The sequence below is a fragment of the Hymenobacter rubripertinctus genome, from assembly GCF_003583925.1.
GTDB classification, from domain to species: Bacteria; Bacteroidota; Bacteroidia; order Cytophagales; family Hymenobacteraceae; genus Hymenobacter; species Hymenobacter rubripertinctus.
Genome location: NZ_QYCN01000045.1, coordinates 1 through 50,750, shown reverse-complemented (window position 1 = coordinate 50,750; position 50,750 = coordinate 1). Strand labels below are relative to the sequence as shown.

Genomic DNA, 50,750 nt, shown 5'->3' with positions numbered 1-50,750 from the left:
GTTCGGCCAGCGGCTGCCGCTCCGTCAGGGCGGCTAAGGCCACTTCTGCTTTGAACTCAGCAGTGAAGCGGCGACGGGTACGTTTTGGGTTCATGGCGTTGACTAAGATAGCCACCACAAACTGTCCAAACTTTGGGGAGTACTACAACGTATCCAACGCGGTTTTGTAATAGCCATCAAGCGAGTAGCTGCGATAAATATCGTTGAGCTGGCTGAGCGTATTGACGGTCGTATCCAGCTGGGCCGTTCGGAGTAAGTCGGAGGAAGTGTTGTCGGAACACGCGGGGTTGGGCAGCCGGAAGGCCGTGGCCGCGATTCCCATGGCCGAGCGTTTCCCGGTTTTAATGTCTGCCTGGGCTTTTAAGTCCTGGGAGGTCGCCGTATTTATCAGGTAAGTTTGCGAGAGCACATCCGAAAAGACCTCTGCTTGTCCGGTTCGCCGGAAAGTCGCCCGTTGCCCGATATTCTGAAAATTCCGGACCCGTCCCGCGAAGTAGCTCAAATTAAAGTCGATCATCCGCTTTTTTACATTCAGCACTCCTCCTCCACTATACCGACTGTAGCGCCCCTGCCCCCCGCGAAGGCTCAGGTCGGCATTCCAGCCCTCCGTTTTCCGGCGCTTGGTTCGGATATTGATAATGCCCGCATCGCCCTGGGCCTCGTAGCGGGCGGGCGGGGTGGTGATAACCTCAAGGGGACTGACGCTCTCCGCCGGCATATTTTTCAGCATGTTGAGCAAGGCGTCCGAACTCATCTTCACCGGGCGGTCGTCAATCATCACAATCACCCCCGTTTTGCCCATCATAGTAATCGACTCCGTAGAGTTGACCGTTACCCCCGGCGAACTTTTCAGCACATCGTACACACTGCCCCCCGCCGCGACGGGCATGGCTCCTACGTTGACCACAAACCGGTCGATCTGGCGCTCAATCACCTGCTTTTCTCCTACTACCACTACCTCGTCTAGGCCCAACGCGAACTCCCCCATTACTATGGGTGGAAGTTGGAGGATTCCCTCCCCCGACTCCACTCTGAAAAAAGGCAGATAGGTGTCGGTGTAGGAGAGTTGAGTAACTTTTACCAGGTATTCGCCTGGCCGCACGGCCGGGAATTCGAAAGCTCCTTTCTCATCGCTCATCACGGTTGCGACGTGGGTAGAATCCGAATGCCTGAGCAAGTGCACGGTTGAGAACTCCAGTCCCTTTTGAGCCTTATCGGCTACGCTGCCACGCACCGGGCGCGCCCGCGTGGTATCGGTGGGCATTACTGAACAGGAGGCCGGGGCCGCAGGCGGGCAAGCTCCGGCCTGGGCCGAGGGGATGGCCCAGATGCCTGCCATGAGCGCGAACAGGCCGGCGGCCATTATCGGGCTGCCGGTTTCCGGAGCGCGGTGAACGGGTAGATTACGCATAACGCCAAGTAGGCAGGAAGAGGGCATAGCGGGCCAGTACGACCACATTCGGTAGTCGGAAAGCTGTTTTCCAGTAGGGTTGAGGCGGCGGCCGGAAGCGGCCGGCGCGGCGGTTTACTCGTCTATATGAATAGAGACTTCCGTGTTCATGTGCCCCGTAGGATCAAGCGGAGCATTCAGGAATTTGCGGTACTTTTCCGTGAGTTCGGGCGACTGTTGCTTACCGTCCACTACCAGCCCCTGCCCGTTAAGCACCAACCCGAACTTCTTGGCTTCGGGGGCAATCAGCCCGTCACGGATCAATTGCTGAGCTACCTTATGGGCATCGGGCTGAGCGGGCACGGCAACGAGTGGAGCCGGAGCTGCCACAGGGGCCGGCGCCCCCGCCAGGGACGTGGCAGGGCCAGTGCTCTGGGAGTTCTTGGTGGTCTGGTAAGCATCCTGGGCTTTAAGCTTCGTACCCGTTCCCTGCTCGTACAGCGCCCGATACTTAGCCACGATGCCGGCCGGCTGGAGCCGGCCATTTACGCTGAACGTGCGGGCAGTGAGCTTATAGGTATAGCGCAGCCGGCTCTCAATCAGCCGGTCGTTCAGCAGGTGGGTTTCAAATGAGGCCCGCAACTCGTCGGCGGTTTGCGGCGGTTGGGTTTCGCGCCGGGAAACAGCCGGCTCGCCGAGCGCTCCGGCCTCGGGGGAACCGGCAGCGCCTTTGGAAAGCGGAGCCAGCGGGGCAGCTGTTTTCGCTGGGGCAAGTGGCTCAGCAACGCCTCCGACCGACGCCATGGCATTGCCCCCGATAATTCCGACGCTCATCAGCGCGATACTTAGAATCCCGAACCCGTCCCGCGGAGAGAAAGTAGTGGTGGGCGGCGCGGCGCGGACCAGCCGTTGCACCCGGTCGTAAAGGGCCGACTCTCGGGGACCGGTAGCGGCCAGGGCAAGTTGCGGGAGCCGGTTGGCATAGGTCCATTCCGCCAGCGACGCCAGTGCCCGGGCCAGCAGCAAGGGGTTGCCGCACAATTCCGTGGCCAGATCGTCGCAGCAGTTTTCGCGCTCCGTCCGGAGGCCGGCCGATAAAAACCAGACTGCCGGGTTGTAGAAGAACACCACTTCAGCGACGGATTGCAGGACGTTGACCAGATAGTCCCGCCGCGCGATGTGGCCGATTTCGTGGGCGAAGATCATTTCCAGCTCCGGTGCCGACAAGCCGGATACGGCCCCCAGCGGCACGAGGATAAGCGGCTTAAAGTGTCCGATTACAACGGGGGTGGCCACGAGCCCGGAAGCCAGCACGCGCACCGATTGCCGCAGCCCGGCCCGCTGCACCAACTCGTTCACCCGCTTCTGCCAGCGGGCAGGCAGCGAAACCACCTGATGCCGTCTTAGCCGCTGGGTATAGGCAATTCCCATGGCGAAGCGTACACTCATGCCCAGCACGCCCAACGCCCAGAGGCCAACCAGCGTGAGCAGGTGCTGCTCCGCCTGGCGAGAGCCCACCACCAGCAGTCGAGCAGCCAGGCCAACCAGGGTATCGTTGGTGCCCAGGTGGTGGCCGGAAGACACCGCCAGCTGGCCGGCAGCGGCCGCCGGTGCGGCGGCGGAAAGAGCCGGAGCAGCCAGGTCGGAGGGCGTCAGGGTCGGGGCGGCCTGACAGTAATAGTAGCCAAAGGTGAGGACGGCCAGCCCGGTAACGGCCAGCAGTGCCAGGGCCGTTACCGGGTAGCGGAGTTGGGCCGGCCGATGGCGCAGGCCCGCCAGCAAGGCCGCCGTGAGCAGGGCCACCAGCCCCCCCTGCCACAGGGAGTGCAGGAGCGTGAAGCCGGCCGCGCGCACGAGGGCAACCGATGCAAAGGGGAGAACGTCAGCTGTCATGGTCTTGGTCGTTTGCGGGGGTGGAGTCCATCTGATCGAGTAACTTTCTAATCCGGTCCAGTTCTTCGCGCGTGTTCTTGCCTTTGCCAATGGCCCGCAGCACCAGGTTGACTGCCGAGCCCCCGAAAGCTGCCTCAATAAAGCGGTCCAGCAGCAGGCTTTGCGTTTCCTCCTTCTGGATGGCGGCCTGGTACGTATGCGGCCGGTTGTCGTAGTGCCGGAGCACGAGCTTCTTCTCCGTCATCAACTGCAACCACTTCAGGGTGGTGGTATACCCTACTTCCCGACGCTGACTCAGCACCTCGTTCACGAACCGAACGGTGGCCGGCCCATGCTGCCATAACACCTGAAGAATTTCTAACTCGGCCTGAGTGGGCTTTACCGGGATATTTTCCATGCTGCTTTCGGACTAGGCGGCGTAGGGCCGGGGGGCAGGCGCAACGCCAGCATGAATAGTGTACCCTGACTCGGTAACCGTTCATAGCCGAAGCCATCTTCGTTAGAGTCGTGACAAAAACGCTTGGTGCAAGCCTTTGCAGGATGCCCGGCAGCTGGCGGGGTTCACAGGGTCCGGACTCCACGCCACGCTACTACCGCTGAAAACTGATTCGGCTTCAGAATGGCTCAACAGTCAGCCAGCAGCCCCTGCTGGGTGGGGCAAGAGGGGAGTTCCGGCCGGCGGTTTTATTTACCTTTGCCTTAATGTCCGATTTGCCCGATTTGCCCGCTTCCGCCCTCGCCCCGTTTCCCGCCCCGCCCACCGGCCTGCCCCGCTTCCGCGACACCGTGGAAGGCTGGATGCGCCTGTTTCAGGACTGGCTCTGCCAGCAGCTCGAAGCCACCGACGGCACCGGCCGCTTCCGCGAAGATGCCTGGCAGCACCACAGCGGGGGCGGGGGCCGCTCGCGGGTGCTCACCGAGGGTACTATCATCGAGAAAGGCGGCGTGAACTTCTCGGCCGTAGAGGGCCGCATGAGCGACGCCGCGGCCCGGCAGCTGCTCATGCCCTCACCCGATTACTTCGCCACCGGCGTGAGCGTGGTGCAGCACCCGCGCAGCCCAATGGCCCCGATTTCGCACATGAACGTGCGCTATTTCGAGGCCGGCAACGGCGAAGCGTGGTTCGGCGGCGGCCTCGATCTGACGCCCATTTACGTGGACGTGGCCCAGGCCCGCTGGTTTCACGAGCAGATTGCCGAGGTGTGCCAGCAGCACGGCGCCGGCTACTACGCGCGCTTTAAAAAGTGGGCCGACGAGTACTTCTACATCCCGCACCGCCGGGAAACCCGGGGCGTGGGCGGCATCTTCTTCGACCGGCTGGTGGTCGGCCATGAGGCCGACGCCGACAGCCTGTTTGCCTTCGTGCGGGCCGTGGGCGAGGTGTACGGCCGCAGCTACTGCGCGCTGTTGCGCCAAACCGCCAATGAGCCCCACACCGAAGCGCAGAAAAAGTGGCAGCTGGTGCGCCGGGGCCGCTACGCCGAGTTCAACCTGGCCATCGACCGGGGCACCCGCTTCGGCCTCGAAACCGGCGGCCGTACCGAAAGTATCCTGATGAGCCTGCCGCCCCAGGCCGAGTGGCACTACAACCAGCCCCCCGCCCCCGGCTCGCCCGAAGCCGCCACCCAGCAGTACCTGCGCCCCGGCCTCGACTGGCTGCACGCCAGCGCGGCCACCGGCCCCACCCCCGACCCCGCCACCGCTAACCCCGCCGGCCGGTGATGGAACAGTTGCAGGCCCTCGACCGCTGGCTGCTGGTGGCGGCCAACTCCCACCGCACTCCCCTGCTGGATAAGTGGATGGTGTTTTTCACCGAGCGCTTCGTCTGGTTTCCGGCGTATTTCCTGCTGATTGTGGTGCTGGGCTACTACTACGGCCGCCGCGTGCGGCTGCTGGTGCCACTGCTGCTGCTGAGCGTGGGCCTGGCCGATGCCATTTCCAGCCGCTTCTTCAAGCCTTACTTCGGCCGCCTGCGCCCCTGCCACAACCCCGACCTGTCGGCCACGCTCAACCTGGTGAACGGCTGCGGGGGCCAGTTCGGCTTCATTTCCTCCCACGCCGCCAACGCCTTCGTCCTGGCCGTATTCATGGCCCTGGTACTGCCCCGGCGCTTCCGGGTGGCCAAGGGGCTGCTGTTTGCCTGGGCCGTGGCCGTGAGCTACAGCCGCATCTACCTGGCCGCCCACTACACCTCCGACGTGCTGGCCGGCGCCCTGCTGGGCACGCTCACGGCCTGGGCCGGCGCTACCGCCTACCAGCACCTGGCCGCCCGCTTCTGGCCCCGGGAGGCAGAACTGGCAGGCTGATTGGGTTGGTAGCCCCCCCTCACCGGGACGCCAGGTGAGAAAAGGCCGTTTGCCCCGCCAGCGCCAAAAAAAGCCCGTTGACCCCAAGGGGCCAGCGGGCTCTTTTCTGTATCGACCAACCGCTGTAGCGGTTTCGCAAACATCACATCCAGCGGCCCAGCAGGCTTTTCGGCGTTTGGGCCGGTCGTGGTTGGTACCAGTCAGTTGGACGCGCTACGGGAAGGGTTCGGTTCGGTCCCGTAACGACCGGCCCGCAAGCCCCCGGACCGGTGGGGCCACTGGGTATTGGGCCGCTGTGCCGCTGGTTACTGCGCTGGAACGCTGGTCAAGTCCAACAGCGGGGTGGTATCATCGCACATGGGCGGGCACCTCTCCGCGCTATCGCCCACCACGCCGCTCGCGTACACGGGGTTGCCTGCCTCGTCTTTGCGGGGGATCATGTCGCGGCCGTTTTTGTCAACGCCTACATACACGATGGTTTGGTCGCCGTTCGCATCAATGGCGTTGTAAAAGCGGATGCCTACGCAGCCGGGCTGGTCCTGGACCAGTTTGAAGGCCTGGTTGCCCAGGTAATAGGCCAGCGAGCCGCCCTTGCTGACGGCCGGGCTGGTTCGGTAACTCTGCACCCATTTCTGGGCATTGCTGAGCGTAATTGCTGCCCCGGCCTTGGCATTGAAGCCTTCCATCTGGGCCAGGTTAGCGGCCGGTACGGCCTGCTCCGACTTCTGGCAGCTTACGCCCAGCACGCTGCCGGCACCCAGGCCAGCCAGGAGCAAAAGGACTGATTTGTATTTCATGAAAAAAAGAAGGGTTGGAAAAAGGCGAGTTACTGCTTGAACCCTTGGCGGGCTGCATTTAAACCGTCTGCTTGGTCCGAGACGCCGTTGAAACCCGCAGTTTTTGGCGGCGTGGCCCGTCCTGGTTGAGCGAAAAGCCTAACAGCGTCCACCAGTCCTCCGGGGAGCAGCAAGGCGGGCAGGGAGGAAAATCAAGTGACAAAAGCTCTATCGGAGCAGGGGCGGCCTTTTCGATGCGTGAGGGCACAACAACGAGGCGCTCCTGCTCATCGATTGCGTAATGCAAACGCATCCCCTGGCATTCATCGTCCAACAGCGTTGCCAAGGAGTGCTCTTCGAAAAGGAAGCCAAAAAATGCGTCTTGCCCCGCTACGCTTCGCCGGTGATTAGCGGTCCATTGCGCCGCCTGTGGCTTGTCCATGAGCCGGCCGCCCGAAGTAGTGGCGGTTGCCGGAGAGGTTGCTACCACGTGGCCGCGCAGCATATCGCTCAGCAGGGCATCGGTACCCACGGCCACGAGTTGGGGCTGCTGCTGCTCGTCCAGGCCCAGATACACCCGGATGCCCACACAGTTGGGCTGATCCAACAACTTAGTCAGTTGCTGCTTGCTGAAAAAATGGCTGGCTTCCGCATTCGGGTTTGCTGTAGCGAAGCGCTCTACGGCGGCGTGCATCTGGGCAGCAGACTGAGCGGATGACTCATTTGGGAGCCGCTTGCGTAAGAGGGTCATAGGGTAATTGGGTTAAGTGAGGGCAAAAGATACGGAAGAATGGTTGGTGGAAAGCCCCCTGAAGCCGCCGCGCAAACCATACCCCCGCCTGGGGGCTCAGCGGGTCGGCGACGGCCAGTCGTGCCGGAACAGGCACTTTTTCAAAGCGACGGACGATTCAACCTCGCCGCGTCTTCGTTGCGGCGCGCGCAGAGTTTGTCGCCAGGGGTGGGTTCTACTGCTTCGCGTTTCGATATAAGCGGGGGAAATTGCTACCCAGGCCTAGGCAACCGGCCCCGTTACGGTTGAGGGGCCGCTCATACGTCGGCCGGCAGCAGGGTCCGGAGCGCGGCGGCTTCCGCTTCCAGCGCTTCCAGCCGTACCCGCAGCAAGTGGTAGCGGGCGGCGGCGGCGGGACCCAGCGCATCCGCCGTTTCCTGCGCCCGGGCCGCCAGCCACCGTCGCCGCCGGGCCGCCCCCGCCGACGTATCGGCCGGGGCCGGGGCAGTGGTCAGCAACTCCGGTAAGGCTTGCTCCCAGCGCCGGGCCAACGCCAGGGCCGCAGTCAGGCGGGCCAGCTGGCGGCGCTGTTGGGCGGCCCGGTGCTGGCACACATCCAGGCGGGCCAGCACGGGCGCGGCTTCGGGCGGCCCGGCAAACGACGGCCCCGGGCTATCAGGCGCAACCGCAGCAATGGACTCCGGGTGGGCCGGTAGCAGGCAGGCCAGCTCGTTGAGGCGTAGCAGCACCGGGCCGCTGAGGCTGCGCCGCCCCGCTTCGATGTGCTTGACCAGCTCGGAGCTCACGCCCAGAAATGCCGCCAGCTCCCATTGGGGCAACCCGAAATAGCGCCGCACCTCGGCCAGCAACGAAGTGGAGCGAATGGCTGGACGAGGCATAGGCGGGCGTTGTGTACCTTATGAAAGTTTTTTTCAGAAATAAGGTACAAGGTTGTACCCTATTTTCCATATTTCTTTCGCCAGGGTACACGTTGCCCGGTTGCTTATGCCCGACGCTCCCAACCGCCGCTTCCTGTTCCTGCTCGGCAGCACCCGCCACGCCGGCAACAGCGAGCTGCTGGCTCGCCGCGCCGCCGAGTTTCTGCCGGCCGCGACGGAGCAGCAGTGGCTGTTTCTGCCCGACTTCGACCTGCCACCCTTCGTGGATCTGCGCCACGATGCTTCGTATCCCGCGCCCGCCGGCCCCGAAAAAACGCTGCTCGACGCCACGCTGGCGGCTACTGATATCGTGCTGGTGTCGCCCCTCTACTGGTACACCCTCTCTACCCCCGCCAAGCACTACCTCGATTACTGGAGCGCCTGGCTGCGCACGCCCCGCCTGAAGTTCAGGGCGCAGATGCGGGGCAAAACCTTTTGGGCCGTGGTGGCCAGCAGCGGCCCGGCCGAGGAAGCCCGCCCCCTGCACGAAACGCTCCAGCTCACGGCCGCCTACCTGGCAATTCCCTGGGGTGGCTACCTGCTCGGCAACGGCTCCCGCCCCGGCGACGTGCTCCGGGATGAAACCGCCTGGCGGGCAGCAGAAAGCTTCTTTAGCGCCCCGGCCCACCGGCCGCTCACTGAAGGGCGTTGAATACGGCATCCCCGATTTTTTCCAGGTCGCCGGTATCGGTGTTGCAGAGGATGATGACGGCAGTGGTGAAGTCGGGCGTGGTGAGCAGCAGCGAGTTGAAGCCGTCGATGCTGCCGCGGCGCTCCAGCACCGGGCGGGAAAATGTGCGGTCGTTGTGGTAGAAACCGATGGTAGGGCGGCCCCGGGCGTAATCAACAAAGCCGGGCTGCTGGGGCTGGGTCAGGAGCCGTTGGGTGGTTTGGGGCCGGAGCAGGCGGTTATCGTGCAGGGCCTGCACCAGCTTAGCCAAGTCGGCCACGGTGGAATACACGGCCCCGGCTCCCGCGTAGTTTGCCAGCTCCCGCGTATCATTCCGGAGCGGCTCGTTCGCGTTTCCCTCCCCGAAGGTGTAGTTGTGGTAGCCGTAGGCCAGGTTCGCCACGATGCGGCTGTCCGTCAGGACGCCCGTGTTGTTCATGCCCAGCGGCGTCAGGTCAGTAACAGATAGCGCATAGTACTGGAAGGGGACAGTCGAACTTACATTTTCCCCTAACTAATCCGGTTTTTTACGTTGTCGAAAGCCCAGCCCAACAGCAGCAGGGCCACTAACAGTATAGGTACGACGAGGACGAAATCCACATCGTTGAACAGGTGCTCGAAGTCCTGTGGGTTGCGGGAGGCGTCGATACCATGCTGACAAAGGCTAGCGACCAAGTAAGTGGCGGGCACCATTACCAGCAAGAAAAGCCAGTTAATCATGTCCGGAAGCCGCCGGTAAAAGCGGCGGGTAACGAGTAATAAACCGACAAGCAGTGCGAACAATAATACAATACTCAGTAGGGCCGGCAGATTTTCCAGTTGCCCTAATGGCCGGGCAGACGCAACGTTCAGCACGTTGAGTATCCCGCACAGAACAAGTACTGGCAGGGCCATCAGCCTTCCAAACCAACGCTTTCTAAAGCTCATGTGCATAGCCCACCCCTACCGCCCGAGCAGCCTGGCCACGTACTTGCCCACGATGTCGAACTCCAGGTTCACCCGGTCGCCGGGGCGCAGGTCCTGGAACGTGGTGTGCTCGTAGGTGTAGGGAATAATGGCGACGCTGAAGCCGTCGTCGGTGCTGTTGAAGCAGGTGAGGCTGGTGCCGTTGATGCAGATGGAGCCTTTTTCCACCGTCACGCGGCCGGGGCCGGTTTCGTGGCGGAAGTGGTAGAGCCAGGAGCCGTTCTGGTCCTCCACCGATTCGCAGGTAGCCGTCAGATCGACGTGGCCCTGCACGATGTGGCCGTCGAAGCGGCCGTTAGCGGCCAGGCAGCGCTCCAGGTTCACGCGGCGGCCGGGCACCCATTGGCTCAGGTTGGTCTTTTGCAGCGTCTCGTCGATGGCCGTCACGACGTGGGTGCCGGGCGCAGCGTCCACGGCTACCACCGTCAGACACACGCCGTCGTGGGCCACGCTCTGGTCGATTTTGAGCTCCGAAGCGAAGTCAGATTCCACCGTGAAATGGATGTTGGTGCCCTCGCGCCGCACGGCGGCAATGGTACCCAGGGTTTCAATGATGCCGGTAAACATAAATCGCAGATGTTACAGATGGTGCAGATGAGAAGGATTCGTTCTGATGTGGATTCGTTCTGATGTGGATTCGTTCTGGGGAGGATTCGTTCTGGGGATGGTGGTTTAGGTGCGGCGGGGGGACCTGACGAAGCGGTTGTAGGTGAGGCGGGGAGTGCCGAAATTCAGGAGTAGGGCAACTTCCAGTTGGTAAGCGTTGAGGTAATTCAGGACTTGGGCGTGGTGCAGGGCGGTAACCTCGCTCACCGCTTTCAGTTCTACCAGCACAACCCTTTCTACTAAAATATCAACCCGGCGGCTACCGACCTTTTCGTCTCGGTAGAACAACGGCATTTCCAACTCCCGCTCAAACGCCAACCCACTCATTCGCAACTCCACCGCCAGGCAACGTTGATACACCACCTCTGGAAACCCAATCCCCATCTGCGTGTGCACCCGCATAGCCGCCCCAATAACTCCTTTAGTTAACTCCTGATACTTAAACTCCTCCATAGCCATACCCACTTCAAAAGAACGAATCCTCATCAGAACGAATCCTCATCAGAACGAATCCTTATCAGAACGAGTCCTTATCAGAACGAATCCTTATCAGAACGAATCCTCATCAGAACGAATCCTCATCAGAACGAATCCTCATCAGAACGAATCCTCATCAGAACGAATCCTTTTCATCTGCAACATCTGCAACATCTGTGATTTTATTTACCCCGCCCTTCAATAATAATTTTCAACGTGTACAGCAGCACCCGGAAGTCCATGGCCAGGCTCATGTTCTCGATGTAGAGGATGTCGAATTTAAGGCGCTCGACCATTTGGGCCACGGTTTCGGCGTAGCCGTATTTTACCTGGCCGAGGCTGGTGAGGCCGGGGCGCACGCGGTGCAGGTGGCGGTAGTGGGGCGCTAGCTGCACAATCTGGTCGATAAAGAAGCGGCGCTCCGGGCGGGGTCCCACGATGCTCATGTCGCCTTTGATGACGTTCCAGAACTGGGGCAGCTCATCGAGGCGGACCTTGCGCATGAAGCGGCCCCACTTGGTGATGCGCGGGTCGTGGTCGGAGCTCAGGGCCGGCCCCTGCTTCTCGGCATCGACGAACATGGAGCGAAACTTATAGATGCGGAAGGGCTCGGCATGCCGCCCGATGCGCTCCTGGGAGTAAAATACCGGTCCCGGCGAGGACAGCTTCACCATGATGGCCGTGAAGGCGTACACCGGCCAGGCCAGCAGCAGAAACAGGCTGGAGGCCACCACGTCCAGCACGCGCTTGGCCACCACCTGCCAGAGGGGCAGCAAATCCTGCTTGATTTCGATCAGAGGCGTGCCGAACACGTGGCTCACCTTCACCGAGCCCAGCAGCATCTGGTAGAGGTCGGGCAGGATGCTCACGCGGGCCGTAGTGCCCTCCAGCAGGGTCAGAATTTCCTCAATCACGCGGTGCTCCCCGGGTTCGATGGCAATAACGACCTGCTCGATATTGAGCGTTTCGATAAGGGCGGGCAGGTGCTGGTAGGTGCCGCGGGCGGGCAGCTCGGCGGCCAGCTGCTCATCCACGGGGGCGTTGCCGAGGGGCGTGAAACCGACCAGTTGCAGGCCCAGGTGGCGGCCGGTGCGGCGCAGCTCCTGGAACGTGTCGCGGGCCAGCACGCCCGAGCCCACCAGCAGCGTATTGAAGCTGATAACGCCCCCGCGCACCAGCCGCTGCACGCTGCTCACGGCCCAGAGCCGCAGCACGGCCGTAATGGTGAAGTGCAGCAGGAAATAGGCCGAAATGGTTTTGTAGTAATTGCGGTAGTTCTGCACCCCCTGGTCGTCGAGCAGCAGCACGAAGAAGATGATGACGGCCCCGAGCAGCGACACCCGGCCCAGGCGGATGACTTCGCCCAGGCGCGACTTGCGGAAAATGTCGTTGTACTCACCCAGCAGGGCGTAGAGGCCGGTCCAGAAGGCGGCAATCATCAGGGCCGCGCCCGCCAGGAAGGCCGCGTCGGCGGCCAGGTGGTAGTCGGCGCTGATTTCGCGCAGCAGGTACTTGCGCAGCAGAAAAAAACATACCCACGCCAGCAGGGCCGCCCCGAAGTCGGCGGCTATCAGCTTCAGTTTTTGGAGAGTACGAATCAAGGGCAGGAGAACTACGCGGACCAGCTTGGCCGCCGGAATGTTTTTTTGGGGCTGAAGACGTAGTTTTACGCTTCGGCTTCTGCCCAGTAAGGTGGCCGGAGCCATTTTTTCGGAGCTGGGCAAAGGTAGGAAATACCCGCTATCCGGCCGCCGGCCGATATTGTCGCCGCTTCCCGGCCGATTTCCGGCCGCTTTTTTCCCGCCTGCCATGCACGCTGATACGTATCGCCATCGAGGAATGCGCCGCGCGCTGGTGGAAGAGCTGCGCCGCAAGGGCATCCGCGACGAGCGGGTGCTGGCCGCCATCGGTGCGGTGCCGCGCCACCAGTTCTTCGCCTCGGCCTTCCAGCCCCACGCCTACCACGACAAAGCGTTTCCCATCGGCGAGGGCCAGACGATTTCCCAGCCCTACACGGTGGCCTACCAAACGGAGCTGCTCGGCATCCGGCCCCAGGATCAGGTACTCGAAATCGGGACCGGCTCGGGCTACCAGTGTTGCGTGCTGCTGGAGCTCACGGCCCAGGTGTTCAGCATCGAGTACAACCCGGTGCTGTTCGAGCGTACCGCCCGCCGCCTGGCCGCCCTGCAGCGCCCGGCCCACCTGTTCTGCGGCGATGGTTCGCTGGGCCTGCCCGCGCACGCGCCCTTCGATAAGATTATCGTTACGGCCGGCGCGCCCACCCTGCCCCGCCCCCTGCTGCGCCAGCTGCGCATCGGCGGCACCCTGATTATTCCCGTGGGCGACGAAACCAGCCAGCGGATGCTGCGCGTGGTGCGCGAAAGTGAGGACGCATTTTCGCGCCAGGAGCTGGAAGAGTTCCGTTTCGTGCCCCTGCTGGGCAAAGCCGGCTGGGGCGGCGGGGAATGAGTTGGTGAATGAGTCACTCATTCGCCGCTTACCTTTGCTCTTTCTTCGCTGATTTCAACTACCCGATAATGCTGCGCAAACAAAAGCCCGTAAAAGACTCGTTCGTTCGGATGACCGAGCTGGTGCTGCCCAACGACACGAATACGCTCAACAACCTGATGGGCGGCCGCATGATGCACCTGATGGACGTAGCCGCCGCCATTTCGGCCCAGCGCCACTCCAACCGCATCGTCGTTACGGCCTCGGTCGATAACGTCTCGTTCCGGCAGGGCATCAAGCTGGGCAGCGTAGTGACGCTCGAAGCCCAGGTCACGCGCTCATTCAGCTCCAGCATGGAAGTGCACATCGACGTGTGGGCCGAGGACATCCCGAACGGCACCAAGGTAAAATCCAACGAAGCCTTCTTCACCTTCGTGGCCGTAGACCAGTCGGGCCGCCCGATTGACGTGCCGGACGCCATTGCCGAAACGCCCGAGGAAGTGGCCCTCTACGACGGAGCCCTGCGCCGCCGCCAGCTCCGCCTGGTGCTGGGCGGCCGCATGGCTCCCCAGGACGCCACCGAGCTTAAAGCCCTCTTCGACCTGGTAGCCCAAGCCGCCGAAGAAGACTCGTCGGGTAGTGCGTAGTGCGTAGTGCGTAGTGCGTAGTGCGTAAAAACAGGAACGTCATTCCTATTCACCCGGCTGTTCCGCCGGTTAGGACCGCCGGGCTGCGGGCCGGGCACTGCCCATTCGCTTTCTTTTTGCCGATTTGTATGGATAACGCTGCCACCCTCGCCTTCTACCAGAACTTCTACACCGAGGCTTCCCTGTACGTGGTGGCGGAGCCGGCGGCGGACACGGCACCGGCGGCGGTAGCGGCCCCAAGCGTGCCCCCGATGCTACAGCCGGCTCCGCTGCCGCCCGCCGCACCGGCCGTGGCACCAGCCGCCGCTACCAGGCCGCCCGCTGTGCCAACTCCGACCGCCGCTGCGCTGCCCCCCCCTGTTTCGGTTCCTTCCGCCGCAGTTCCGACAACGCCAGTAGTTGCGACACCACCGCCGGTACCAGCGCTGCCCCCAGCCGTTCCGGTTGTGGCGGCCGCCTCGGTGCCACCAGCAGCGGCCACCACCCCGCCGGCTGCCGCTGTTGTGCCGGCCAAGCGGGCGGCCGTGACGCTCACGCTGGGTCCGTTGCCGGCGGCCCCGGCCGCGCCGCCCTCCCAGCCGGGGCGGGTGCAGCCCACACCCACCCAGTCGCCGGTGGCGGGCGTACCGTTTTCCACCCTGGGCAGCAACGCGGGCGGCCTCGTGGTGCTGGTGCGCGTTTCGCCCGACCAGTTCCGCAAGCTACCGCGCAACGTGTTTCTCAACAACCTGCTCAAGGCCCTGCGCCTGATTATGGAAGACGTGGTGCTGGTGAACGTGGAGCACGAAAAATTCCCGGTGGCCCTGTGCAGCCTGCGCCAGCACCTGGCGGCCCGGCAGTTCCTGGCCTTCGGCAAAAACCTGCTCGACGTAGCCGTGTACACCACTCAGCCCTACGAGCCCGTCCTGCTCTACGGTGACACGGCCTTCCTGGGAGCCAGCGAAATAGAAATACTCGAATACGACGACGGCCGCAAAAAGAAGCTCTGGCAAGCCGTACAGCGCATGTTTGGGGTGTAGGCACAAAAACGCACGTCATCCTGACGCAGGAAGGATCCTCTCCCGTAAGAGCAGCCACTACAACGGCTCGTTTCTACGGGAGAGGATCCTTCCTGCGTCAGGATGACGTGCTTGCCTAAGCCTGTTCCCTACTTCAGCACCGAGGCCAGTTTGGCTTCCAGCTCCGCGCCGCGCAGGTTTTTGCCCACGATGCGGCCCTGGGGGTCGAGCAGAATGGAGGCCGGGATGGACTTGATGCCGTAGGTCTGGCCGGCGGCCGATTCCCAGCCTTTCAGGTCCGAAACGTGCTTCCAGGTGAGCTGGTCGGCTTCGATGGCCTTGAGCCACTTGCCCCGGTCCTGGTCGAAGCTCACGCCGTAGATTTCGAAGCCCTGGCCCTTGTTCTTGTACTTGTTGTAGGCCCGCACCACGTTGGGGTTTTCCTGGCGGCAGGGGCCGCACCAGCTGGCCCAGAAGTCGATGAGTACGTACTTGCCGCGCAGGCTGGTGAGGGCCAGGGGCTGGCCGGCCGGCGTAGCCAGGCTGATTTCGGGGGCCGTGGAGCCCAGGGCCGTGGTGCGCAGGCCCGCCAGGCGCGTCACCAGGCTCTTGGTGTAGCGGGAGTTGGGCTGGCTGGCTTTGAGCTGGGTGGCCACCGAATCGGCCAGGGCGAAGTTCTCGTCGGGGTTGAGCACGTTGGCCACCACGAAACCCGACACGATGGAGCCCGGGTTCTGGCGAATCAGGCGCAACACCTGCTGCTGGCCCTGGCTCTGGAGGGCCTGAGCCTGCTGCTGGATGGCCTGCATAGAATCGGTGCGGCCAGCCTGGGCGGCAGCGGCGTAGCGCTGCTCCAGGCGGGGCATCAGCTGCTGCAGCTGCTGCTGGCTGGCCGAGAGCTGCTGGTTGATGGTGCGCAGCAGCTCCGAATCGGGGGAACCTTTCACGGTGTAGGTGGCGGGCAGCTGCTGGGCGTCGCCGGTCAGCTCCACGCGGCTGCCGTTGCTGAGCACCACCAGGGCCTGGTTCTGGTCGGTAGTTCTTACCTGATACAGGCCAGCCTCGGGCACGGTGCCGCTGAATTTGAACTGACCCTTCTCGTCCACGGTGGCCGTGTCGCGGGATACGAACTGGGTTTCGCCCAGTTCGGCCAGGTATATTTTGGTGCCGGCGGGCGCGTTGCGGAGCTGGCCGCTGAGCTGGTAACCGGCGGCGTCCGGGGTATTGCCGGTGGTGGTGGGCGGGGTGTTCTTGTTGCAGGCGTTGGTCATGCCCAGCAGGGCACCAAAATAGAGCAGGCTCTTCATGTGGGTCATCAATCGGGGAGCAAACCGGCCCGCGATGGGCCGGGGTATGGGGCAAAGGACAAACAAACGGACCGCAAGTTGCCTAATTCAGTCGAATTTGCCAGCCCCGCCCTAACCCCCACCCTGCCCGAACGGTTCCCCTGCCCGCCCGCCACTTATGGCAGCCATTGGCGCGGCTACTTCAACGGGGCTTTCCCAGGCAATGACACCTAACACCACCGTCACCTTTTCGAGCGACCATCACGGGCGTAGCTGCCCACGCTCCTAATCCAGCGGAATATACTCCGCTATCTTCTGGCCCAGGTCGCGGCCGTGCAGGTTACGGGCCAGCTCGTGGCCGTGGGGGTCGAGCAGCACGGTGGCGGGCCGGGCATCCACCGCGTAGGCCTGCGCTACCGGATTCGCCGGCCGGTCGAGCACCTGGGGCCAGGCCAGCGAATCGGCGGCTACGGCCCGCCGCCATTCGGCCGGGTCGGAATTTGCCCACACGCTCACGATGGCCAGACCCCGGCTCCGGAACTGCCCGTACATCTTACGCAGGTTGGCGTTTTCGGCCCGGCAATCGGCGCAGTCGGCGGCCCGAAAATCGAGCAGTACGAAGCTGCCGCGCCGGCTGCTGAGCGTGAGCGAGTCGCCGGCGGCCGTGGGCAGGGTGAAATCCGGGGCCGGAGGGCGGGTATCCTGGCGGTTGGCCGTGGCGGCACCGGGTTCGGCCGGCGCGCCCAGGCGCTGACAGCCGCCCGACAGCAGGAGAAACAGAAGTCCGAAGCAGAAGCCGCGCATGAGAGGGAACGTAGGTAGCAGCGGGTAATATACTGGTTTTGCCGACGCGCTTTCCCCCGCCTCGGGGCAAGTGACAGCAGACGCGCATTCAAACGGCAACGACGCCATCGGCCGGGCCGGTGGCGTCGTTGAAATAACCCATGTCTACTGGCTCACTGCCTGATACGCGGCCCTGAGACGCTAGGCGTCAAGGTACTGGCGCAGGAGCTGGTTGGCCAGTTTGGGGTCGGCTTTGCCACCCGTGAGCTTCATCAGCTCGCCCATGAACATGCCGGTAAGGCTCTTTTTGCCGGCCCGATACTCGGCCACCTTGGCCGGGTTGGCGGCCAATACCTGCGCAATCATGGCTTCCAGCGCCCCACTGTCCTGGGGCTGCTGCAACAGGCCCTGGGCCTCGGCGGCGGCGGCGGCAGTTTGGGCCGGGTTATCGAGCAGGTAGGGGAACAGCTGCTTGCTGGCTACCGACTGGCCCACCTTGTTCGCGTCGATGAGCCCGATGATATCGGCCAGGTGCTGAGTGGTGAGCGGGAACTGGTCGAGGGTGAGGGCGCGCTCATTCAGAAACGCCTTTACGGGGCCAGTTACCCAGTTGGCGGCCGCTTTGGCGTTGGGCGTGAGGCGGGTCAGCGCATCGAAGTACAGAGCCACGTCCTTCTCGGCCGTGAGCACCGAGGCGTCGTAGTCGGAAAGGCCCAGTTCGCCGGTGAAGCGGGCGTAGAGCTGCTGGGGCAGCGCGGGCATTTGCTGCTGGATGCGGTGCAGCCAGGCATCATCAATGATAACGGGCGGCAGGTCGGGCTCCGGGAAGTAGCGGTAGTCGTTGAGCGTCTCCTTGCTGCGCTGGCCGTTGGTGGTGCCGGTGGCCGCGTCGAAGCCCCGGGTTTCGCTGTCGATGATTTCGCCGGCTTCCACCAGCGCAATCTGCCGCTCAATCTCGTACTCGATGGCCCGCTGCACGTTGCGGAAGGAGTTCATGTTCTTCACCTCCACCTTCACCCCAAACTCGGGGGCGCCGTGCAGCATCACGCTCACGTTGGCGTCGCAGCGCAAAGAGCCTTCCTCCATGTTGCCGTCGCAGATGCCCAGGTACTCCACCAGCTTCTTGATTTCGGCCAGGTAGGCGTAGGCTTCCTCCGAGGTGCGGATGTCGGGCTCGCTCACGATTTCAATCAGCGGCACGCCCGCCCGGTTCAAATCCACGAGCGTTTCCACTTCGCCGGCCAGGTGCATGCTCTTGCCCGCGTCTTCCTCCATGTGAATGCGCGTGACGCCGATTTGCTTGGTTGAGCCGTCGGCCAGGCGGATTTCCACGTGCCCGTCGTGGCAGATGGGGGTTTTGTCCTGGGTGATCTGGTAGCCCTTGGGCAGGTCGGGGTAGAAGTAGTTTTTGCGCGCAAAGAGGTTGTCGCGCCGGATGTGGCAGTTGGTGGCCAGGCCCATTTTCATGGCGAATTCCACGGCCGAGTAGTTCACCTTGGGCAGCGTACCGGGGTGGCCCAGCGTAATCACGCTCAGGTTGTGGTTGGGCAGGGCGCCGTACTCGTTCTCATCCGAGGAGTACATTTTGCTGCGCGTGAGCAGCTGGGCGTGCACCTCCAAGCCGATGACGGGCTGGTATTTGGCTTTGATGTTGTCGTCCATTGAATCGCAGAGTACCGCTGGTTTCGCGGCTGATGTCGCTGATTGTGGCTGCTAAGGTAACCAGGATAGCCTGAATAGCCAGTTGCCGGTTGCCAGTACTGGTTGCCAATTGCCAACAATTAAGAACGTCATGCTGAGCGGAGGGAAGGATCCTCTCACGTGAGCACGGATCGTTGTTACGTGAGAGAATCCTTCCTTCCGCTCAGCATGACGTTCTTATTGTTGGCAGCGAAAACCCGTTCACTCAGTCGTTGAATACCGGCACGTAGGCAGCCTGGAAGTTGTTGCCGGCCTGGTTGTAAGCGGCCACCAGCTTCTGGTTCTGGGTGTTGTACTGGTTGATGAGGCCGTTGAAGAGCTTCACGTCGGCGGCCGTAAGCTTGTCCTTGCGGGTGAGCAGGTCGGTCATCTTCACGAACTGGTCGGCGCACATTCCGTCGTAGAATTTCACCAGGTTGCGGGCCGCGTCGCGGTACTGGCCGTCTTTGCTCCGGAAGGCCGGAATGGTGGCCAGCGCTGCCAGGGCCGTGCGGGCGTCGGTTTGCAGGGCCGCGCGGGCGGCCTCAAACGCCGCGGCATCCTGGGCGCTGATGGCGTCGGTGAGGCGGGCACTGGGCTTCTCGATGCGGAACTGGGCCAGAAACACTTGGTGCTGGTAAGCATTCACCTCGTTTACCTGCACCAGGTATTGTTCCAGCTTGTCGTCCTCGGCGCTTTTGCTGAGCGTCATGCCGTGGCGCCGGGCAAAACGGTTTTGCGCTGCATTCACGCTGTCGTTCACCATTTTGAGCTTGGCATCGGCTACTTCCTGAAGCTGGAAGTAGCGTTCCATATTTTCCACGGTGGCCGTGCGGGTGGCGGCCAGCATATCAATCTGCTTGTAATCGACGGAGTACACCTTCAGCATCTGATAAAATGCCTCGGTGGCATTTTCCTTGAAGTCCTTGTCACCCTCGAAAGCGGGTAGCTTAGCCAAGGCTTTGAGCGAGACTTCGTTCTGCTTCACCACGTCGAGGCGGCGGGCTTCTACTTTTTTCTCGTTGTCGGAGTGGGCCGCCTTGCTGATGTAGCGCAGGTTTTTGCGCAGCATCGTGCGCTGCTCGTTCACGATGAAGTTGTTGTAGCTCCCGGGGTCGGTAAACGTCTGGGCGCGGGCGGCCGGGGTAGCGAGGCCCGTGAGCAGGCCGGCTGTTAGGATGAGAGTAGAAAGGCGCATAGGTTAAATTGAAATGGCGGAAATTACTTGATAGAAAAGGTGACGGGCACGGTAAAATAAACGGGCACCACTTCCCCATTTTGCTGACCGGGCTCGAAGCGGGGCAGCCCTCTCAGTACGCGCAGGGCCTCCGCATCGAGCTCCGGCGAAATACCTTCCGCCACCCGTGTGTCGCGTACCCGGCCGGTTTCATCAACGGCGAAGGTTACGAAGACTCTGCCCTGCCGCCGTTCTTTCAGCGCTTTACCGGGGTAGCGGATGCTACGGCCGATGTAGGACAGCAGGGCCTGCTGACCGCCCGGAAAGACCGGCATTTTTTCCGTGTACTGGTAGTCGCCGCAGGGGCTCGGGCTCCCGGTTTCGCCATAACATTCCGTCGCGACTCTTTTACCCTCCGCGTAGGCAGACTTTTCGCGCAAGCGCCCCTGCGCGTCGTAGCCCAAATATTCGCCGTGAGTTTTATGGCCCAACTGAGGCCGGGAGTAACTCCTTTTGCCGTTGGCCCGCCAGCCCTCCACCAAGGTCAGCGTGTCGCCGGTGGGTTGCCACGTAGTAATTATCACCATTGCCAGCCGCTTGGAAGCCACGTAAAAAAGGCTGTCCAGGCGTGTTCGCGCCGGCACTTCCGTCCGGTGTACCCGGTACACGGCCTCTTCGGGCGAGACGGCGGACTGATCGGTGCCTCCCTGAAAGAGCACCGATTCGATGGGGGAAGTTTGAGCCATGCCGGATATGGTAACTATCAGCAGGCCAGCGGTCAGCAGGAGAATAGAAAAGCGCATAAGCTAAGAGAAGATAGAACTCAATAAAGGAAAATCAGCGGATGGCGAAGGTAACGGGCAGCGAGAACTCCACGTCCACCGGCTCCCCGTCGAGGCGGCCGGGCTGCCAGCCGCGCAGGCTGTTCACCACCCGCAGGGCCTCGGCATCCAGCGCCGGATTCACGCTTTCCACCACCCGGGCACGCTGCACGGTGCCGGTTTTGTCAACCACGAAATCAACCCGCACTTTACCGGTAATCCCCTGCCGAATCAACGGGCGCGGATAAGTTGTTCGGTCCCGAATCGTAGTCAGCAGCTTCATCAGGCCGCCCGGGTATTCGGGGAAGCGCAGATAGTCGACGCACTCTCGGGGCTGCCGCTCCGCCGAAAAACAGGTTTCCTGCATCAACTTTCCCTCCTGGTATTCAGCGCGGCGGCGCAGCTGGCCCGATGGGTAGTAGGTCAGTAGCGGGCCCTGACGCTGGTTATGCACGTACTCCTCTAGCGTCTGGATCTGTCCATTGGCAAACCAGCGGGTATGGGTACCATGCACTTCGCCCCTGCTTAGGTTCTGGAAGAAAACCTCCTCCTGCTTCTGCCCCGATGCATAGTAGCGCGAAAGCACGGCCGCGCCATTGGCTCCTTGCACGGTGTCGGCCCGGAGCGCGCGCCCCTCCCCGAAGCCGAAGCTGCTGTGGTTGCTGGACTGGCTGGCGTAGTACTCGGTGAGGGTTTGGGCGGCGGCGGGTCGCAGGCCGGCGAGTAACCAGAACAGGCTACCTAACAGTAGTTGCTTAATCATTGCTATAAAACGGCGCGCAGCAGAACCTGCTGAATCGGCCACTAAAAGTATTGCCTTCCGCTCACACTGCCAACTATCGGTGCTGCTCATGCCCCCTCAGATGCTGTTGAACGTATTGGGGGGGGGGCCCCCCCACCCGGCGGGGGCGGCCAGACAACCGACTACACGATGCAGAGATGCCACACTCCGCGGCTTGGCATTGTTGCAGTTGACCTTGCCGTACGGCAAAAATTACTCAAATAGTGCATTGGCAATTCGGGTGGCAACGCGTGATGTAACAAAATGGGATGTAACAATTTAAATTGTTACATCCCATTTTGTTACATCACGCGCGCATCATTTTTTCGCGGTGGGCAAAATAGTGTTGCGTTCCTTACGCCAGCTTCTCCCCCACCAGCGCCTCGGCCTTGGCAATGGCAGCCGCCAAACCAGCCGCGTTTTTGCCGCCGGCCGTGGCGAAGAACGGCTGGCCACCACCGCCACCCTGAATTTCCTTGCCCAGCTCGCGCACCAAGGTGCTGGCGTTGAGCTTGCCGGCCGTCACCAGCTCGTCGGCCAGCATCACGGCCAGCTGGGGCTTGCCGTCGATTTCGGCGCCGAGCACGGCCACCAGGTTCGGCACCGACTGGCGGAGGTGGAAGGCCAAGGTTTTGAGGCCATCGGCGGAGGTTACCTGCACCTGGGCGGCCAGGAAGTTCACGCCGTGCAAGGCCTTCACCTGGCCCACCAGCTGGTCTTTCTGCTGGTTGATGCTCTGCTGGGCGAATTGCTCGATCTGCTTGCGCAGGGTGGCAATTTCCTCGGTCTGCTTCTCGATGCCGGGCAGCAGGTGCTGGGGGTTGCCAAGGGCCTCGCGCACCTGGGCCAGCAGGTCCAGCTGCTGGTTTACGAAGGTTTCGGCGGCCTCAGCCGTCACGGCCTCGATGCGGCGCACGCCCGCGCCCACAGCACTTTCACTCGTGATTTTGAAGAAGCCAATGTCGCCGGTGGTGCGCACGTGGCAGCCGCCGCAGAGCTCCACCGAGAAGTCGCGGTCGAAGGTGATGACGCGCACGAACTCGCCGTACTTCTCGCCAAACAACGCCGTGGCGCCCAGGTTCTTGGCCTCGTCGATGGGCACGTTGCGGCGCTCATCCAGCGGAATCTGCTCCCGGATGCGCTGGTTGACCAGCGTTTCCACCTGCCGCAGCTGGTCGTCGGTAACTTTGGTGAAGTGGCTAAAGTCGAAGCGCAGCAGCTTCTCGTTCACCAACGAGCCTTTCTGGGCCACGTGGGAGCCCACGATTTCGCGCAACGCGGCCTGCAGCAGGTGCGTGGCGGTGTGGTTGCGCATAATCTGGGCGCGGCGGGCGTGGTCGTAGCGGGCCAGGAATTCGGCCTCCAGGTCCTCGGGCAGCTCCAGCACGGTGTGCACAATCAGGTCGTTTTCCTTCCTGGTATCGAGCACGCGCACCTTGCTCACAGGAGATTCCAGGTAGCCCGTGTCGCCGATCTGCCCGCCCGACTCGGCGTAGAACGGGGTCTGGTCGAGCACGACCTGGTACTCGGTTTTGCCCTTGCGGTCGGTGCGGCGGTAGCGCAGGATGCGAGCCGGAGCCTCATCCTGGTCGTAGCCCACGAAGGCGGGCTGCTCCTCCGATTCGCGTACGATGGTCCAGTCGCTCTGCTCGGCCTCCTGGGCATTGCGGGAGCGGTTTTTCTGGGCCGCCATTGCTTCATCGAAGCCCGCCTCATCAACAGAAACACCATATTCCATTGCGACCAATTGCGTAAGGTCTAATGGAAATCCTAACGTATCTGATAAGAAAAAGGCAGAATCACCAGGAATACTTTTCCTAGTATCCTCAGTGTTAACAAACGCTTCTGCAAGCTTTTTTAGCAATAATGTTTCTTCATTGTTGAGCCCACGTAATGCAGAATCGAACTCCGTGTTGTCTAGTATTCCGGCATTTTGTAGTGCCTCAACTTTGAAGTTATAATTCAGCCTTACCATAAGGTTTCCGCCAAATGATTCGTCCGAGAAACCCTCATAAACTTTAATAACAGAATTATGAGCCTTGTTATTGAAATTATTAAACATCATACTGATTTGGTCAATCAGTATCCTTAGTCCCCGGTCGATGGTTTTCAAAAATGAAATTTCCTCCTCCTCAATTACGCGCTGCACGAACTGCTGCTGGGCCTTGAGCTCGGGGAAGATGCTGCGCATCTGGTCGGCCAGCACGGGCACGATTTTGTACAAAAACGGCTGCTTCTGGTTCAGGCTCGAAAACGCGTAGCGCACGGCCCGGCGCAGGATGCGCCGGATAACGTAGCCAGCCTTCACGTTGGAAGGAAGCTGGCCGTCGGAGATGGTGAAGGCGATAGTGCGGATATGGTCGGCAATGACGCGGATGGCAATGTCGGTCTTCTCGTTTTCAGTGGCCGGCTGGTCAGTCACGGTGGCCGGGGCGGTGCCGTGGTACTCGATGCCAACTTCCTTCGCAATAAACTGAATCAGGGGCTGGAAAACGTCGGTATCGTAGTTGGATTTCACGCCCGACACGGCCATCATCAAACGCTCGAATCCCATGCCCGTATCTACATGCTGGGCAGGGAGTTTTACCAACGATTTATCGGCCAGCCGCTGGAATTCCATGAACACGTTGTTCCAGATTTCAACTACCTGCGGGTGGTCGGCATTCACCAATTCAGCCCCGGGTTTAGCGGCCCGCTCGGCCGCGTCGCGCAGGTCGATGTGGATTTCGGTGCAGGGTCCGCAGGGGCCGGTGTCACCCATTTCCCAGAAGTTATCCTTCTTGTTGCCGGGCAGAATCCGGTCGTCGGTGGTGTAGGTGCGCCACAGCGCCTGGGTCTCGGTATCGGGGCCGAGGCCGTCGGTTTTGTCGCCCTCGAAGTAGGTGACGTAGAGGCGGTCCTTGTCCAATTTGAACACGTCGGTGAGCAATTCCCAGGCCCAGGCAATGGCATCCTTCTTGAAATAATCCCCGAACGACCAGTTGCCGAGCATCTCGAACATGGTGTGGTGGTAGGTGTCGTAGCCTACTTCTTCGAGGTCGTTGTGCTTGCCCGATACGCGCAGGCACTTCTGGGTATCGGCGATGCGCTTGAAGGGGGCGGGCTTGTTGCCGAGGAAGTAGTCCTTGAACGGGGCCATGCCCGAGTTGATGAACAGCAGCGTGGGGTCGTCCTTAACCACAATCGGGGCCGAGGGCACGATGTGGTGGCCCTTGGAGGCGAAGAAATCCAGAAACTGCTGGCGGACGTGGGAGGCGGTCGGAAGGGCCATAAGGGGTACGCCAGGCAGCGGCCCGGCAGATCGAGAGGGGTTCAGTAGAATACGGCGGCCCAAAAAATGGCAGCCAGGAGCGCCCCGAAGGGCTTCGGGCAAAGTTAGCCTACTTCCTCTGAAGAACCCAACGCCCCGCTCCCACTGCCCCGGACGGTGGCGGCCACTCGGCCTACTTGTCCAGGTATTCCTGCACCGAGAGCTGCTCATAGGCCTGGGCCTGGGCCACGTCGGCCGCCACCACTGCCCCCTGCCGCCAGATTACCCGGCGCTGGTGGTTGTCGAACACAAACTGACGGTTGGGCGCGACGAAGCCGAACCCGTCGCTGCTGGTGGCGAAATAAGCGAACCGCGCAGCGCGGGGCCGGAAAATATCGTTGCTCCAGGGGTAGGCCTGGGTGGGCAGGTTCAGCTGGCTGAGCACCGTAGCGGCCACATCGACCTGGGAGCACACGGTGTGCACCACGGTGTCGTGCCGGGCCAGGGCACCGCCGAGCCAGAGCATGGGAATGTGGTAGTTCTGGGCTTGGTTTTGGTAGGGCAGCAGCGGCAGGCCATGATCGGCCAGAATAACGACCAGCGTATTCTCCCACCAGGGCTGGCGTTTGGCGCGGGCAATGAAGTCGCCCAGGCTTTTATCGGTGTAGTAGAGGGAATTTTTGAACCGGCTGTCGTCGTCGGTACCCGCGAATACGGTGGGCATGGGCACGTCGAAGGGCGGATGGCTGCTGATGGTGAACATGGCCCGGAAAAACGGCTGCGCACTGGCCCGGGACTGGCGGTTGATGTCGCGCAGCACGTAGTCGAATACCACGTGGTCGTGCACGCCCCACTCGGCGTTCCGCTCGTGGCGGCTGAACGCGTTTTCATCCACCACTTCCTGAAACGACGACACGTAGGAGCGCATGTTGGTGAAGTTCAGGTTGCTGCCCAGGTAGAATTTGGTGCGGTAGCCGGCCCGCTCCACATCCTGGCAGAGCACGGGCAGCTGGCGGCTTTTGCCAGGAATTTCCATGATGGACGTGGTGGGTTGGGCCGGAAACCCGCTGAGCAGGGCCACCATGCCCTTGTCGCTCTGGTCGCTGCTGGCGTACAGGTGGTCGAAGAGAATGCCTTCCCGGCACAGGGCCGCGAAGCGGGGCGTAACACCCGGCACGCCGCCCAGGGGCTCCACGCATTTGGCCGTGAAGCTTTCCCAGACGATAAACAGCACGTTGGGCCGGCTCGTGCGCAGCAACCGCGGCGGTGCAGCGGCCGCCGCCCGCTGATACAGGCTGCGCACCTGCCGGCGGGCCGTATCGGGCGCGAAGAACAGGTACGGATTCTGGCGCGCGTACGATTTGCGGCTCCAGGAGTCGCAGAAATTCCAGCCTACGTTCAGGGCCAGGTGGTTGGCGAAGGGCACGTTGCAGAAATAGGCGCTACTCTGGCGCAAGGCCCCATTTTGGGCAAAGCTGCCCCGCATGAGCAGTAGCAGAAGGGCCGCCAGCAGCAGGCCGCCGCCCAGGGGCCGCAGCACCAGCGGCGGACGGGTCCGCCAATAGGCCGCCACGAGGACCAGCGCGCCCAGCACGGCCAGGAAAGCCACCACCACAAACAGGCGCGAAAAAAACAGTGGGGCCAGCCCGGCTGCCAGTCCGGCGGCAGCCCCTGCGGCCAACGCCAGCCCCAGCAGCAGCCGGGGCAGTTCGGCGGCCGGGGGGGCCGGCGCGCCGGACCGGGCGGCCAGCGGGTGCAGCAGCCAGCGGTAGGCCAGCAGCGGGCCGAGCACCCACGCCACCAGCAAACCGCCCAAACGCAGCAGCGGCGTCGATTTGGCCGAGGCCAGCATCAGGTCGGGGGTGTTCACATACTTGAGAAAGGTGCTGTCGATGCGAAACTCCCAGGCGTTGTACAACTCCAGATCGGCCACCGACAGCAGACTGATGAGCAGCAGCAGCCCGGCCGTGTAGACCGCCAGCAGGGGCCGCACCAGGCGGCCCGGCACCAGGGCCGCGCCCGCCAGCAGCAGCGTGGGCAGCAGCGTGAGCCCGGCGGCCACCGACACATCCAGCCGCAGCCCGTGCAGGAACGCGCGGCCCAGCAGCTGCGTCGCTATCGGAGCGGTGCGGTCCAGGTGGTAAAGGAGGAAGGCGGCCCGCGAAAGGCTAAAAAAGAGCAGCCAGAAGAGCTGATACCGAACCCAGAAAGTAAGGATGTTCTTCATGGCAAACAGCTAAAGGCAGCGAATCAGAGGGAACTAATAATTAAATTAGTATAATTATTTAACAAATAAATAATATTAAGGAAACAATTCTAGCACTCCGCGTCCGGCTCGGGTTGAACCGGGCATTTCGCAATTCGTGGCCGAAGTCTTAGCTTGCGGTTGTTCCTATCCTGGGAGTGAGTCAGCGGCCGGTTACCGCTTTTCGGTGGTGGCCCGTTCGGTTCGCTTCCATTCAATTAAGCCGTGCGAAGGCAGCTTCGCCCTTTGGTGCTATGCCCTACAAAGACCGCGAAATCGAGAAGCAGTACTTCACCATCGGGGAAGTGGCCCAGCAGTTCAACGTGGCGCCTTCGCTGATCCGGTTCTGGGAAACCGAGTTCGACGAGCTGCGCCCGCGCAAAAGCAAGAAGGGCAACCGCCTCTACACGCCCCAGGACATCGATATTTTCCGCACCATTTACCACCTGGTGAAGGAGCGCGGCTACACCATCCCCGGGGCCCGCGACCTGCTCAAGCAGAAAGGCCCCCAGCTCAAGGAGAAAATCGACGTGATTCAGAGCCTGGAAAAGGTTCGCAAGTTTATGGTCACCATGAAAAAGGAACTGGACACCATCGGCAAGACCCTGGGCTGATGCACCTCCCCCCTAGCCCCCTCTCCTTCGGGAGAGGGGAAACTGGTTTTTAGTTTTTTAAGAATTATCCTTTCTATGCTCCCGGCAACTGGCTTTTGACAATCAAAGGCTGGGGGCCCCTCTTCTTTCCGGAGCGGGGCCAAGGGGGTGAGGCGACTATATGAACGACACCCTTCTCCACGAAGTAGCCCTGACGCTGTTCCCCAGCGTGGGGCCGCAGCTGACGCGGCAGCTGATGAGCTACGCCGGCTCGGCCCGCAACGCCCTGCACCTGCCGGCGGGCAAGCTGCTCAAGATTCCGGGCGTAGGACCGGCCACGGTGGGCATGCTCACGGGCAAGGCCCGCACCGAAGCCCTGCACCAGGCCGAAGCCACGTTGCGCCGGGCCGAAAAGGACGGCGTGCAGCTGCTGTTCTACACCAGCAAGCAGTTTCCGGTGCGGCTCAAGCAGCTGCCCGATGCGCCGGTGCTACTCTACTACCAGGGCACGGCCGACCTCAACCAGCCTAAAACCCTGGCCCTGGTGGGCACCCGCCAGGCCACCGACTACGGCCGCGAGCAAACCGAGCGGCTCATCAAAGGGGTGGCCGCTCACCACCCGCTCATTATCAGCGGCCTGGCCTACGGCATCGACATTGCCGCCCACCGCGCCGCTTTGCAGGAAGGGCTGGAAACGGTGGGCGTGATGGCCACCGGCCTCGACATCATGTACCCGGCCGTGCACCGCAAAACGGCCGAAAAGATGCTCACCCAGGGCGGCCTGCTCACCGAATTTCCCTTCGGCACCCCGCCCGACAAGTACAACTTTCCGCAGCGCAACCGCATTATTGCGGGCCTCGCCGATGGCACCGTGGTAGTGGAAGCGGCCAGAAAAGGCGGGGCCCTGATTACGGCCGACCTGGCCCAGGGCTACGACCGCGACGTGCTGGCCGTGCCGGGGCTCCTGGGCTCGGTGGCCTCCGAAGGCTGCCACGAGCTCATCAAAAGCAACAAAGCCGCCCTCTACTCCGAGCCCCGCGACATCGAGCAGCTCCTCAACTGGGATCTGGCCCTGCACCTGAGTGGCCGCCCCAAAGCCCCCAAAGCCTTCGACCCACTGGATTTTACGGCCGAAGAATTCGGCTTACTCGCCGTGCTGCAAGCTGCCCCGGGCCGCGAGGAGCACCTCGACGCGCTGGCCTGGAAGGCCCAGTTGCCCGTGCACCAGGTGGCCGGGTTGCTGCTGAGCCTGGAGTTTCGGGGCCTGCTGAAGGCGCTGCCCGGCAAACGATTCGCACTGGTGTAGGGTCGGGGCCGAGAAATACTGCTTATCCAGGACTGTAACCGATAAGTAGCACTAAGCGACCAGAGTAGCTTCGATTGTTTATATTTTTCTTCTCTTTCCCATATGAAAACCCTTCACCTCTATTTTAGCGCGCTAGTACTTGGCAGCGTAGCTGGCACTTCAACGGTTCAGGCGCAGGCGCTGGACTTCACCTTCGCCGCGCCCAACGTGTACGCGCCCGGCACCGTGTACTCGGTCACGGAGCAGCCCGACGGGAAGTTGCTGGCCGTCGGCAACTTCTCGCGCGTCAACGGCACGGTTGTCCCGCGCCTCGTGCGCTTCAGCGCCAACGGCACCCTCGACGCGGCCTTCAATCAGCAGGTGGGCAGTAATGCGGTGGCCTATCGTGCGCGGCTCCAAAGCAACGGGCAGTACCTGCTGGTGGGCTTCACCAATTCCGCCCTTCAGGCGGGGGGAGTTGTGCGGGCAGGTGGGTTGCTCCGGTTGAACGCCGATGGCAGTGGCGACCCCAGCTTCGACGCGGGCAGCGGCCCTGCTTTCGCCAATGGCGACTACGCGGGCCTCGATGACGTGCTGCCCCTGGCCAACGGCCAGATGCTCGCCGTTGGTTTTTTCGACCAGTTCAATGGCGTGCCGGCCAACCACCTGGTCCGCCTGAACGCCGACGGCTCGGTGGACGCAACGTTTCGGCCGGGAACCGGGGCCAACGATGAGGTGCTGACCGTAGTGCCGGTAGCCAACGGCAAGTTTCTGATTGGCGGCTACTTCGAAACGTACAACGGCTTCTCCTGCAACGGGCTGGCCCGCCTGAATGCCGACGGCTCGTTCGACACGTCCTTCGCTTCGCCGCTCCAGTTGTATTCAGGCGTCGATAACCTCACGATTCAGCCTGATGGCAAGGTGCTGGTCGTGGGTTACCTGAGTACGAACTCCGGTTCCGGCACCCCGACCCCGTTGCTGCGCTTGCTGGCAAACGGAGCCCTCGACAACAGCTTTTTCTTCCCGGGTACGCTCGCCATCGGTTCTCTCAGCAGCTACTACGGCGACGCGCTGGCGGTACAGAACGATGGTAAAATCCTGATCCGGTCCACTTTCGAGCGGCCCGTCATGCGCCTGAACGGTAACGGGACCCCGGACCTGTCGTACAATGCCGTGAATGACGCTACTTCTTCTTCCAGCTCCCTTACCCTGCTGCGCAACGGCCAACTCCTGGAAGCCGGCGCGTTCACCAGTTTCGGCGCAACCCTGGACCAACCCCTGGTCCGCCTCACGACGACGGGCAGCCTGGATGCGACCTTTCAGCCAGTCATTCAGGTATCCGGCACGGTCAATGCCTTACTCCGGCAGGCAGATGGCAAGCTGGTGGCCGGCGGCAATTTCTCGGAAGTAAACGGGCAGCAGGCCCGCCGCCTGGCGCGTTTCAACCCCGATGGCAGCCTGGACCCCACCTTCACCTACAACACCCGTAATGCCCTGAACCAGCCCGTTTACGACCTGGCCTGGCAGTCTGATGGGAGGGTGCTCGTCGCCGCCGGCCCGGATGTAGCCCGCTACCTACCCAGCGGCAGCCCGGACAACAGCTTTGCCGCTGCCCGTTTTTCTGGTCCTGTCACCCGCCTGCTCTTGCAGCCGGATGGCCGGGTGCTGGCGGGCGGCAACTTCCGCAGTTCTACCGGCACGAGCATCGTGCGCCTGACCAGCACCGGCAGTTATGACCCCACGTTTGCCCTTTCCCCAACGACGAACACCGATGGCCTGCTCACGTTCTCCCATATGGCTTTGCAGGCGGATGGCAAACTAGTAGTTGGCGGCAGGCTCAGGGCGGCTACGGGTTCCAGTTATACGGGCCTTGTACGCTACGCCACCAACGGCAGCCTGGACCCTACTTTTTCCAGCAGTAGTTTCACAACCGCCACGGGCAGCCTGTTTGCAGTACGGATTAACACGCTTACGCTACAAACCGATGGCAAAGTGCTGGTTGGTGGTAGTTTCGCCGGCTTCAATGGGGTGGGCCTAAGCAACCTGGCCCGCTTGAACCCAAACGGCTCCCTGGACACCGGGTTTTCGCCGCCCGCCAGCAATGGAACCGTGAGCAGTGTGGCCGTGCAGCCCAACAACCGCATTCTGGTGGGAGGGCTTTTTGCCTCACCCACGACACCCGCCAACCTGGCCCGCCTGCTGCCCGATGGCAGCCCCGATGCCTCGTTCGGGGCCACGGCCGTGCCCAACAGCACCGTGCGCGCCATCCTCACCCAGCCCGATGGCAGCCTGATCATCGGCGGCTCGTTTACCAGCGTGAGCGGGCAGCTGAGCATGGCCCTGGCCCGCCTGGTGGCCCCCAACGTGCTGCACGTAGCCGCCCCCGCCGCCGTGGCCGAGCGCACCACCGCCTGGCCCGTGCCCGCCCACGGCCAGCTGCACGTGGCCCTGGCCCCCACCGCCCACGCCCGGCAGCTCGAACTGCTCGACGCGCTGGGCCGCCCGGTACGCCAGCTGGCCCTGGCAAGCAGCGTACCCTTCACCCTGTCCCTGGCAGAGCTGCCCGCCGGCATCTATCTGCTGCGCGTTACCTATGCAGAGGGCACCGTTACCCGCCGCGTGCAGCTGCAATAGCGGCGGCCACCCAATCTGTACCAAGTGCTGGCGCAAGGGGTTGAACGACTTCGTTCAACCCCTTTTTTTTCTGGAACTGACGGCATTTTCCGGGTTACTTTGCCGGCATGATGCTGCTGAATGATGAGTTGTTGCCTGCGGGTAGCTTGGCGCTGCCCAACCGGGGCCTGTTTTTCAACGACGGGTTCTTCGAGACAATAATATGGGCCGACGGGCATGTGCGCTACCTGCCCCATCACCTGGCCCGGATGCGCCGCGCCGCCGTCGTCCTGGGCCTGGCGTTGCCCTTGGCGCTGGCCACGGCGGAAGCCCTGACGGCCACCGTGGCCCGGCTGGTAGCAGCCCAGCCCGGCGCCCCGGCCCAGCGGATACGCGTACAGCTTTGGCGGGCGGGCGCCGGCCTTTACGCCCCCCCCACAACGGCGGCCGAATGGCTGGCCACGGCTCAGGCCTTTGAAGCCCGGGAAACCCCTGCGGCCGCGGCAGACTTCTCCACAACCGTACGAACGGCCTTTTCTCCGGTTGCTTTTTGCAAGGGCCCTAATGCGCTGCTCTACGTGCTGGCGGCCCGGGAGCGGGAGCAGCGCGGCCTCGATGAGTTGCTGCTGCTGTCGGCCGAGGGCTACGTGGCCGAGGCCGGGGCCGCAGCCGTGGGCTGGGTCCGGGATGGGGCCGTGTACGTGCCGGCCGAAACAGCGGGCGGTGTGGCGGGTACTCGTCTGGCCCACTTGCGCAGGGTTGCCGAAAAACTGCGTATTCCCTGGTTTGAAGGCCTCTACGCGCCGGGCACACTGCTGGCAGCCGAAGCCGTGTTCACGGCTAACGTGGCCGGTATCCGGCCCGTACTGCGCGTCGGACAAAATTCGTTTGCTTCAGATCAGCACCCGGTTCTGGCAGCGTTGCGCCGGGCAGATCGGGCGGGTTGAACCAGCGGTAGCTGACTAATGGCTACCGTTCCCGTTTCTCAGGCCACAGGACCGCCAATACGGCAGCGCATCTCAAACCAGCTGTCAAAGTACCGGTGTAAGTCGTCCTCAGTCACGTTGTTCTGACGCAGCACTTCAGCGGGGTTGCGGTGGCCGGCATCCAGCGAATACAGGGCGATAAAAGCCCGATGGCGGGCACAGAGGGCCTTGGCAACAATAAAAGCGGGGACCATAACAGAAGCTATTGAGGTAGAAGTTCAACCCATGCCTCAGGTACGCAGCCGTTTATCTACTTGGATTTTGCCGCCCTTCTTGAACTTTGCCCTTTCCCAAAGTGGCAATTTTTCAGCGCCGCCGCAGCAAGTGGTGCCGCCGCAACTGGAGCCAGCTGGGGGTGTACTCGCTCAAATCGTCCTCCGTCACATTGTTCTGGACCAGCACCTGCTGACGGTCCGGAAAGTTGTTTTGCAAGGAATATAACGCAATCCAGGCGCGGTGTTCGCGCGAAAGACCGGGGGCGGAAGCGGGCGCAGATGGGGTAACACTCATGCGCCCATCTACGAGGCTTGTCCTATTCTTAGATGTATTTTTCTCAAAACGGTTTCATGCTTATGGCCTGATTTAACGAGCAAGCCCGGGTAATCCGGTATACCCGGGCCAACCTGGACCGGGTGCGGGATGTTACGCTCACGCTGACCGCGCCTACGCACCTGACCACATGGTGGAGGATGCAGCATACGGCCGTGCTTTTCCACACAAAAACGTCGTCCAACTTCGATGGAGCCACCATTGGTATCCAAGCCTGGAGCCTACTGGCGAATGGTCAGCAGATATTTACGCTACCCAAGAGCATGACGCTGGAGGTCAGCTATACCTATAACGCGCCCAGCGCCGCTCAGATTTATCGTGCCCGAGCTTCGGGTACGATAAATCTGAGCTTCCAGAAGCCGGTACTCAAGGGCAGGGGGAACGTGCAGGTAACGGCCGCCGACTTATCGAACACGTACCGGGAGGCCTTCTACAGCCAGTTCAATGGCATCGATGTGGATATCATGCAAACACGCAATGTTCAGCAGCTATCCGCCCGCTTCACGTACCGATTTGGTAAATCCACCTTCAGCCGCAAGGGCCGGGTTTCGGGCAGTGCGGAAGATGAGGGACGGGCCGTCAGGTAATATGGCCCGCGCGCACAAAGCCAGTGGGTAACTCCAGGGAAGACGCCTGGTTTCTGAAACAACCTGCCTACGCAACGGCAGAATGGTGGATAATCCGGACGGCTCAGTCTCCCGGGCGTTGCCTTCTGCTCTCATGCAGGTGCGCCCCCTACGCCCGGGATGAGGCTGAGCAGTTTTGCCGCCCCGCCCAATCTGGTAGCGGCCCAGGCTCAGCCCGCCGTTTGGCCCCACCACCTACACTGCTACCGGGGCCTTGATGGCGGGCCAAGGATTGTAATTTTCCAGGGTAAAGTCGTCGTATTGAAACGAAAAAACATCGGTTACAGCCGGGTTGAGGCGCATCTGGGGCAGCGGGCGCGGTTCGCGGGTAAGCTGGAGGCGGGCCTGCTCCAGGTGGTTGCTGTATAAATGCGTGTCGCCGCCGGTCCAGATGAATTCGCCGGGTTCCAGGCCCGTTACCTGGGCCATCATCAGGGTGAGCAGGGCGTAGGAGGCAATGTTGAAGGGCACGCCCAGAAACACGTCGGCCGAGCGCTGGTAGAGTTGGCAGCTGAGCCGGCCATCGGCCACGTAGAACTGGAACAGGGCGTGGCAGGGCGTGAGGCGCATGAGCGGCAGCTCGGCCACGTTCCAGGCACTCACCACCATGCGGCGCGAGTCGGGCTGGGTGCGCAGCAGGTGCACCATCTGGGCAATCTGGTCGATGCTCTGGCCGTCGGGCGTAGCCCAGCTGCGCCACTGCTGGCCGTAGATGGGACCCAGCTCGCCGTGCTCATCGGCCCACTCCCGCCAGATGCTCACGCCCACCGCTTCGAGCGACTGGTTGCTGGTGTCGCCGCGCAGAAACCAGAGCAATTCGTGGAGGATGCTTTTGAGGTGGACCTTTTTGGTGGTCACCAGCGGGAAGCCTTGCTGCAAATCGAACCGCATCTGGTAGCCGAACACCGAGAGCGTGCCGGTGCCGGTACGGTCAGTTTTCGGCGTGCCGTGGTCGAGGATGTGCTGGAGCAGGGTGTGGTACTGGTGCATAGGTCGAAGTAGCGAAAACGTGGGCCGAACCAGCTTCCAGGCAGTTTATCAAACTATTCCAGAAACGGTCGGGCGGCAAAACAGGAGGCCAAAAGTAGGCAATTTGCTACACGCCACGACACACATAAAATCCGTCAGTAGTCAGCAACGATACGCGAAGCTGGCGCTTGGCTTCGCTGTCCTTCGGTTCGCGCTACGGTCCTACTACCTTACCACTTGCCGGCGCAGCACCTTTTCGCACTTTTTCCAGTAGTTGAAGAAGCCGGGGAAGTAGCCGGTCACTTCCGGCACCAGCCAGGCGCGGGCGTCGTGGGTGCCGGGATAGTGCCCCGACGAGGGGTGTTGGCGGGTGTAAATGGCGGGCACCTGGGCCAGCTGTGTCAACTCAGCCACTTCGCCCACAAATACCTGCACGCCGGGAATATTATCGAGGGCCAGCTGCTGAATAAAAGCCAGCACGGTTTCGCTCACCGGGAAGCGCCGGAAGTGCGAGGGCTCCAGCACCAGCACCCGGTTAGCGGGCTCGTTGGCGCGCCACTGCGGGTCGAGGTGGTAGCTGTGGTAGAGCAGCAGCGGCAGCGCCGGATCAAGCACCGGAGCGGGCGTAACGGGCAGCGCGGTGGTGAAATCGGGCACGACGGTGGCCTGGAGCGCCGGGGGCACGGGTAGCGTAGGCAGCTCGCTATAATCCACGTCGAGGTAGGTGTGGCGCTGCTGGCTGCCGGTGTAGTGGTTGATGTTTTCCTGGTTGCAGTAGTAGGGCTTGCTGGCAAACGCGCCCGCCACCCACTGCCAGCTGCACGTGTTGCTGGCCAAATCGCCATCGAGCAAGTGGTAGTAGAGCCAGGCGGCCGGCGCCGCCCAGTACGCCCGCCCAATGTTGCAGGCCAGGCTGGCTACGTACAGGCGCAGGTGGTTGTGCAGGTAGCCGGTGGCGTAGAGGCGGCCGATGTGGGCATCGACGGCCGCAATGCCGGTGCTAACCGCGGGCAGGGCCGCCGGTAGCTGCCGGTGCGCCACGCCGGACTGGGGCTGGCGCAAGTCGGTGAACAGATCCTCCCCTTTCGCCTCCCACACCCGCTGGAAAAAGTCGCGCCAGCCCAGCTCACTGGCCAGCTTCTGCATGTCGTGGAAGGCAAAGCCCCGGGCCAGCAGGGCGTCGTAGACCTGCCGGGTGCTGATGACACCCCGACTCAGGTAGGGCGAGAGGTAGGTAAGCGCCCCGTTGAGAAAATTACGCGAGCGGCCGTAACGGCCTGGGTCGATGGCGGCCATGCGGGCCAGAATAGCCTCGTAGCGGGTCGGAAAACTGATTTCGGGGGCGGCGGCAGCTTCGGGCTGGATCTGGCCGGCGTGCAGTTTGCGCAGGTGCGTACTCATGGCAGAACGGGGAGGGCGCGGCAGCCGCGCTAGCGCTTGCTGATTTTGTTGAGGGAAATGCTGCGCTGCTGGTCGCTTTTGAAGCCGTTCACATCGGCGGGGCGCAGGGCGCGGTGCTTGGTGGCCCGGCCGGTCACCCGCGCCCGCCACATCCGGAACGAGGACGCCTTCATTTCGCGGCGCATCAGGGCAATAACATCCTTTTCGGCCAAGCCAAACTGCGCCTCAATGGCGTCGAAGGGCGTGCGGTCTTCCCAGCCCATTTCAATAACCCGGTCGATATCGGCGGCGGACAGAACGATGGGCGGGGTGGAATTTTTGGACATGGAGGGGCGGGTTGCGCCAGGGCAGCTTCGCCCGGCGCTTGTGCAACCGCCGGGTTTCGGCAGATGTTTCGGGTGGCAGGCGGCCCTTACCCGGCCGGCATCACCGTGCGCCAGGCCTCGGTTTCGGCGTACTCCTTCAGCATCCGGCCCCGTGCCACCAGAAACCGCCGCAGGTAGCGCCGGAGCACCAGCGCGTCCACGGCCTGGCCCAAGAAGCCCAGCGGCGAGGCAAACTCGAACACGTCGCGCATCAGCGTGCCCGAACCCCGGGCCTCAAAATGGTGCTCGTGCCGCATCCGCTTGAACGCGCCCCGCTGCATTTCGTCGCAGAAGTAGCGCGGGGCCTCGTATTCCGTAACCTTGCTGGTGAGCGTCTGCCAGAGGCCGAAGTGCCGGGCCCGGAACGTCACGGAGTCGCCGGGTTGCAGCACGCCGCTGCGGACGCCGGCCACGATGGTTTCGCCGGTCTGGCGGGTGGAAATGGCGTGCAGGTCTACGCTCAGGGCCAGCCGGAAGCAGCGCTCTGGTGGGGCGTTGATGAGGGTCAGGACTTCGAGGGTGGGCAAATTTAGTCTATTACCGGAGTTTCTGCTGGCTTCTTCTCATAGCGTTGTACAGCGGCCCGGATGCGCGTGGCTAACTCGTACAGTTCATCTAAAGAGCTAATGTTCACCCGCTCTCCGCCTTCTATGTCGAACACGGTTACAAACTTTTTGCTACCGTTGAAGTGCAGGCGGCAAATAGGTTTGCGGTTGTTGTCATCCAGCAGAATTCCGCAGTACGATTGCACGTCGCGCATGACTACGCGGTTTACGGACACCATTTTGCGCAGAATAGCCCGCACAATCATAAAACCCTCCGTTTCTTCCACGGTAGTTTCAATTTCCTTATCATCCAATTCTACGGCAGCGGCTAAAGTCGCGGAAGTAGCTACAGGAGCGGCGGGTATTTCAGCCACCATCATGCTACTGTTGGTTTCTACCATGGCCGACCGCAGCCGCATGGTGATTTTGTCGTTCAGAAACTGATGAAATGAACGATGCACCAAAGCACTGAACTGGTCTTTCAGCTTGGAAGTCAGGACGCCATCATAAACCTGCTTCGACACAAAATTGATAAAATCGGTCGAAGGCTGGTTGAACTGCTCATCAAAATACTTCTTGAAAGCCCGCATGTACTTCATGTTGTACGCGGCAAACAACATATCATCAATGTTGAAAGCAGGCTTGCTGAGCTTCTTAATTTCAGCAATATCATTTTCGTGGAAATTGAACAAATCAAATTCCATAAAAGGCCGCTCATCCATCTTATTTGGCTGCTCCAGATCGGTAAACAGCCTGTAAGTAGAACCGTTGGTTAGAATGGCAATGCGGGCCTCCGTGACGTGGAAGTAGCGAAATAGCTGGCTGGCGTTATTAATCGTCAGGTCACCCCCCACCCTTTTGCACTCAAAGAGAATAATGGGCTTGCCATCCCGCATGATGGCGTAGTCTATCTTCTCGCCCTTTTTCGTACCGATGTCGCAGATAAATTCCGGCACAACTTCAGTCGGGTCGAACACATTGTAACCGAGCGCATTGATGAACGGCATTATCAGCGCCGCTTTGGTTGCTTCCTCCGTCTGAATGTGGGTTAACTGCTTCTGCACCCGAGAAGCGAGATTAGTAAGTTGATCGATAAGCTCCATGAAATTATCAGAATTGTAATAGAATGGCCGAATGTATGATCTTCTGATTTAAAAGCAAAAAAGCCGCCTAGAATGGGCGGCTTTTTTGCTTTTAAATCATTTTGTCTACTTACAACGACTTGCCCACCACCTTGGCGGCCGGAGCGGGCGTAGCAGCGGCGGCACTGGTTTTGGCTTCCTTTTTCATGCAGCACGAGGGCGTGCCGGCCGAACCCATGCTCCCGGCCATGTCGCAGTGGGCTTTGGCTTCGGTAGAGGCGGCGGTTTTTTTGGCTTTCTTGCCTTTCTCGCCTTCGTGGGCGGAAGCAGAACCAACGAAAGCAAACAAGGCGAGGGCGAGCAAAGCGTTTTTCATGGAAAGGCAATAGTTAACAGGAGGAAACAAATGGTGGAAACCGACGGTTGACTTTCGGCTACCCCTAAAGTAGGCAACTACTGGCATAGTTCCGCCATGGACGAAGCCCCGCCCACCCCTTTTCTGCAGTCGGCCCACGCTGCTTTTGTTCTACGATTCGCGCAGCGGAAGCTTCGCGCTACTATATGCCCCTTCGCCGACTCGCGCACCTGACGCTGCTGGCCCTCGCGCTGCTCACGGCGCTGGCCGTTTTCTTCGTGGCCCAGCTGCGGTTCAACTACAATTTCAACGACTTCTACCCCGCCGGCGACCCCGACCTCGACTACTACGAGGCGTATTCGGCCCGCTTTGGCAACGACAACGACTACGTGCTGCTGGGCCTCGAAGCCCCGGCGGGCCAGACGGTGTTCGCGCCCGCCTTTCTGGTCCGGGTTGATTCGCTGACCCGGTTTCTGGGCGGGCGGCGGCACGTGCTGCGGGTATCGTCGCCGACCAACGCCAGCAACCCGGTGGTAGAGGGGCCGGGCGTGTTCAACATCCCCTACCTGCACCCCTACGAGCCCGGCCGCCGGGCCCTCGATTCGGCGCTGGTGTACCGCACGCCGGGGCTGGTGGGCAACCTGATTTCCCAGGATGCCCGGGCCGCCACCATCCTGTTCCAGACCTCGCCCAACCTGAGCAAGCCGCCCGGCGACTCGCTGCTGAGCGCCCTGCGCCGGGAGCTGGGCCGCCAGGGTTTCGCCGAAGCCCAGTACCATTTGGCCGGCAAGCAGGTGGCCCAATCGGTATTCGTAGACCGGCTGCAGGACGAGCTGGTGCTGTTTATGAGCCTGTCGGTGGTGCTCGTGACGGGGCTGCTGTGGCTTACGTTCCGGACCTGGTGGGGCGTGGTGCTGCCGCTGGTGGTGGTGCTGGGGGCCATTTTGTGGGGGCTGGCCGTAATGTCGGCGGCCGGCATCAGCATTGATTTGATGACGGCCCTGCTGCCGGTGATGCTGTTCGTGGTGGGCATGTCGGACACCATTCACCTGATGACCCGTTACAACACCGAGCTGGGCTATGGGGCCGAAAAGAAGCAGGCACTGCTGGTGGCCATGCGCGAATCGGCGTTTGGCTCGGGGCTGTCGGCGCTGACTACCAGCATCGGCTTCTTTTCGCTGATGACCAGCTCCATCCGGCCCATTTATAACTTCGGCCTGTTTACCGGCATTGCTATTCTGCTCACGTTTGGGCTGAGCTTCACGCTGCTGCCGGCCCTGCTGATGCTGCTCAAGAAGCCCCAGCTGCGGGTGCCGCGCGCCCAGGGCCACAGCTGGGACGGCGTACTGGGCCGCCTGTTCCGGCAGGTGCTGGCCCGGCGGCACTGGGTGGTGGGCATCAGCGCGGTGGTGCTGGTGGTCTCGATTGGCTCGGCTTCTACCATCCGCATCAACTCGGCCCTGCTCGACGACCTCTCCAAAAACGACCCGGTGAAGCTGGATTTCCGGTTTTTTGAGGACCAGTTTGCCGGCGTGCGGCCCTTCGAGCTGGCCCTGAGCCCCGGCCCCGGTCGCACGGTGTTCGATTTGGAAGTGCTGCGCGAAACCGAGCAGATTGAGAAGTACCTGCAGAAAAGCTACGGCCTCAACTTCGTGGCCTCGCCGGTTACCATCATCAAATCGGTGCGCAAGGCCCTGAATGGCGGCATGGTGGAGGAGTACCGCCTGCCCGCCGATGAGGCCGAGCTGGCGCGGCTGCTGCGCAAGGTGAAGCTGTTTCGGCGCAAGCCCGAGTTCCGGGCCCTGGCCCTGCCCGATGCCACCGCCGGCCGCCTCACCGGCCGCATGGCCGACGTGGGCAGCATCAAGGTGCATGCGCTCAACACCGGCCTGCGGCAGTTTCTGCGCACGTCCGTCGACTCGACGGTGCTGCAAACCCGCCTCACCGGTTCGGCCAACCTCATCGATAAAAACAACGAAAACCTGAGCCGCGACATGATTGTGGGCATGACGCTCGACATCGTGATGGTGACCATCATCGTGCTGGCCCTGTTCCGCAGCCTGCGCATGACCATCGTAGTGCTCATCCCCAACCTGGTTCCGATTCTGATTGTGGCCGGCGTGATGGGCCTGGCCGGGGTAAGCATGAAGGTGAGCACGAGCATCATTTTCACCATTGCCTTCGGCATTGCCGTCGACGACACCATCCACTTCATGAGCAAGCTCAAGCTGATGCTGCTCAAGGAAGACGACCTGTTCCGGGCCGTGCGCAAAACCTACCTCATGGCCGGCAAAGCTGTTATCGTCACCTCCCTGATTCTGGTCGGCGGCTTTTCCACGCTGCTCTTTTCCTCCTTTGATGGCACGTTTTACGTGGGCTTCCTCATTGGCCTGACGTTGCTGTTTGGGGTAGTGGCCGAGCTGACGCTGCTGCCGATTCTCATTCTGTGGCTCTACAAGCACAAGCCCAAGGCTATCCGGGAGGCGGTGGTGGTTCCCTGACATTGTAGTGGAGGCAAGTGCGGCCGGCGCCGGGTAGTTCGTGGAACTGCCCGGCGCCTTTTGCGTACACACCGCGCCCGCTGCGGGCTGAAAACCACTTCCCCACCTTTGCGCCCATGAAATTTCTGCTACCCGCTCTGTTCGCCTTTTCCTGCACCGCCGCCCTCGCTCAGGCACCCACAGCACCTGCTCCACCCACCAACCCGCTGCCCGGCCTGATTAAGGAGCGCCAGCGGCTGGTGAGCCAATACGAGGCCGCCAACGGCCAGCGCAACGCCTTTCTGGCCAACAAGCCCAGCAAAAAAGACCTCCAGGAAGTCGTGGACGCCCTCAAGGGCATCATTCGTAAAGACACCGAACTGATTCAGGCGGTGCAGGAGGCCACCCTGCGCAACACGGCCGCCGTGGTGGCCGAAAACCAGCAGGTCAAGCAGCAGGTCAACGTGGCCCAAACCGACCGCAGCAGCACCCAGCAGCGCTTCTACGACCTGCAAAACCAGATTACCAACCTGCAGGAGCGCGACCGGCAGCGCGACAAAAAACTCCGCGACCTGCAAGCCACCGCCGACGCCGCCACCAGCGCCCGCACCTCCCGCGAGCTGCTGGCCGTGGCCCTGGCCCTACTCGCGGCCGGCCTGCTGGCCTACGTGCTCAAGCTGCGCGGCCAGCTAAACGCCCGGCCGGTGCGGCGGAAGTAGTTGTCAGTTGAAGGAACGTCAGGCAGAACGGCTGTAGCGCGAAGCTCCAGCTTCGCGCATCGTTGAACGGAATCGTTGCATCGTCGCTCACAACTGCTCGGTAGTCAGCAACGACACGCGAAGCTGGAGCTTCGCGCTACATCACTCCCGCACCAACTTCTCCGCCCGAAACACATCATCAGCCGCCTGCAACAGTTTGGCGTGGAGCTGGGGGTTGTAGCTGGGGTGGGCCGTGAGAAAGTCGCGGACGGTGCGGGCGGCGGTGGGCGTCTGGTAGCTACCGAGCGTGGCCTGGAGCCAGGAATAGGGGAAGAAAATGTCGCCGGTCTGCTGAATTTCCTCCAGCAGCGCCAGGCTCTGGGGCAGGTATTTTTCGGAGGTAGCGGCCCGCAACGGGTGGTGCAGGTAGCCCAGCGCCGCTGTCACCCAGGCCTCCTTTTCGCGGTTCTTTTCCTCAGCCAACGAGGCGAAGAAAGCGTCGCGGGTGGCCGGGTCGGGCGAGAGGGCGGGCAGCATGAACTCCATGCGCTTGCGGCGGTCGGGGTTGGTGATGCGGGTGAGTTGGCGGGCCAGGATGGGCGCGGGCGCCGGGTAATCGCGCACGGCCAGCGCCAGGGCCAGGCTGGTGTAGTCGTCCTCCGTCAGCTTGACGCCCGCGGGAGCCTGCTGGGTGCCCCAGATACGGTAGAGGCGCGTTTGGGCCGCCCGGCTCAGGGCCACCGACTGGTAGGCTTTGAACAGCAGCTTCTTGGAATTGGGCGCGGGGGTTTTCGCCAACGCCTGCCACAACTCGGTTTCCAGCGCGGGGGCTAAAGCGGCGCGGCGGGCGGGCGGCAGCAGCTTCCAGTACACGTCGGTCAGCTGGCTGGTGAGCAGCTTGAGGTTCAGCTCCTCGGTTTCGCGGGGCAGCTGGCGGCGCACCACGGCCAGCAGCTCGGCGGGCGCGAGGGCGCGGCCGTTGAGCATGTTTTCGTAGAGGTTTATATAGGCCGCTGCCCGGGCCACCGGCGTGGGCAGGGTAGCCAGGCCGGCCGGCAGCGGCTTATCAACCGGGAAAACGCCGTAGCCCAGGCCCGTCGAGTTGAACAGGATAAACGCTGGAGCCGGCTCGCCCACGGCGGCGGGCACCGCCACTTCGCGGGCGTTTTGGTTTACGGTCAGCTCGCGGGTGCGGCCGTTGGGGTACACTAGCATCACCTCGAACAGCTGGGGCCAGAGGCGGTCGGAGCCATCTTCGGCCTGCTGGCTGAGCGTAAGGCGGGTGATTTTTCCGGCGCTGGTTTGCAGATCGTACTTGAACACCGGACGGCCGGGCTGGTTTACCCACACCTTGTTCCAGGCCTGCAAATCGGCGGGCGTGCGCGCATCCAGAATCTTAATCAGGTCGGGCCAGGTGGCGTTGCCGTGGGCGTACTGCTTCAGGTAGGCGCGCAGCCCGTCGCGGAAGGGCTCCTCCCCCATCAGCCGCTCCAACTGGCGCATCATGATGGGCGCTTTGTGGTAGATGATGCCCCCATAGAGCGAGCCTGCGTCGCTCAGGTTGTCCAGATTTTGGCGGATGGGGTTGGCCCCGGTGGTCCGGTCCACGCCGTAGGCGGCCGGGTAGTGGTCGATGACGAACTTGAGGTCGTAGTTCGACTCCGGCAGCGCCACCTGGGTGATTTTGTCGGCCATGAAGTTGGCAAACACCTCCTTCATCCACACGTCGTTGAACCACTGCATGGTCACGAGGTCGCCGAACCACATGTGGGCCGTTTCGTGGGAAATCAGGTTGGAGCGGGCTATTTTCTGGTCCTGGGTGGCGCCCTCGTCCAGGAACAGCGCACTGGCCTTGTAATCGATGGCGCCCACGTGCTCCATGCCGCCATACTGGAAATCGGGCAGAACCACGAAATCGAACTTCTGAAACGGATACGGAATGCCGGTGTAGGCTTCCATAAACTGAAGCGCGTCGGCGTGAATCTGAAAGATGGGGTCCAGGCTCAGCGCCAGCTTGCTCTTGTCGGTTTCGCGGTGCAGCAACTGCATGGGTCGGCCCGCCGGACTGCGCCCGAGGCGCGAGAACCGGCCCGCCGCGAACGAGAACAGGTAAGTACTGATAGTATCGGACGGTGCGAAGCGGTAAGTTTTGCGGCCGTTGGCGCGGCTCGAATCCTGCAACGGGCCGTTGGCCAGGGCCTCCCAGGTATCGGGCAACGTGAGCGTGAGCGTGAAGGCGGCCTTTAGGTTAGGCTGGTCGAAGACCGGGAACACGGTGCGGGTGCGGTCGGGCACGAGCAGCGTGTAGAGGTAGTCGTCGTTGCGGTTGAGGCTTTGGTTGCCGGCCGTAAAGTCGATTTGCACTTCGTTGGGGCCGGTTTTGAGGTAGGAGGCGGGTAGCACCAAGTGCTCATCGTGGTGGTCGATGGGCACCGGCCGGCCGTTCACGCGCAGGGCGCGCAGGTTGGCCGTTCGCTCCTTGAAGTCAAGTTGCAGCGGCCGGCCGGCATCGGCAAGGCGGAAACGCACGGTCTCGGTAGCCGCAATGGGCGCGGCCTTGTCGGGCGGCACCGTGAAGTGCAGCGCGTAGCCCAGGCCCGACACCCGGGCGGCCCGCTCCTCGGCCAGCTCCCGGCTCACGCCCGCCACCACGGGCACCACCGGGGCAGCGGTTGTGGCAGCCACGACGGGCGTAGTCCCCGGTATCAGCGGGGCGCGGGTGCAGGCCGCCAGCAACAGGGGCAGCACCGGCAACAACGAGTAACGGGAACTCGGGAAGAGGCAACAAGTCATACGGAAGAGAAAATAGCGGCGCACAGAGGCCCAAGATACGGTCGTTTGGGCAGGCAGGTCTGCCGGCGAATCAAGCCAGTCACAAGAGGTTTACTGCCTTTTTCCGCCTTACCCGGCGCAAGACGAATGCTTTCTGCTCTGCCTACCCGGCCGGCCCCACTCCTGCTGCCCTTGCTTCGCCCTACGGCCGCTTGAGTCAGCTATCCGGCTATTTTTCGACCCCGGCGTAAGGTGGGTTTGAGCGTGGCCCATCTTCCCTTCTGCGGCGGGGGCTGCTACCAGGTACCTGTGCAGAAGCAACGATGGGCTGCTTTTACCGGGCTCCCCCTCGCCTTTTTCATTCCGCGCATCGGGCGGCGTAGGGGGGCCGGGGGGTGAGGCATGGGGCCAGGGCAGACCCGAATACGTTTGAGTGACTACATCGCCCACATCAAGTACAAAATGCAGGAGCAGGGCCTGCCCCAGCGCCACCTGGTCGAGTGGCTGGGTAAGTCGGGTAAACGAAACCCTGAACCACCAGCGCAAGCGCACCGTCAAAATGATGAAGCCGCTGCCCCAGCACCCAGGGATTTTGGCGGAAGTATTGCTGGCCTCCGTGTTCGTCCCACTCGTTTTGGAGTCACATTCTATTCGTGCGAAGATGCACTCGGCCTTCTAAAAGCACATCTTCTGATTAACCCCCGATAATAACCTCGTCTATAAAGTTACGGACATCGATGCAACAACTCTCGATTCAAAGCACAGAATCCCAAATATAAATTCACCATTTTGGCGTGGCATATGTTACCCACAAAGATTCCAGGAAAATACGTGAGGTACTATTTGTTGGTCTGCGAACTGGCCACTGGTATTGTGCTGATCCAGGACTGCATCACGCGGTTCCAAAAGCACGACAGCGCGATGGAGCTACCATACATTGAAATTGAAGTATATTCTATTGAAGCCGCTCGGCGTCTAGTCACAGGTATCTTAACCACGCATCCGAAAGTGGAGGTAGTCATCTTTGACGAACAGAAGAAGTATGTGGAAACCATATCCGCCTACTGCTGACGACCAGTCCATTCCCAAATTCCTCCCGAACTTGCGGCCACCTTTTGCCCGGTTTCGTTGTTACTCACGGACCCAAAAAACTGAATCTGTTGGCTGAACAACCTACTTATACCGAACCCTACGCCCTCGAAAAGGAGTTGCGCAAGGTGCAGGCCCTCATGAAGCTCGAGCAGCAGGAGGACTACGAGCAATTCAAGATCAAGAGCGCCCAGGCCAGCATTGCCGAGCGCCAGAAACGGGGCCTGACCTGGTACCCGGTCAAAATCACGAAGGAAGACATCGGCTTCGGCGGCAAGCTCGTCATTGAGCTGGAGCGTCAGGGCGGGCAGGGCGCGCTGCACCTGTTTCAGGTAGGCAAAAATGCCGCCCTGTTCGGCAACATCCCCGGCCGCTCGGGCTCCGATAGGCCTACGCTGAGCGGGGTGATTACCAGCGTCAAGCGCAACAAAATCCTGCTCGCCACTACCAAAGAGGACTTGCCCGACTGGGTGGAAGACGGCAAGCTGGGCGTGGATCTGACCTTCGACGAGGTGAGCTACCGCGAGATGGAGTACGCCCTGGGCAAAGTGATGGGCGCTTACGACTCGCGTCTGGCCGAGCTGCGCGACGTGCTGCTGGGGGCCAAACCCGCCCGCTTCCGACCCGCCGCCGAAGCTACGCTCTACTACCCTTCGCCCCTCAACGAGAGCCAGTTGGCCGCCGTGCGCCACGTGCTGGCGGCCCAGGACGTGGCCATCATCCACGGCCCGCCCGGCACCGGCAAAACCACTACGCTGGTGCAGGCCATCCTGGAAACCATCCGGCGCGAGCGGCGGGTGCTGGTGTGCGCCCCGAGCAATACGGCCGTCGATTTGCTCACCGAAAAGCTGGCCGAGCGCGGCGTGAACGTGATTCGCATGGGCAACCCGTCGCGGGTATCCGACCTGCTGCTTCAGCACACGCTCGATGCCCAGATCATGAACCACAAGAGCTACGCCGAGCTGCGCAGCCTGCGCCAGACGGCTGAGCAGTACCGGGAACAGGCCGGCAAGTTCAAACGGCACTTCGGCCACGAGGAGCGTGAGCAGCGCCGGTTGCTCAAGCAGCAGGCCCACGATTTGTTGCAGGAGTCGGACCAGCTGGAGCGCTACATTACCGAGGATTTGCTGGAGCAGGTGCAGGTGATTACCTGCACGTTGGTGGGCGCCAGCAACCGCGCCATCCGCCACCTCACCTACGAAACCGTGTTCATCGACGAGGCCGCCCAGGCCCTGGAGCCGGGCTCCTGGATTCCGATTTCCAAAGCGGGCCGCGTGGTGCTGGCCGGCGACCATCAGCAGCTGCCGCCCACCGTGAAAAGCGAAAAAGCGGCCCGCGAGGGCCTGCGCGAAACGCTGTTCGAGAAGTGCATCAAGCGCCAGCCCGACACGGCCCGGATGCTGGAAGTGCAGTACCGGATGCACGAGCTGATTATGGAGTTCAGCTCCCAACAGTTCTACGACGGCCGCCTGCAAGCCGCCCCCGCCGTGGCCCAGGCCGACCTGCCGGCCTACGACCCACGCTTTGCCCCCGACCTGGCCGTGGAGTTTCTCGACACGGCCGGCTTCGGCTTCCAGGAAATCACGATTGCCGAAAGTCGTTCCACCGCTAACCCCGAGGAGGCCGACCTGCTGCTGCGCCGCCTGGCCCAGTTGCTGGAGCCCTACGACCCCGCCGACCACGAGGACGACCTGCTCACCGTGGGCGTAATTGCCCCCTATCGCGCCCAGATCAACTACCTCAAGGATGCCATCGAGGAAAACGACGAGCTGGTGGGCCTCATGGAGCACCGCATGCTGAGCGTGGGCACCGTCGACTCGTTCCAGGGCCAGGAGCGCGACATCATCGCCATCAGCCTCACCCGCAGCAACCCCCAGGGCGAAATCGGCTTCCTGAGCGACGTGCGCCGCATGAACGTGGGCATGACCCGCGCCCGCCGCAAGCTGCTGCTCGTCGGCGACTCGGCCACGCTCGGCTCCCATCCTTTTTACAAAGCCTTTCTGGAATACGTGGAGAGCATCGGAGCCTACCGCACGGCCTGGGAGCTGGAGAGTTGAGCGCTGGCTCTCAGTAACCAAAGAGCTATAAGGGTTCGTTTTTTTCCAATCAATAGCCTCAAAAGCCCGGCCCCAACAGCTTCGTGTCGGGGCCGGGCTTTTAAGGCTATTGGTTTGCGGCGTGCGCGAAGAAGCATAGTCCGATTTGCAACCGCTGTACCATCCTGGCTTATCGGAAACGCCGGGCATTGGTCCTAAACGGCCGTTTCGACTGCCCATTCTGCGGGGGCAATCCCGGCCTGCTGCACGATGAACTGGCAGTTGAGCCGGTGGGCTTTCGCATTGTTGTGGCCCTCGTAGAATTGCGCGGGCGCGATGGTAGCCGGACTACGCAACTGCTGCGGCTGCGAAGAAAAGTAGTTGGGCTTGGCGGCTTGCAACTGTGCCCACAACTGCGGCCGGCCGGTAGCCGCCAGCTCGATGGTTGCTGTCACGACTTCAATCCAGGTAGACACCGCCCGGCGGTGGCCCTGTAAAACGACTGCCGTAGGCCGGATGCTGGCATTGCGGCCACCCTCCCCGCTCAAACTGGCGTCGGCCGTGTTGGGCGCGAAAGAGGGCCAGCGCTCTACCAGCAGTTGAGCCAACCGACGGCTTCGTTCCCGGATGGCGGCCCCATTCCAGCCAAACGCAGTAGCCAACTCCGCGTTCAGCCCCACGTGGCTGGCCGCGAAATGCACCTGCTTGCCGGCGAAAGGCAGATTGGACAGCTCACTGTTGTAGCCCGTCAGGGTGAGGTTGCCGAGCGTATGGAGCAGTTGCTGGTGGTCGCGGTCGGCTTGTTCGCCCAGCGCCACTAGCCACGCCGGGGTAATCGTCTGGGGCATGATGTGCTCGATGCTCAGTTTGCTCAGTTGCACGGTTTCTTTCTTGCTCAGCTTACTTTCCAGCGTGTCGAGCAGCAATTTTGTGCGCGTGCGCCGCTCCCCGGCATGATGGTAGAGCGGCTGCTCCACCAACGCTTTAAGCACATCCGAATCGGCCGGGTAATTTTGGGTGGCCAGATAGCTCTGGATATCGGCCAGCAAGGTTTCCGGTGCGTGGTCGAGGCCGTTCGTGCGGGAAGCCAGCGTTTGCATGGACTTGTTGGCCCCGCCAGTGCCCCGGCGGGCCATAAACCCGCGCATCGCGTAATTTTCCAGCACGTCGAGTACCGCCAGCAGCGTCTGCTGCGGCATCTGGCCGTGGCGCACCTGGTCATAGAAACGCATGATAAGCGGGTAGGCCACCGTGAGTCGGGTGCGGTGCAGGCGTTCGAGGGCCTGGCCAATGGCCGCGTACTGAGTTTCCAGCGCCGGCTGCAACATGCGGGCATAAGTAGGCGCATAGCGCGCCAGTTCGGCCAGCACCTCGGGCACCGCCCGGCCGGCTACCGCTTTTCGAAACGACTGGTACACATCGGACTTGGGCACATTGCCGCCATGTCGCATCAAATAGTGCCAGATAAACACGGTCAGCGAATCGCCCAGCGCCGCCTGCATGGGCATCCAGTACTGTTCGTTCAGCTCATCCTGCTGGTCGGGCTGGATTTTCATGAACAAGTAGTTGCGGATCAGGTCGGCAGCGGTGAGCTGCATGCCTTTCGCGTTCAGGCTTTCAAAAACCAGGTACGGGTCGTCGTCGTCGTTGAGGGTGATGCTGACCAGCGAAAGTCGTTCCAGCACCAGCCGAAACATTTCTTCGGCCCGCGTGGGCTGCTGCCGAACCCAACTCTGGAGCTGCTGCCGGAAGTAGGTGAAAGCGTCGGTTACGAGACTATTGACGGGCGCGGTTCCGGGGGCCTGATCGGCTATCTGCCGGAACGCGGGCCGGTCGGCCTGGGTAGGCAGCAGCTTGTACCGCTCGTGGGCCGGCGCGTATTTATTGGTCAGATAGGTATCCGTGATGCGCTCGGCCAGCTGCTGATGATCAATGGCCTGGGCCGTATCGCGGAGGGCGACCAACAGAATGAACAGCGTAGTCAGCCGCTGCTGCCCGTCGATGACGGCGTATTTGCTTACGCCCGTGGGCACGGTGTTGGTGGGGTGCATGACCACCGAACCAATAAAGTGGTTCCGGCCAGCCTCCATCTCGGGTAACAGGAGCAGATCTTGCCAGAGAGCTTTCCACTGCTTGAGTTGCCAGCTGTAGGGCCGCTGAAACAGCGGCACGATAAACTGTAATTCGCCGCTAAAAAGCTTTTGCGGCGTTGCGTAACGAGCATCCATAAAGAGAATAGTTCGGCTATTGGGCGAACAACAGCTTCAAACATACACCCTTTGGAACCAGCCACCCAAATTTTCTCCCCCGTACCGAGCGGCGCACTATCGTAGCTGCGGCCGTAAAGCTGTGTACAGGCAAAATCCCCCAACGCGCTGGCATCAGGGGATTTTTGCTTCTGAAACCTCGCACCCAGGGTCGTGACGCTGTTATGCTTCAGGTTGATGAGGAAGATGGCGTTCTGCCGGGCATCCGTCAGGTGGGCCTGGTCAGTGTTGCGGTCAATCAAGTACCCATCAATGCAGGTGACTTTTCGCCGGTCGGGGCCGGGGCCAGACGTGCGGCGGGGCGGGGCCATTCGCCGACGACGAATGGCCCTGTCAACCAACCCCAGTTCCCCGAACCGAGTATGCTTACCAGGCGGCCGGATTTCCGGACCATTTCCGTAACTAGCCACCTGAACCTATTTTCCAACCCCATCCCGGACGCGTCCGTCCCCCCGCAGTATGGCTCAAATCAGCGCAAACAAAGTCGTTACCATCACCTACGACCTGAGTGTAACCGACGAAAACCAGGAGAAAGTATTAGTAGAGTCCGCCGAAGCTGACGCCCCGATGGTGTTCCTCTTCGGCCAAAGCGGGCTGCCTGAGGAGTTTGAGCACCAGCTCAGCGGCAAGCAGACCGGCGAACCGTTCAGCTTCAGCCTCACTCCTGAGCAGGCCTACGGCGACTACGACCAGCAGGCGGTAGTAGAGATTCCCAAGAACGTATTCGAAATCGACGGCCAGCTTGACAGCGAGATGCTGCAAGTGGGCAACTTCCTGCCCATGGCCGACAACCAGGGCCACCACATGCAGGGCAAGGTGATGGAAATCAGCGACAACGCTGTAAAAATGGACTTCAACCACCCGCTGGCCGGTATGGTTATGCACTTCGACGGCACCGTAGCCGACGTGCGCGAGGCCACCCAGGAAGAAATGGACCACGGCCACGTCCATGGCGAAGGCGGCCACCAACACTAGTTCTCTTTAGGCTTATTGGCAATGAAAACGGGGCTTCGCGGCCCCGTTTTTTGGCGGTGGTATAATGCGAGGTGATTCAGGTTGGCGTTAACCGACGGTTGTGCTCGTCGATGACGAGTTGGATGCGCGTATGGTGCATTTTCTCGCACCGGCTAAACGAGCAGGACTTGCGCACCAACACGCCGCACTTTTGGCG

43 protein-coding genes and 1 pseudogene are annotated in these 50,750 nt (G+C 62.0%); 15 read left to right on the top strand and 29 right to left on the bottom strand.

Annotation, left to right across the window (positions count from 1 at the left end):
• Positions 1-142: 142 nt before the first annotated feature.
• From D0T11_RS19670 to D0T11_RS19660, 3 genes are all read right to left on the bottom strand, one after another.
• Positions 143-1,411 carry a TonB-dependent receptor gene (locus D0T11_RS19670; RefSeq protein WP_182888511.1) on the bottom strand — a complete coding sequence of 423 codons (1,269 nt, stop codon included), beginning with the start codon at positions 1,409-1,411 and terminating at the stop codon, positions 143-145.
• A gap of 114 nt (positions 1,412-1,525) precedes the next feature.
• Positions 1,526-3,283, bottom strand: a complete 1,758-nt coding sequence (locus tag D0T11_RS19665) for a M56 family metallopeptidase (protein ID WP_119657519.1) — start codon at positions 3,281-3,283, stop codon at positions 1,526-1,528.
• Entirely contained in the window at positions 3,273-3,680 is a 408-nt protein-coding gene (locus D0T11_RS19660) for a BlaI/MecI/CopY family transcriptional regulator (RefSeq protein ID WP_119657518.1), read from the bottom strand. Before D0T11_RS19660 ends, D0T11_RS19665 begins: the two co-directional genes overlap by 11 nt.
• A 314-nt stretch (positions 3,681-3,994) precedes the next feature.
• On the opposite strand from D0T11_RS19660, the gene hemF reads away from it, so the two are divergent.
• Both hemF and D0T11_RS19650 read left to right on the top strand, forming a co-directional pair.
• The gene (gene hemF, locus D0T11_RS19655; protein WP_119657523.1) at positions 3,995-5,005 is read left to right on the top strand and encodes an oxygen-dependent coproporphyrinogen oxidase; all 1,011 of its coding nucleotides are present in this window, start codon (positions 3,995-3,997) and stop codon (positions 5,003-5,005) included.
• Positions 5,005-5,589, top strand: coding sequence for a phosphatase PAP2 family protein (locus D0T11_RS19650; protein ID WP_119657517.1), 585 nt, complete (start codon positions 5,005-5,007; stop codon positions 5,587-5,589). Before hemF ends, D0T11_RS19650 begins: the two co-directional genes overlap by 1 nt.
• 305 nt (positions 5,590-5,894) lie before the next feature.
• Here D0T11_RS19650 and D0T11_RS19645 read toward each other — a convergent pair whose 3' ends face one another.
• The 3 genes from D0T11_RS19645 to D0T11_RS19635 all read right to left on the bottom strand — a co-directional run bounded on the left by D0T11_RS19645 (position 5,895) and on the right by D0T11_RS19635 (position 7,994).
• Positions 5,895-6,386: a hypothetical protein gene (locus D0T11_RS19645; RefSeq protein WP_147374747.1), complete on the bottom strand. Its 492-nt coding sequence runs from the start codon at positions 6,384-6,386 to the stop codon at positions 5,895-5,897.
• Between the two features lie 58 nt (positions 6,387-6,444).
• Positions 6,445-7,116 (bottom strand): hypothetical protein, encoded by a 672-nt coding sequence (locus D0T11_RS19640; protein WP_119657515.1) that lies wholly within the window; start codon positions 7,114-7,116, stop codon positions 6,445-6,447.
• Between the two features lie 296 nt (positions 7,117-7,412).
• Positions 7,413-7,994: a hypothetical protein gene (locus tag D0T11_RS19635; RefSeq protein ID WP_147374746.1), complete on the bottom strand. Its 582-nt coding sequence runs from the start codon at positions 7,992-7,994 to the stop codon at positions 7,413-7,415.
• Positions 7,995-8,100: 106 nt separating this feature from the next.
• Here D0T11_RS19635 and D0T11_RS19630 point away from each other — a divergent pair, with 106 nt between their 5' ends.
• Positions 8,101-8,685: a flavodoxin family protein gene (locus D0T11_RS19630; protein WP_119657513.1), complete on the top strand. Its 585-nt coding sequence runs from the start codon at positions 8,101-8,103 to the stop codon at positions 8,683-8,685.
• On the opposite strand, the gene D0T11_RS19625 is transcribed toward D0T11_RS19630, so the two are convergent.
• The 5 genes from D0T11_RS19625 to D0T11_RS19605 form a co-directional block, all read right to left on the bottom strand.
• Positions 8,669-9,148, bottom strand: a complete 480-nt coding sequence (locus tag D0T11_RS19625; protein ID WP_262682290.1) for a beta-lactamase family protein — start codon at positions 9,146-9,148, stop codon at positions 8,669-8,671. The two genes, D0T11_RS19630 and D0T11_RS19625, sit on opposite strands and share 17 nt — an antisense overlap.
• Positions 9,149-9,213: 65 nt before the next feature.
• Positions 9,214-9,597, bottom strand: coding sequence for a hypothetical protein (locus D0T11_RS19620; RefSeq protein WP_147374745.1), 384 nt, complete (start codon positions 9,595-9,597; stop codon positions 9,214-9,216).
• A 48-nt stretch (positions 9,598-9,645) separates the two neighbouring features.
• Positions 9,646-10,236 carry a riboflavin synthase gene (locus D0T11_RS19615; RefSeq protein WP_119657510.1) on the bottom strand — a complete coding sequence of 197 codons (591 nt, stop codon included), beginning with the start codon at positions 10,234-10,236 and terminating at the stop codon, positions 9,646-9,648.
• 105 nt (positions 10,237-10,341) lie between these two features.
• Complete coding sequence (locus D0T11_RS19610) at positions 10,342-10,761, bottom strand: GxxExxY protein (protein WP_245991056.1); 420 nt, start codon at positions 10,759-10,761, stop codon at positions 10,342-10,344.
• Positions 10,762-10,934: 173 nt separating this feature from the next.
• Positions 10,935-12,353: a sugar transferase gene (locus D0T11_RS19605; RefSeq protein ID WP_245991053.1), complete on the bottom strand. Its 1,419-nt coding sequence runs from the start codon at positions 12,351-12,353 to the stop codon at positions 10,935-10,937.
• A gap of 238 nt (positions 12,354-12,591) precedes the next feature.
• Here D0T11_RS19605 and D0T11_RS19600 point away from each other — a divergent pair, with 238 nt between their 5' ends.
• From D0T11_RS19600 to D0T11_RS22235, 3 genes are all read left to right on the top strand, one after another.
• Positions 12,592-13,221, top strand: coding sequence for a protein-L-isoaspartate(D-aspartate) O-methyltransferase (locus tag D0T11_RS19600; RefSeq protein ID WP_317127280.1), 630 nt, complete (start codon positions 12,592-12,594; stop codon positions 13,219-13,221).
• A 68-nt stretch (positions 13,222-13,289) separates the two neighbouring features.
• Positions 13,290-13,847 carry an acyl-CoA thioesterase gene (locus D0T11_RS19595; protein ID WP_119657508.1) on the top strand — a complete coding sequence of 186 codons (558 nt, stop codon included), beginning with the start codon at positions 13,290-13,292 and terminating at the stop codon, positions 13,845-13,847.
• A 128-nt stretch (positions 13,848-13,975) separates the two neighbouring features.
• Positions 13,976-14,866: a hypothetical protein gene (locus D0T11_RS22235; RefSeq protein ID WP_147374744.1), complete on the top strand. Its 891-nt coding sequence runs from the start codon at positions 13,976-13,978 to the stop codon at positions 14,864-14,866.
• A 128-nt stretch (positions 14,867-14,994) separates the two neighbouring features.
• Here D0T11_RS22235 and D0T11_RS19585 read toward each other — a convergent pair whose 3' ends face one another.
• From D0T11_RS19585 to D0T11_RS19545, 8 genes are all read right to left on the bottom strand, one after another.
• On the bottom strand, positions 14,995-16,161 hold the full coding sequence (locus tag D0T11_RS19585; RefSeq protein ID WP_119657506.1) for a TlpA disulfide reductase family protein: 1,167 nt from the start codon (positions 16,159-16,161) through the stop codon (positions 14,995-14,997).
• A 255-nt stretch (positions 16,162-16,416) separates the two neighbouring features.
• Positions 16,417-16,935 carry a peroxiredoxin family protein gene (locus D0T11_RS19580; protein ID WP_182888510.1) on the bottom strand — a complete coding sequence of 173 codons (519 nt, stop codon included), beginning with the start codon at positions 16,933-16,935 and terminating at the stop codon, positions 16,417-16,419.
• Positions 16,936-17,115: 180 nt separating this feature from the next.
• Positions 17,116-18,576: an Asp-tRNA(Asn)/Glu-tRNA(Gln) amidotransferase subunit GatB gene (gatB, locus tag D0T11_RS19575; RefSeq protein WP_119657504.1), complete on the bottom strand. Its 1,461-nt coding sequence runs from the start codon at positions 18,574-18,576 to the stop codon at positions 17,116-17,118.
• Between the two features lie 244 nt (positions 18,577-18,820).
• Positions 18,821-19,792: an LIC11966 family surface protein gene (locus tag D0T11_RS19570; protein WP_119657503.1), complete on the bottom strand. Its 972-nt coding sequence runs from the start codon at positions 19,790-19,792 to the stop codon at positions 18,821-18,823.
• 23 nt (positions 19,793-19,815) lie between these two features.
• The gene (locus tag D0T11_RS19565) at positions 19,816-20,517 is read right to left on the bottom strand and encodes an energy transducer TonB (RefSeq protein ID WP_182888509.1); all 702 of its coding nucleotides are present in this window, start codon (positions 20,515-20,517) and stop codon (positions 19,816-19,818) included.
• 91 nt (positions 20,518-20,608) lie between these two features.
• The gene (locus D0T11_RS19560) at positions 20,609-21,355 is read right to left on the bottom strand and encodes an energy transducer TonB (protein WP_182888508.1); all 747 of its coding nucleotides are present in this window, start codon (positions 21,353-21,355) and stop codon (positions 20,609-20,611) included.
• A gap of 373 nt (positions 21,356-21,728) precedes the next feature.
• Positions 21,729-24,644 carry an alanine--tRNA ligase gene (gene alaS, locus D0T11_RS23255; RefSeq protein WP_245991051.1) on the bottom strand — a complete coding sequence of 972 codons (2,916 nt, stop codon included), beginning with the start codon at positions 24,642-24,644 and terminating at the stop codon, positions 21,729-21,731.
• 172 nt (positions 24,645-24,816) lie between these two features.
• A complete protein-coding gene (locus D0T11_RS19545; protein ID WP_119657500.1) occupies positions 24,817-26,850 on the bottom strand; it encodes an LTA synthase family protein in 2,034 nt (677 codons plus the stop codon).
• Positions 26,851-27,122: 272 nt separating this feature from the next.
• Between D0T11_RS19545 and D0T11_RS19540 the strand changes: the two genes are divergently transcribed.
• The 4 genes from D0T11_RS19540 to D0T11_RS19525 all read left to right on the top strand — a co-directional run bounded on the left by D0T11_RS19540 (position 27,123) and on the right by D0T11_RS19525 (position 32,306).
• The gene (locus D0T11_RS19540) at positions 27,123-27,482 is read left to right on the top strand and encodes a MerR family transcriptional regulator (RefSeq protein ID WP_119657499.1); all 360 of its coding nucleotides are present in this window, start codon (positions 27,123-27,125) and stop codon (positions 27,480-27,482) included.
• 160 nt (positions 27,483-27,642) lie between these two features.
• Positions 27,643-28,767 carry a DNA-processing protein DprA gene (dprA, locus tag D0T11_RS19535; RefSeq protein ID WP_119657498.1) on the top strand — a complete coding sequence of 375 codons (1,125 nt, stop codon included), beginning with the start codon at positions 27,643-27,645 and terminating at the stop codon, positions 28,765-28,767.
• 102 nt (positions 28,768-28,869) lie between these two features.
• Positions 28,870-31,380 (top strand): T9SS type A sorting domain-containing protein, encoded by a 2,511-nt coding sequence (locus D0T11_RS19530; RefSeq protein ID WP_119657497.1) that lies wholly within the window; start codon positions 28,870-28,872, stop codon positions 31,378-31,380.
• Between the two features lie 107 nt (positions 31,381-31,487).
• Positions 31,488-32,306 carry an aminotransferase class IV gene (locus tag D0T11_RS19525; protein WP_119657496.1) on the top strand — a complete coding sequence of 273 codons (819 nt, stop codon included), beginning with the start codon at positions 31,488-31,490 and terminating at the stop codon, positions 32,304-32,306.
• 38 nt (positions 32,307-32,344) lie between these two features.
• Here the strand turns inward: D0T11_RS19525 and D0T11_RS19520 are convergent, their stop codons facing one another.
• Together D0T11_RS19520 and D0T11_RS23420 are read right to left on the bottom strand one after the other, a co-directional pair.
• Positions 32,345-32,539: a hypothetical protein gene (locus D0T11_RS19520; protein WP_119657495.1), complete on the bottom strand. Its 195-nt coding sequence runs from the start codon at positions 32,537-32,539 to the stop codon at positions 32,345-32,347.
• Positions 32,540-32,651: 112 nt separating this feature from the next.
• Positions 32,652-32,777 carry a hypothetical protein gene (locus D0T11_RS23420; protein WP_262682277.1) on the bottom strand — a complete coding sequence of 42 codons (126 nt, stop codon included), beginning with the start codon at positions 32,775-32,777 and terminating at the stop codon, positions 32,652-32,654.
• 167 nt (positions 32,778-32,944) lie between these two features.
• On the opposite strand from D0T11_RS23420, the pseudogene D0T11_RS19515 reads away from it, so the two are divergent.
• Positions 32,945-33,481 (top strand): annotated as a pseudogene (locus D0T11_RS19515) (outer membrane beta-barrel protein); the annotation flags it as partial.
• 234 nt (positions 33,482-33,715) lie between these two features.
• Here D0T11_RS19515 and D0T11_RS19510 read toward each other — a convergent pair.
• The 6 genes from D0T11_RS19510 to D0T11_RS19485 form a co-directional block, all read right to left on the bottom strand.
• Positions 33,716-34,510, bottom strand: coding sequence for a thymidylate synthase (locus D0T11_RS19510; RefSeq protein WP_119657493.1), 795 nt, complete (start codon positions 34,508-34,510; stop codon positions 33,716-33,718).
• Positions 34,511-34,714: 204 nt separating this feature from the next.
• Positions 34,715-35,890, bottom strand: coding sequence for an FAD-binding domain-containing protein (locus D0T11_RS19505; RefSeq protein WP_119657492.1), 1,176 nt, complete (start codon positions 35,888-35,890; stop codon positions 34,715-34,717).
• A 29-nt stretch (positions 35,891-35,919) separates the two neighbouring features.
• Positions 35,920-36,216, bottom strand: coding sequence for a TIGR03643 family protein (locus D0T11_RS19500; RefSeq protein WP_119657491.1), 297 nt, complete (start codon positions 36,214-36,216; stop codon positions 35,920-35,922).
• A gap of 86 nt (positions 36,217-36,302) precedes the next feature.
• Positions 36,303-36,782 (bottom strand): SRPBCC family protein, encoded by a 480-nt coding sequence (locus tag D0T11_RS19495; RefSeq protein WP_119657490.1) that lies wholly within the window; start codon positions 36,780-36,782, stop codon positions 36,303-36,305.
• Positions 36,783-36,784: 2 nt separating this feature from the next.
• Entirely contained in the window at positions 36,785-37,903 is a 1,119-nt protein-coding gene (locus D0T11_RS19490; RefSeq protein ID WP_119657489.1) for a type I restriction endonuclease, read from the bottom strand.
• A 109-nt stretch (positions 37,904-38,012) separates the two neighbouring features.
• Entirely contained in the window at positions 38,013-38,258 is a 246-nt protein-coding gene (locus D0T11_RS19485) for a hypothetical protein (RefSeq protein ID WP_119657488.1), read from the bottom strand.
• A 185-nt stretch (positions 38,259-38,443) separates the two neighbouring features.
• Between D0T11_RS19485 and D0T11_RS19480 the strand changes: the two genes are divergently transcribed.
• Complete coding sequence (locus tag D0T11_RS19480) at positions 38,444-40,738, top strand: efflux RND transporter permease subunit (RefSeq protein ID WP_119657487.1); 2,295 nt, start codon at positions 38,444-38,446, stop codon at positions 40,736-40,738.
• 116 nt (positions 40,739-40,854) lie between these two features.
• The gene (locus D0T11_RS19475) at positions 40,855-41,436 is read left to right on the top strand and encodes a hypothetical protein (RefSeq protein WP_119657486.1); all 582 of its coding nucleotides are present in this window, start codon (positions 40,855-40,857) and stop codon (positions 41,434-41,436) included.
• 141 nt (positions 41,437-41,577) lie between these two features.
• Here the strand turns inward: D0T11_RS19475 and D0T11_RS19470 are convergent, their stop codons facing one another.
• Positions 41,578-44,208 carry a M1 family aminopeptidase gene (locus tag D0T11_RS19470; RefSeq protein ID WP_119657485.1) on the bottom strand — a complete coding sequence of 877 codons (2,631 nt, stop codon included), beginning with the start codon at positions 44,206-44,208 and terminating at the stop codon, positions 41,578-41,580.
• A gap of 1,139 nt (positions 44,209-45,347) precedes the next feature.
• On the opposite strand from D0T11_RS19470, the gene D0T11_RS19460 reads away from it, so the two are divergent.
• Positions 45,348-47,333: an AAA domain-containing protein gene (locus D0T11_RS19460; protein ID WP_119657483.1), complete on the top strand. Its 1,986-nt coding sequence runs from the start codon at positions 45,348-45,350 to the stop codon at positions 47,331-47,333.
• Positions 47,334-47,527: 194 nt separating this feature from the next.
• Here D0T11_RS19460 and D0T11_RS19455 read toward each other — a convergent pair whose 3' ends face one another.
• The gene (locus D0T11_RS19455; RefSeq protein WP_119657482.1) at positions 47,528-49,540 is read right to left on the bottom strand and encodes a DUF262 domain-containing protein; all 2,013 of its coding nucleotides are present in this window, start codon (positions 49,538-49,540) and stop codon (positions 47,528-47,530) included.
• A gap of 498 nt (positions 49,541-50,038) precedes the next feature.
• On the opposite strand from D0T11_RS19455, the gene D0T11_RS19450 reads away from it, so the two are divergent.
• The gene (locus tag D0T11_RS19450; protein ID WP_119657481.1) at positions 50,039-50,554 is read left to right on the top strand and encodes an FKBP-type peptidyl-prolyl cis-trans isomerase; all 516 of its coding nucleotides are present in this window, start codon (positions 50,039-50,041) and stop codon (positions 50,552-50,554) included.
• Positions 50,555-50,750: the final 196 nt, after the last annotated feature.

Bases quoted from the DNA above. Each gene is read 5' to 3' on its own strand.
- D0T11_RS19470 (WP_119657485.1), bottom strand. From the start codon at position 44,208: ATGACTTGTTGCCTCTTCCCGAGTTCCCGTTACTCGTTGTTGCCGGTG.
- D0T11_RS19570 (WP_119657503.1), bottom strand. From the start codon at position 19,792: ATGCGCCTTTCTACTCTCATCCTAACAGCCGGCCTGCTCACGGGCCTC.
- D0T11_RS19455 (WP_119657482.1), bottom strand. From the start codon at position 49,540: ATGGATGCTCGTTACGCAACGCCGCAAAAGCTTTTTAGCGGCGAATTA.
- D0T11_RS19585 (WP_119657506.1), bottom strand. From the start codon at position 16,161: ATGACCCACATGAAGAGCCTGCTCTATTTTGGTGCCCTGCTGGGCATG.
- D0T11_RS19620 (WP_147374745.1), bottom strand. From the start codon at position 9,597: ATGGCCCTGCCAGTACTTGTTCTGTGCGGGATACTCAACGTGCTGAAC.
- D0T11_RS19500 (WP_119657491.1), bottom strand. From the start codon at position 36,216: ATGTCCAAAAATTCCACCCCGCCCATCGTTCTGTCCGCCGCCGATATC.
- D0T11_RS19505 (WP_119657492.1), bottom strand. From the start codon at position 35,890: ATGAGTACGCACCTGCGCAAACTGCACGCCGGCCAGATCCAGCCCGAA.
- D0T11_RS19645 (WP_147374747.1), bottom strand. From the start codon at position 6,386: ATGAAATACAAATCAGTCCTTTTGCTCCTGGCTGGCCTGGGTGCCGGC.
- D0T11_RS19480 (WP_119657487.1), top strand. From the start codon at position 38,444: ATGCCCCTTCGCCGACTCGCGCACCTGACGCTGCTGGCCCTCGCGCTG.
- D0T11_RS19665 (WP_119657519.1), bottom strand. From the start codon at position 3,283: ATGACAGCTGACGTTCTCCCCTTTGCATCGGTTGCCCTCGTGCGCGCG.
- D0T11_RS19525 (WP_119657496.1), top strand. From the start codon at position 31,488: ATGATGCTGCTGAATGATGAGTTGTTGCCTGCGGGTAGCTTGGCGCTG.
- D0T11_RS19490 (WP_119657489.1), bottom strand. From the start codon at position 37,903: ATGGAGCTTATCGATCAACTTACTAATCTCGCTTCTCGGGTGCAGAAG.
- alaS (WP_245991051.1), bottom strand. From the start codon at position 24,644: ATGGCCCTTCCGACCGCCTCCCACGTCCGCCAGCAGTTTCTGGATTTC.
- D0T11_RS19640 (WP_119657515.1), bottom strand. From the start codon at position 7,116: ATGACCCTCTTACGCAAGCGGCTCCCAAATGAGTCATCCGCTCAGTCT.
- D0T11_RS19520 (WP_119657495.1), bottom strand. From the start codon at position 32,539: ATGGTCCCCGCTTTTATTGTTGCCAAGGCCCTCTGTGCCCGCCATCGG.
- D0T11_RS19595 (WP_119657508.1), top strand. From the start codon at position 13,290: ATGCTGCGCAAACAAAAGCCCGTAAAAGACTCGTTCGTTCGGATGACC.
- D0T11_RS19660 (WP_119657518.1), bottom strand. From the start codon at position 3,680: ATGGAAAATATCCCGGTAAAGCCCACTCAGGCCGAGTTAGAAATTCTT.
- D0T11_RS19510 (WP_119657493.1), bottom strand. From the start codon at position 34,510: ATGCACCAGTACCACACCCTGCTCCAGCACATCCTCGACCACGGCACG.
- gatB (WP_119657504.1), bottom strand. From the start codon at position 18,576: ATGGACGACAACATCAAAGCCAAATACCAGCCCGTCATCGGCTTGGAG.
- D0T11_RS19540 (WP_119657499.1), top strand. From the start codon at position 27,123: ATGCCCTACAAAGACCGCGAAATCGAGAAGCAGTACTTCACCATCGGG.
- D0T11_RS19610 (WP_245991056.1), bottom strand. From the start codon at position 10,761: ATGAGGATTCGTTCTTTTGAAGTGGGTATGGCTATGGAGGAGTTTAAG.
- D0T11_RS19580 (WP_182888510.1), bottom strand. From the start codon at position 16,935: ATGCGCGGCTTCTGCTTCGGACTTCTGTTTCTCCTGCTGTCGGGCGGC.
- D0T11_RS19670 (WP_182888511.1), bottom strand. From the start codon at position 1,411: ATGCGTAATCTACCCGTTCACCGCGCTCCGGAAACCGGCAGCCCGATA.
- D0T11_RS19650 (WP_119657517.1), top strand. From the start codon at position 5,005: ATGGAACAGTTGCAGGCCCTCGACCGCTGGCTGCTGGTGGCGGCCAAC.
- D0T11_RS19600 (WP_317127280.1), top strand. From the start codon at position 12,592: ATGCGCCGCGCGCTGGTGGAAGAGCTGCGCCGCAAGGGCATCCGCGAC.
- D0T11_RS19615 (WP_119657510.1), bottom strand. From the start codon at position 10,236: ATGTTTACCGGCATCATTGAAACCCTGGGTACCATTGCCGCCGTGCGG.
- D0T11_RS19485 (WP_119657488.1), bottom strand. From the start codon at position 38,258: ATGAAAAACGCTTTGCTCGCCCTCGCCTTGTTTGCTTTCGTTGGTTCT.
- D0T11_RS19530 (WP_119657497.1), top strand. From the start codon at position 28,870: ATGAAAACCCTTCACCTCTATTTTAGCGCGCTAGTACTTGGCAGCGTA.
- D0T11_RS19450 (WP_119657481.1), top strand. From the start codon at position 50,039: ATGGCTCAAATCAGCGCAAACAAAGTCGTTACCATCACCTACGACCTG.
- D0T11_RS19565 (WP_182888509.1), bottom strand. From the start codon at position 20,517: ATGGCTCAAACTTCCCCCATCGAATCGGTGCTCTTTCAGGGAGGCACC.
- D0T11_RS19475 (WP_119657486.1), top strand. From the start codon at position 40,855: ATGAAATTTCTGCTACCCGCTCTGTTCGCCTTTTCCTGCACCGCCGCC.
- D0T11_RS19560 (WP_182888508.1), bottom strand. From the start codon at position 21,355: ATGATTAAGCAACTACTGTTAGGTAGCCTGTTCTGGTTACTCGCCGGC.
- D0T11_RS19630 (WP_119657513.1), top strand. From the start codon at position 8,101: ATGCCCGACGCTCCCAACCGCCGCTTCCTGTTCCTGCTCGGCAGCACC.
- D0T11_RS22235 (WP_147374744.1), top strand. From the start codon at position 13,976: ATGGATAACGCTGCCACCCTCGCCTTCTACCAGAACTTCTACACCGAG.
- D0T11_RS19545 (WP_119657500.1), bottom strand. From the start codon at position 26,850: ATGAAGAACATCCTTACTTTCTGGGTTCGGTATCAGCTCTTCTGGCTG.
- D0T11_RS19635 (WP_147374746.1), bottom strand. From the start codon at position 7,994: ATGCCTCGTCCAGCCATTCGCTCCACTTCGTTGCTGGCCGAGGTGCGG.
- dprA (WP_119657498.1), top strand. From the start codon at position 27,643: ATGAACGACACCCTTCTCCACGAAGTAGCCCTGACGCTGTTCCCCAGC.